Genomic DNA, 57217 nt, shown 5'->3' with positions numbered 1-57217 from the left:
AACTCTCCATAAAAAGCGTTTGATTAGCTCTGACAAGTGATGACAAACGATTTCATACTTTGTCGATTTCAACTTCGAGCTTGTTCATTTACCAAAGTAAAATCACTTCGCTCTCAGTCTCATCTTCTCGTCTGTCAATCGTTTTCATTCACTTGCTAATAAATAAGTGTTTATTGGAATTAACGTTGACATATTGTCATTTAGTTTTCAATGTTCATTATCGCGTTACAAGAATTAATTATAACACCTAGTTTGTATCGAGTCAACAACTTTTTTAAAACTAATTTTTTAAGTTTTTTATTTTCTTGACTCAACATTTAACATTCTATAGCGTTTCGTCAGATTTAACAAGTACCAAATTTACACTTTATTAAATCTCTCTTTAAACGAGATAAACAATCTCGTTTCGACGACTTTTTCATAGTATCAACTTTGCAATTATGAGTCAATGATTATCTTAAACTTTTTAGAAGAAATTTATCAGGCAAGAAGATGATAATTCACTAAATACCTCTTTATGTATCATCATTTGTCATTTCACAACAATCAAAGCTAGCAATACACTTGTTTATCAATAAGTTCACTCCATTAATTTAAGACATCAATCTTGAAACGAACTTCTTTTATGTCATATTACTTTTTTATCATTAACAGTATTTAATTCGTTATGAAAATACAATGACCAATAATTATCTTCTAATGATTTCAACTGTACTTACTAATCACTAAGTATCTTCGTTATAACTGTAAACAGTTTAGCCTATCCTTTTTCAATACATATCTATAATTTCCCTACTTTGGCATACACTTCTATCTATTAATGACTGTTTAAATATAGAAGATCCTATCTCAATATCACTTTCATACTATATATACAGTCTTCCCCTCCCCCTATTAACAACAAAGACCGCAAATCTACCCTCTACCTTAACCTACAATAAAAAACCGAGATCCTCGATAATTGGACCTCGGTAGAAATAAATTATTGTTCAATTACTGTACTTACACATCTTTATTCTGACAATCTTTGCATAAACCATAAATTTCCATACGGTGGTGTGACACATCAAATTCAGTTACGTGTTGCGCAAGTTGTTCCACTTCATCTAATAGAGGATAATGGAAATCCACAATCTTACCGCATTTTTCGCAAATCACGTGATAGTGATTGTGCGTATTAAAGTCGAAACGACTTGAAGCATCGCCATAAGTTAATTCTTTTACGATGCCATTATCTTTAAATACACGTAAATTATTATAAATTGTAGCTACACTAATATTTGGAAAATCAGGTGAAAGTGCTTGATAGATTTCATCTGCAGTTGGATGTGTATCTGCTGAAATCATGAATCTTAAGATAGCTTGGCGTTGTGGCGTGATTCTAATTCCAGCACTTCTTAAAGATGCAATTGAATCGTCGAGTTGATGTTCAACTGTTTCCATTTCCGCACTCATGTTCTTCACCGTCTTTCTATATAATAATAATTCTTACTTAATATTAATATAACTTTTCGTTCTTGAATGTGTCAATATTTTTATATCTATCCACGTTAGTATCCTTTATTAGGATCTGCCACATTCTCAATTAGCTTACCGTTATTGAGAAAATACTTCAAATTCGTCATAAATATATCTGTTGCTTCATGATAATTTTCTGTACCATTGCCTGTAATATGCGCAGTAATTGTTACGTTATCCATGTCATAGAATGGATGATCAGAATCTAAAGGTTCATTTTCAAAAACATCTAAAGTTGCATGACGAATCTCTTCACGTTTCAACACATCAATAAGCACATCTTCATCGACTATCGTACCTCGACCAACATTAATGAATAATGCTGAGTCTTTCATTTGTTTAAAATGACTTTCTTCTAATAAATGATACGTGACCTCCGTCTCAGGTAAAGCATTAATCACGATATCCGCTTCAGCAAGCGCCGCTTCCAATTCATCCATACTGTACGTATTATCGAAAAAGTCAGCTGAATGACCTGAGGTATTCACACCAATATTTGTCACACCCATGACTTCGAGCAATCGCGCTGTCTTCTGAGCAATCGCACCCGTACCTAAGAACAGTACAGTTTCTCCTGCTACTCGCTTACCAGTCAACTTAGAATCGTAGACGTGATTCTGTTGGTTGATGAACGATTGCTTCATATTCTTATAATCGTCAAGGATAAAGGCCAGGATAAATTCAGACATTTGTTTCGCGTGAATACCTCTACCATTCGTCAGCAATATGTTATGTTCAGAAATATAATCTAGAGGTAAGTTATTCACACCTGTCGCATACCACGCAATCCATTTCAAGTTCGGGCATTTCTTTAGGAATGCTTCATCGACTTGTCCGCTGTAACCGATAAGAATATCTATATCTTTACATTCTTCATCTTCAACTTGAAAGAGACCTTTCTTGAAACTGAAATCGATGTCAGGAAAGGCGTCTTTCAAACGTTGTTCGCTATCGCCTAAACGCTTTAAACTAACCACTTTCATCTTCATTCACCCCAATATTGCTTTTAATTCTTCCATTTGCGTTTTCACTTTAACTTTCTCAATGACGTCCATGATTTCACCATTTTCGTCAATTACAAAGGTAGTACGCACGATCCCCATAGATTCTTTACCAAATGATTTCTTCAATTGATACACACCTGTTGCTTCTGAAAGTTGATAATCTTCGTCTACCAACAGGTCAAAGTTTAAATCATGTTTCGTAATAAAGTTCTGATGCTTACGTTTCGTATCTCCACTGATACCGTACACTTGCACATCTAAATCGTTAAACATCTCAAGATTATCTCTGAAGTCACACGCTTCAGTTGTGCAAGTTGGTGTATTATCTCTCGGATAAAAGTATAAGATCGCTTTCTTCCCTTTTAAACTTTCTTTCGTAATTGTTTCACCATCTTGATTCTCCAATGCAAAATCTGGAAATTGCTCTCCTTTGGATAACATATACTCACCTGCTTCTTATTATTGTTACAAATATGATACGATAATAGTCGAAAATATAAAATTAAAAGAGGTTGATTAGAATGAATTTTAGTGAAAGCGAAAGACTTCAACACTTTTCTAATGAATATATACTCGGTGGGGTTAACTCACCATCTCGCTCATTTAAAGCAGTAGGTGGAGGTGCGCCGATCGTCATGAAAGAAGGTAAAGGTGCATACCTCTATGATGTAGACGGCAACAAGTACATTGATTACCTTCAAGCATACGGGCCAATCATCACTGGGCAAGCGCATCCGCATATTACGAAAGCGATTCAAGAACAAGCTGCGAAAGGCGTGCTCTATGGTACGCCTACAGAGCTAGAGATTGATTTCGCGAAGAAATTACGTGAAGCGATCCCTTCCCTAGAGAAGATTCGTTTCGTTAACTCAGGTACTGAAGCTGTGATGACAACAACTCGTGTTGCGCGTGCATATACGAAACGCAATAAGATTATTAAATTCGCCGGACAATATCACGGTCACTTCGACCAAGTGCTCGTTGCAGCAGGTAGTGGTCCTTCTCAACTCGGCTCTCCTGACTCAGCAGGTGTACCGCAAAGTGTAGCTAAAGAAGTCATCACTGTTCCATACAACGATATTGATGCATATAAAGAAGCCATCGATCACTGGGGTAACGATGTAGCTGCTGTACTCGTGGAACCCATTGTGGGTAACTTCGGTATGGTCGAACCTCAACCTGGTTTCCTCGAAGAAGTGAACCGCATTACACACGAGAATGGCAGTCTCGTTATATACGACGAGGTCATCACGGCTTTCCGCTTCCATTACGGAGCTGCACAAGATCTTTACAAAGTTTATCCTGACTTAACTGCTTTCGGTAAAATTGTCGGCGGTGGTCTTCCAATCGGTGGCTACGGTGGCCGTCAAGATATTATGGAACATGTAGCACCATTAGGCCCTGCTTATCAAGCTGGAACTATGGCAGGTAACCCACTCTCTATGAAAGCAGGTATCGCATTATTAGAAGTACTTGAACAAGATGGTGTATACGAAGAACTAGATCGTCTCGGTAAACGTCTAGAAGATGGACTTAACGAGTTGATTGAGAAACACAATATTACTGCGACAGTTAACCGCGTGTATGGTGCGTTAACGCTCTACTTTACAGACGAAAAAGTTACAAACTATGATCAAGCTGAAGCTGCTGATGCTGAAGCATTCTCTGAATTCTTCAACCATATGTTGCGCCAAGGTATCAACTTAGCGCCATCTAAGTTCGAGGCATGGTTCTTAACGACTGAACATACAGACGAAGATATTGATAAAACGTTAGAAGCAGCCGACTACGCCTTTAGTCAGATGAAATAATATTGACCTTTCGCTATAATCGTTGTATAACAAAGTAATAACTTTAATATTAAGATGAGATAGAAAGGAGCGAGATATTTGAAGTTAGGCGCTAGAATTATAAAGACCGGCATCGCGATTATGCTTGCTTTATTTATCGCTTCTTTCTTACCTAAAGACGCTGGAATTAAAGCAATCGCGGGTGTCAGTGCCGTCGTAGCGATGCAGCCCAGCGTCTTTCGTTCTATCAAGACGATTTCAGATCAAGCGATAGGTAACGTCATCGGAGCATCGCTGGCCGTTGCGATGGTATTTATGTTTGGACAGCACATCATCATAATGGGTGTGACCGTTGTCTTGCTCATCGCAATATTATTCCGTTTCAAACTTGCACACGTTGCGACGTTGGCGAGTGTTACGGCGTTGATTATTATGGGACAACAGACTGGTTCATTCTACATTTCAGCATTCTATCGCTTTGTGATGGTCATGATTGGTGTACTCAGTTCTTCTATCGTTAATTTAATCTTCTTACCACCGAAGTTTGAATCTAAGATTTACTACAACGCTTTAAATATAACGTCAGACATCTTCGTTTGGTTCAAACTCGTGCTGAATGATACATCTGAGTATCAGAATATTAAAGAAGATAGAGGCTTGATTCGAGAACGCCTAGATCGCTTAGAGCAGACATTTTCCTACTATGAGGAAGAACGTTCTTGGACTAAAAAGCAAGCGTACGCGCAAAATCGTAAGAAGATCTTATTTAAAGAAGTGGTTCGTAGCACGCGTAAAGCATATGAAGTTCTTAAACGTATGAATCGCTATCAAAATGATTTGCATAATCTAAATCAAAGTTTATTGCTTCAAATTAAACTTGAGTTGGATTCACTTATCACCTATCATGAACAAATCTTTATCAGTCTATCTAAGAAAGCGCGTTACGACGCACGTCAATTAGATAGTCAGATTGAGAATCCACAGAAAAAAGAATTAATAGATGCGTTCTTCAACGATATTACTAAAAATCCAGTACCTGAAGACTACTCATCTGCAAATATCATGCAAATTGTCTCAAGTATTGAGGAATATCGTTACACACTCGAACACTTAGATCGTTTGCGTATCAGTTTCTTCTCTTACCATCACAATGATAATGAAATCGATATTTTAGATGAAGATTTCGATTTATAGTGAATAACGAATGGAATTATATTTCCTTATCATTAAAAATAGCCTGTAGAGTAACGAAGATCTCAGCGTCTTCAACTCTACAGGCTTTGTTATATTATAAATCTTGGATTCTGAATAAATGCTCGTAAGCACCTTTTTTCTCTAATAGTTCTTGATGTGTACCCGTTTCGACAATTTGACCATCTTCCATGACTACAATTTTATCAGCATGCGTAATTGTAGAAAGACGGTGAGCAACGATTAAAGTCGTACGGTCGCGACTTAAGACATTTAAGGCGTCTTGAATAATTGCTTCACTCTCTAAGTCTAGCGCACTTGTTGCTTCGTCTAGGATGATAATAGGTGGATTGTTGAGGAAGATACGGGCGATAGAAATACGCTGTTTCTGTCCTCCTGAAAGCTTCACACCACGTTCGCCGACTTCTGTATCGTAGCCATCAGACAACGTCATAATAAAGTCGTGTGCGTTGGCTTTCTTGGCTGCATCTACTATTTCCTCTTCTGTCGCATCGGGTTTACCCAACAGGATGTTCTCTCGAATCGTATCTGAGAAGAGAACATTATCTTGTTGAACGAGACCAATTTGATGGCGGAGGCTTCCAGTTAAGAACTCTTTCAAGTTATGACCATCAATTGTAATCTCACCTTTAAGCGTGTCATAGAAGCGCGGAATGAGGTTGATGAGCGTTGATTTACCTCCCCCACTCATACCGACAAAGGCCACCGTTTGTCCTTGTTCGATATCAAGGTTGATGTCTTTTAAGATCATAGACTCATCTTCGTTATATTTAAAATACACATGGTTCATTTGAATGTTGCCGTGTTCGATTGGAATCGGCTGCGCACCGATATTATTTTTAATATCATAGTCCTCGTCCATCAATTGAAAGACACGATCCATAGATGCGAAACTCTGCGTTAAAGTCGTAAATGATGACACGAGACGTCTCAACGGACCGAAGAGTTGCTCTAAGTAACCGACGAACGCCGCTAACGTACCCACGGTGATAGAACCGTTGATCGCGAGATAAGCACCTACACCAATGACGATGAGTGGCCCAAGATCCGTCACTGTGTTAATAGCTGCGAAAGAATTCGCGTTCCAACGTGTATGTGTAAAAGCACGATGTAGGAAATGTCTATTATGTTTATCAAAGTTCTCTGCTTCGTTGTCTTCAATAGCGAAACTTTTAATCACAGACATCCCTTGCACACGTTCGTGTAGAAAGCCTTGTACTTCAGCTAAAGCTTGAGATCTCTTGCGTGTCAAGCGTCTCAAACGACCGAAGAAGAAATAAACCGTAAGAATGTAGAACGGGAAGATAAAGATCGCTGCTAGCGTCAACTTAATGTCTAAGACGAACATAATCGTTAAGGCAATCACGATTGTGACACAGTCGAGCCAGATGTTCATCAATCCTGTTAAGATAAAGTCTTTCGTTTGTTCCACGTCATTGATCACACGTGAAATAATTTGCCCCGCTTGATTATTCGCATAGAAACGCGCACTTAATGCTTGTAAATGATGATAGAGTTTCTTACGTATATCATATAGAATCTTGTTACTTGTCCACTGCGCCAAGTATTGACGTAAGTATTCAATAGGCGGTCGAATGACCGCAAAGATAAACACGGCAATACCTAATGAAATCGCTAAACGAATAAATTTATCGTGATTCGTCAGCGTGTGATTATCGATGACACCATCAATGACGTATTTAATCAATAATGGTATGAGCATAGGTATACCGAATTTAATAATACCGATAATAATCGTGGCAATGATACGCCAACGATACGGTTTAACAAATTCGAGATATCTTCGAATCATGATGCGTCCCCCCACTTTCATCAAAGTGAAACGGGAGTGAAACTACTTTGAGCGCTTCATTTCAACTCAAGTTTCACCCCCGCAAGTAAGATGCGCGGCTAAGATTTGAATCTCAGTCTACTGCGCACCTGCAATTGCGTTGAATCAGAATCATTTAAGGTTATATTGAGGTATGTGCCTTGCTGACCTCAACTCTAAGATACCTTACGTAAGTTATTTAACGCATATAACTTCAGTAATAACCTCAACCTTGTTAACGACATTGTTATCACTATATCGAATTTGATTCTGTAACGCATGGATAATGCTTATAAATCAAGCAATTCCATCAATCTATAAGTATTCAACTACTACACTAATATGTTTACTTAATAGTTACGTACTTTACGATAACGCTCTCGCCAAATCTTGATGAAATCTGGCGCAAATGGACCTTTCTTCTGTTCGATCCATTGTTGCAGTATATCTACATTTCTACGCAATATGAGATCAATGTCATCTGGATAATTCATCTGACGCATATGTTGCTCATATTCATCCTCATCGAGTAAATGGTATTTACCATTTGGATAAACTTTGATATCTAAATCGTAGTCGATATATTTCAACGCTTCTTCATCACAAACGAATGGTGAGGACAAATTACAATAGTAATACACGCCATCTTCTCTAAACATGCAGATCACATTGAACCAGTATTCAGAATGAAAGTAGACGATAGCTGGTTCTCGAGTAATCCAAGTTCGGCCATCACTTTCTGTGACTAACGTATGGTCATTACCGCCAATTACGACATGATCTGTCCCTTTCAAGATTGTCGTTTCTGACCATACTCTATGAATATTTCCATCATGTTTGTAACTTTGAATCTTAATATTCTGGCCTTCGCTAGGTATGGATTCTTTCACCATCTTCCACACCACCCTTATAATTTATTCACATTCAAGATTATAACATAGCCTGTTGCTCACTCCGAACATTACCGACTATCGGATTGTGAAAGATATTTCTCAAATATTTTCGTCATACTTACTGGAAAGTTGAATTTCTCCTTAGACTCGACCGGCATCCACGTCATCTCTTCTGGTAACTCAAATTGGTTCTCGTTCACAGGTTGTTGCAGTACGTAAACAGACATGTCCCACGTGAGATGCGTGAATTGATGTTTAAGCTGCATAAGCTGTTGCGCATCCCATGCATATCCGTCACCTAACCACGTTTGCAATTCATGAGATTGATTCTTTTCAACCATCGGAAATTCCCACATACCATTGAGTAACTTTTCCTGTCTCTGCTCAACGAGTAACTCGCCCTTTTCATTCTTTATAATAAAAACATCTAACTTTTTCGTTTTCTTCTTTACCTTTGTCGTTTTAACAGGTAAATCGAGCACAGTTCCAACGTGAAAAGCTGAGCAATGTTCTTGTACAGGACAGAATAAACATAATGGCGATTTCGGTGTACATACCAGCGCACCAAGTTCCATCATAGCTTGATTAAACTGTCCCGCTTCACTTTCCACATAAGGTTGTAGTTCTTGTTCAAATGCCTTTCTCGTAGATTGTAGCTTCGTATCCCGTGTGTCATTGTTCAAGCGCGACCACACTCGAAAGACGTTGCCATCTACAGTAGGTAAAGGATAATCAAATGCGATGCTCATCACTGCTGCTTGTGTATATGGCCCCACACCTTTCAAAGCTTTAAAGTCTTCTGGGTCTCTAGGTACTGTGCCTTGATATGTATGATGTACTTCCTTGACTGCTTGATGAAAATTACGGGCACGACTGTAATAACCGAGGCCTTCCCATAACTTTAATACCTCATCCTCTCGCGCTTCACTTAAATCCTCAATAGTAGGGAAACGCTCAATAAAACGTCGATAGTAATCTCTGACAGTATTCACCTGTGTTTGTTGAAGCATCACTTCGCTTAACCAAATATAATAAGGATTACGCGTTTCACGCCACGGCATTTCGCGCTGATTGGCATCAAACCATTCCAATAAATCTTGTTTAAAGGTTGCTTCTTGTAACATAAATTGACTGACTCACTTTCCTTCTATGTTTATTTACACAATACTATGCGCAGTTATTTCGTTTTCCAAATAAATAGCTTATAATATTTACTAGACAAACTGAAATGAAATGAGTGAACGATATGGATACAGCTACACACATAGCGATGGGTGTAGGCTTAACGGCAATTGCCACTCAAGATCCAGCAATGGCAGGTTCATTTGCAGCCACAGCCACGACATTAATCGCTGGTTCGTTAATCCCTGACAGTGACACCGTGTTGAAATTGAAAAATAATGCGACTTACATTGCAAACCATCGCGGTATCACACACTCTATACCCTTTACAATACTCTGGCCAATATTATTATCACTGCTGGTGTTCGTGTTCTTCAAACATATTGATGTCACCCATGTGTGGATGTGGGCGCAACTAGCGGTCTTTCTCCACGTCTTCGTCGACATCTTTAATTCTTACGGCACCCAGGCGTTGCGGCCAATTACGAATAAATGGATACAACTGAGTGTCATCAATACCTTTGACCCAATCATCTTCATCATCTTATGTTTAGGCATCGTGATATGGCTCTTCGGAGTTCATCCATTCATCGTGTTCTTTCCGATTATCGCCATTCTGTTCCTATACTATATCATACGTTTCAGAATGCAAGCGATGTTGAAGAGACAAGCACTTAAAGCGATTCAGGAAGAACATAATCCGGTTAAGGTTTTCGTAGCTCCGACGATGAAATTCATGGAATGGCGCATCGCGATTCAAACAGATCAATATGATTATGTAGGTCGAAGTTATGGTCGAAACATTGTTTTTAGTGATAAAACGAAACGAGAATCGCTACCAAGTTCTGATTTCATGAAATATGTTAAAGATGACGTGAATATTAAAACATTCTTAAACTTCTCTTCAATTTATCGTTGGCAAGCGACACCACAAGAAGATGGTTCGACAGAAATTCGTCTCATCGATTTGAGATATTTAAAGAATGGACATTATTCATTTGTAGCGATTGCGCATTTAACACAAGATCACACCATCGATCATTCCTACATCGGTTGGGTGTTTAGTGAAGAGAAATTACAGAAGAAATTATATGCACATTAGTGTGTAGAATAGGATAGATACTACATCCTAAATAAGAGCTCAGAATGTAACTTCTACATTCTGAGCTCTTTTGATTATTGATATTTAGAGGTTTCTACACCTAACTTAGTCTGTTCACGAACCGTTTTATCCGCTTCTTGAGTGGATGTTGATTTATCTTCAGTAGAAGTGTTCACCTCTTGTGACTGCCCTACTTTTTCTTCACGACTTTCCTGGTTACCGGAATACTCTCCAGTAGTGGCTTTTTTATTTTTAACCTTAGCTTTAACGGTTTTATTTTTACTATTACCATCGTCAAACTCATCGCTGTGCGGCGTAACTTCAAACTTCTGATAAGCCACATAGCGGTTTAAAGCATAAATCACTACGAAGCCTATTGCGATAAGGAGACACTCATAGAGATGATAGGCGATATTACTTACACTCGTCAATCCAATGACATTTGCCTCAGCTGAACCTTTAACTAGATAACAAACAGGATTCAACATAATGAGATGCGTCCATACTGAACCTGTGTGACTCGGTATATAAAGGATCGGAACAAGTAGAAAACTAAGTATCACTAAACTATAAAATAAGATGCGTGTACGGCGATAAAGTACAGCGAGTAATCCTAGAATACTTGCAACGACAAACATCAATGGTAATGACATCACACTGTATAAGATCGTACCAAAGACAGAGCTATCAATATTAACAGGTGTAGTCAGTAAGATGATTAAGTTGACGACCCACATGAGCACCGCATAAATAACTGAAATGAGTGCAACATGAAAGTAAGGTGACATCTTAAACATCTTCATGACGACTACATCTTGTTTGAAATAGTAATAGGCGTGGCGCACACCGGTCCAGAAGAAGATGAACGTTGTGAGTCCAGTTAAGCGGTAATACCATCTCGCAGCCGTGATATCAGTGACACCTGCCGCTTTTGTTACTATAACAAGCAAGATGAGCAAGACGAGAGCGACAGCTGCTGGTAAAGCAAACCATCGCCATTGTTTCGCAATGCGCGCTTTACTCAGTTCCCACAGATTAGGAATCGTTTTATAAAAATTTATCAATTCATCAATCATGTTACGCACCTACAATTCAATATATAACCATTTATTATGTTTCAAATCAGCAATATAGTAGCCATCGTCCGACTTCGCAATCCAAGTATTACCCTTAATATCGTATTTCTGCTTTAATTTAGACTTGTCCGTCATCGGATAAACAAAGCCAGTCAGCTTATTCTCATCGTTGAATAACATAGATATCGGTTGTTCAGTTACAGGTACTACGAGACGATTGTTCTTACCTTTTTCTGGAACCAGTGAGTCGGTAACTTTCTTATGTTGTTGGTGTAAATGACTATTATAGTACTCGTAATAATTGCTATAACTTTTACCCATATAAGTGGAAAGTGTCTCGCGACTGTGTTTCTCATATAAACCTGCTGGGTCAAAGTAACGCACATCGTTTTTAGCAATCTGATAATGCTTACCATCAATTTCTACACGATAATGTTTACTGTTCTCCCCAGTAATCGTTAACAAACTATAGCGGGCAGCTTGACGATTCGATGTGTGATGCAAGCCTTTTAAAGTAATGTGAGAGTCAAGTACCATGCCGTATGCCAGCTTATCCTCAAACGAATGCGCCTGCTGATTCTGAATCGTCTCTTGAGCTGTATTCTTAGGCATTGGTATGACACCTAAGTTCGCAAACATTAGCGCCACCATCAATAAAGCCCCTACCGTAAAGGTCACGAGCAAAGTCCAAAAGCGCGTTAAAGCGACAGGTGGTTTCGCGTGATTGTAGCGTTCCACACGTTTAAAGTTATATGTAAGCTCTGGCATATGGCTACGACTGGCTTTCCAATCATGGTCAAACGTCTCATGCTCTTCTTCTGTCGTAAGAGATTGACGATCTTTCTCGTGCTCTTGAAAGACGGGTAACAGCTGTCTGATTGAACCCTCTTTACGCAATTGACCATGTGATATCCATGCGAGATAGTTTGTCACTTGCGGCAGACGGTGTATATCGTCATCGATTACTACCATGGTCAAATTGTCCTCTATGTATTCACGTGACAGATTAATTGCTTCGTCAAAGAAATGCTCATTTAGATGTCGAATGACTTGATTAAAGATAAGAATACTTGAATGTGATGTACGCGCTAATCCGAAGAGCAGTTGCGCGTATTCACTATCACTTAATTGACAAACTTGAACATCGCTTTTATCAGCGAGATGGGCATATTTTAAGATTTGACTGACTTTATGGTCATTCACTTTAACAGGAAACATCTTAACACTTTGAGCAACGAGATCTTGCACTGTTTCTGTGTGTAAATGCTTATCGTGGATGTCGCCATAGTATAAATCGGTACGCAATATGTATTTCCCTTTATCTGGTTTCGTTTCACCAGCAAGGATACTACCAAGTATTTCCTTTGAAGACTGCGGTTCCCCAAGAATACCGAGCGCTTCCCCTTCATAAATATGTAAGCTAATATTATTTAGCTCGATATCCTCCGCTTCATAACCAAAGGGCGCATACCACTTTTTTGATTGTTGATTTCTATAGTAATGCGTTACATTAAGTAACTTTAATATAATCGAACTACCCATCCTATTTCATCCTTCTATATTTGTAGTAATGCTAAAGGTAAACCTTCTTCAGGTTGGTTGCTATTAATACGATATCCCCATGCAAAGACGCCTTTTAAACGTTCCACTTTGAAATAGCCTTCAGAACCATCGTTCAATTTATAAATACGTCCCAATTGAACTTTGTCTCTATCGACAAGATAGCTTTCAGCAACAATCGTTTTACTCACATAAACGTCGTATTCGTTATAAATTCCATTCATTTCAGCTTTACGCATCTTTTCTTTATAGCCTTGAATTTCGTGACGAATTTCTTGTTCCGTCATCTCACTCAATTTCTTCTGTTCCATTTGTAATACCACTTTCTTCTAATTTTGTCTTAATTTTATCATAACTATACCCTTTTCTCATAAGAGCTTCTATCGTTTTCATCCGACATTGATTCCCATCGTATTTACGCGCGTACTTATTGTAGGCCTTTTCCAAATCTTTCTGCAATAACTCATCCACGACAGCTTCATCTTGTGAGAAGTCCATCTCTTGGAAAGCGTGATCAATCATTTCATAAGTATAACCTTTCTGAAGGAGAGATTGCTTCACTTTAGCTTGCACTTTGGCTGGTGGTCCTTTCTTCTGACGCAGAATCTTCTCAGCTACCTTCACGACTTGGTCTAAAGACTGTTCTTCTTCATAGCGTGCGGCGTAATCCTCAATGAGATGCGTTTCAATGCCAGCTTGATAGAGTTTCTGCTTATATACCTCAGGGCCTTTGTCAGACGTTTGAATCATCGTATTCTTCAAACTCTCCGCATAATCTTCATGATCAATCAACTTTTGTTCATAGCAGAATGCAATCACTTGCGCAATCACTGGTTCACTGATTTCTTGGTCACTGAGATGCTTAACCACCTCACGCTCAGAACGTTTGCGATACGAAATGTAGTTAATCGCACTATTAATACCTTGACGATATTGTTCATATGACTGGATGTCCGCCATTTCCGCTGGTGACACTTCTTGATTCTTCTTCAAGTTAAAATGTGCGAGTGTATTAATATCAATCCCCATCTCAAATTCACCATCGAGATAGAGATTAAAACGTTCTTTATTTTTCCGTTGAACTTCTATCTTGGTAATCTTCGGCATAGGTCTCACTCCACCTTTTAGAATAACGCATTAGCGCTTCATTTTGAATGATTCACTAATGGTAAAATGATAGATCATCAAGTGCAAATCATAGCACAAGCACATGATTAAACCATCATGCGAAGTCTTCAATCATAATCTTAGACAATTCCGAGCTGTTGAATGGCTTCTTCGTATTGTTTATCCGAAATGAAATCTTGTTGTTTCATCTTCTCAAGATTCACTTTTACTCTGTTTTTAAAGTTGTCCGACATATCGTTGATGTCGTAAATACTTGGTGCATTAATTTTACTAGCTAAAATCGCACTTTGCAGAACAGTGATCTTCGGCATAGCTGAATTATTACTGTTCGTCGTTACACCAAAGTAATGATTCGCCGCACCTTCGACTGTATATTGGTCATCGCCGAAATAAATATTATTCATATAAAAGCTCAGAATCTGATCTTTATCGTAGTTCTTTTCCACACGATGAGCCACACATAGCTCTTTAACTTTACGAGTAAATGACCGCTCATTATCATAAAAATAATTCTTCACTACTTGTTGGGTAATAGTACTTCCACCTTGTACATTACGATCACTTAAAGTTGAAAATAATGCACGCGAGGTCCCTTTCACATCGAAACCATGGTGATGATAGAAACGCTCATCCTCCATAGCGATGAAAGCTCCTTTGGTATAAGACGGCATATCTTTCGCACTGACGAAAGATTCTTTATCCTCAATCGACTTTAGATCTTTAACATTTGCAGATAGAGAGAAATAATACATCACACCGATAAAGATACCAGCAATAATAACGAGAAGAAGTATGAGCTTGGCTACGAGACCCATCCCTTTCTTCTGACGCTTAGGCTTCCCAACCGGTTGATAATACGTATTATATTTAGGTGAATGTCTCTCTTCACTTGATGTGTAAGTCGGCTTTAATCGTTCACTTCGTTTCATCCGCTAACTCCTTTAACATAATCACTCTTATTATAAGCGAGTTTAGCAACACTTTACATCTATATCTACTCTATCTTAGAAAAATCAGTCCAGGGACTTAGCGATGTATGTAGGTAAATTAATAGTTGCAATCCTTCTTCAACATTATAAAAAGGGAGAACTTCACGATAGAAATTCTCCCTTAACGAAAGATTGAGTTATACTTCCTTGCGTATAGCGATAATGCTTTATCAATGATTAATTAACCATTAAGTTGGTTAACGATTTCTTTATTGAAGTCATCTAAATCGTCAGGAGTACGGCTTGTAACGATGTTGTTATCTACTACAACTGATTCGTCAACGACTTGAGCTCCTGCGTTAGATAAGTCTTTGCGTACGTTTAGTACTGCTGTTAACGTACGACCTTGTAAGTCATCTGTATCGATTAAGATTTGTGGACCGTGGCAAATTGCGAATGCTGGTACATCATTTGTAGTGAAGTATTTAGCAAATGCGCCAAAGCGTTGTTCAGCGTCACCTCTTAAGTGGTCTGGAGAGAAACCACCAGGGATTAATAATGCGTCATATTCTTCAGCTTTCGCTTCACTGATTCCACGATCTACAGTGATTTTAGTACCGTGTTTACCTACGATTTCACTAGCAGCTTCGAAACCTACAACTTCTGTTTCGTGTCCTGCTTCTTCAATCGCTTCTTTAGGACTAGTTAATTCAACATCTTCAAATTCATCTGTTGCAATGATTGCTACTTTTTTAGCCATTACGACATCACCTTTCTCTTCTTTGTATATAGTTATGTAATATCCAAATGTTAGAAAGGTTAAACATACAAGTTAAGTCAGAATTAGTTTGAAATGATAGTTTGTGACGTCTGATTCTGCGTCAAAGCAATTTATTGTTCATCTGCTGGATGGCTCACCGATTTCACTTTTTCTTCGAGTTGGTCGAGTAACCCTATCCATTCATCAATATCCTCAACGCGTACTTGGTTAGGATTCACTTGATCGATATCAGTGATAAATTGTTCTAAACGAGATTTAATTTGATCGATAGTTTGTGTTTCAGACATGTATGATTAGCTCCTTTTTATCTAGTAAACTCATCTTAACATGAGTCTCTTCTCTTTGAACAGGTCTCAAGGACTTCACTAAATCACCCCTAACTGTTATGATGTTCAGTGATTAATACTTACGTGAGACCATACCATTTACTTTTTTAAAATGAGTCTGGGCAAAGTAACATAGCGAACCACTTCTCTTACATACACGAGTCACTCTGAGGTCCAAGACTTTTTTAAAAATCAGCACCTAACGTAAGTAAAAATGATATTGGAGATATAATAGAAAGAAGGATATAGAATGACGTTACATACCGTCAATCGGAAGCAACCGATTTCAATCAATAATGACCCATGGGAAGCTTATAATGATATTGAGAAACACGGTCGCTTAACATTGAGCAACGTCGAATTTACAACGACGAACCTCTGTAACATGCGTTGTAGTCACTGTGCGGTCGGTTATACATTGCAGACGAAAGATCCAGAACCGCTTCCAATGGATTTAATCTATCGCAGATTAGACGAAATACCACATCTCACTACGATGTCCATTACTGGCGGCGAGCCGATGTTCTCAAAGAAATCAATTAAGAATGTGGTCAAACCTTTACTTAAATATGCGCAAGATCGTGGGATATACGTGCAGATGAACTCCAACTTAACGCTGCCTCAAGATCGTTACCTCGATATCGCTGAATATATTGACGTAATGCATATTTCACATAACTGGGGAACGATTCAAGAGTTTACTGATGTTGGTTTCGGAGCGATGAAGAAACAACCCCCACTTAAAGCGAAACTTAAATTATATGAACAAATGTTAGATAATGCTTCAACGCTATCAGAGCAAGGCATGTTTATCTCAGCTGAAACGATGCTCAATCAGAGTACAGTTCCCTATTTAGATAAAATTCATCGAGAAATCGTTGAAGATATGAAATGTAGTCGTCACGAAGTTCATCCTATGTATCCTGTGGACTTTGCGAGCAGTTTAAATGTCTTATCATTACAAGAAATGAAAGATGCGATTCGTCATCTTCTTGAAATTCGTGATCCAGAGACTTGGATGCTCTTTGGTACGCTACCCTTCTATCCTTGCATTGACGATGAAAGTGACCAAGCTCTATTACAAGAATTACGCAATGCACATAATGTGACGATGCGTAATGATCCAGATGGACGGAATCGTTTGAATGTGAACGTCTTTACTGGAGATGTCATTGTGACTGACTTTGGAGATGACAACGGTTCGATTTCTAACATTCAAAATGACCGTTTGACTGATGTATTTGATCAATGGCTTGAAACTTCATTAGCGCAATCATTAAATTGCCATTGTCCAGCTTTCAAATGTTTAGGACCAAACGTCTTAGTTAAAGACACGTATTATCCAAATACTAACTTCAGACATAACGAGAAGATCATGCACGACAAATATAATATGAAGTAGGCTTATATACGATGTTGTGGCAGCAATGCTCACGATTTTACCGCCTATCCTCAAACAACAGTGAACCCCCGAGATGAGAAGATCACATTCTTCATCCCGGGGGTTTTCATATTTCTTGATACTTTAACCTTATATTACTCTAAATCTAATGTTTTAGATAAGAATTCAATTGTATGTTTACTTTCTTGACGACGTTCTTTTCTGCGTTTAACTCGTGCTATTGCAGTTTCGTGGAACCATTTTTCAATTTCAGTTTCTGGAACGACATCAGGAATTTCAGTAGGTTTACCATCTTCACCTAGCGCAACAAATGTTAAGAAACTTAAGGCAGCTAAATGACGTTCACCTTTCAACACGTCTTCCATAATAATTTGAATACATACTTCCATTGAAGATGTTCCTGCATATGAAACCATTGCTTCGTAAGTTAAGACGTCTCCTGTCTTAATCGGTTTCAAGAAGTCTACTGAGTCTGTAGAAGCTGTAACGACGATAGCGTTACTGTGGCGCATCGCTGTGATTGCAGCAATTTCATCAATGTTAGCCATCAATGTGCCACCAAATAACGTCTGCATGTGGTTAGTATCTTGAGGATATACTTGTCTATTCTTAATGCTCTTACTTTCGGCCATAGTTTTAGAATGTCTATTACTCATTATTATTTCCCTTTCATTAGTTGTATTGTGCAAACATACACATTATATCGGAAAACAAATTGTTTTAAAAGCACTTGAGACTAAGTTTATGCTTGTGCCCAATTTCCGTTCTCGAACACAGGCACTTCCTCATCATCTTGCGTGATACCTGTAATGCGTAAATCAGGACTACCAATCATAAAATCAACGTGGACGAGAGAATCGTTTAACCCACTCTCAAGTTTCTCTTCAGTAGACATTTCAGTTCCACCTTTAACGTTAAAGCCGTAAGCAGAGCCTAAAGCGATATGACAAGATGCATTCTCATCGAAAAGTGTGTTGTAAAAGACCGTATTGCGATTTGAAATAGGTGAATCATCAGGTACAAGTGCAACTTCACCTAAGCGTTTAGCCCCATCATCCGTGTTAAGTAAATCGCGTAATACAGATTCGCCTTGCTCAGCTTTAAAGTCCACAACTTCACCATCTTTGAAAGTCAATGTGAAGCCATCAATGATTGTGCCATTATAGCTAAGCGGTAATTTGTTCGTTACGTGCCCATCAACTTTCATACGATGAGGTGCTGTGAACACTTCTTCAGTAGGAATGTTTGCGACGAATTCTTGGCCATTTGAAGTATAGCTTGTCGCATCTTCCCAAATATGTCCTTCCGGTAGACCAATTGTTAAATCCGTACCTTCAGATACATAATGCAACGCTTTGAAATTTGCTTTTTGTAAATAGTCTGCATGAACGCTTAAATTGTCCACGTGTACTTTCCAGTTCTGCACCGGATCGTTGCCATCTACTCTAACGATGTCGAACACTTCATCAATAAATTTCTCAAACGCTTCTTCAGTAGATAACTCTGGATAAACGCGTTGAGCCCAAGCTTTAGATGGGAAGGCTGCAACACACCATGGAAATTCGTTCTTCTGCGTTGCTTCCATATAGTCTTTATACGCCTTACCATACTGTTGTTGGAAAGCAGCAATCTTCTGACTATCGATGCCGTTGAGTAAATCCGGATCATCTGTGAGTAATGCAAGGTTCGCTGCACCGCGTTTCATGTAATCCATACGCGCCTCTACGTCATAATCTTTAACTGCGCTATTCTCAAAGTATGACACTGGTTCATTCTCATAGCGTAAGCGTTTTAATGTATCATCGCTATAGTTAACACGCACATCTGATGCACCACGCCGATAAGCGGCTGCTACAATTTCATGTGTGAGCTCTAAAGCATCTACACTTGAGCGAATAAATACAGGTTGACCCTCTTGTACATTCATCCCTACTTGTACGAGCAACTCTGCATATTGCTGTAATTTGTCTTGATAAGTTGTCATTCCCTTTCACCTCTTATTGACGTAATTGTCCGAGTGAATCAGCAATCGCTGTGATTTCACTAGGTGTAAATGAATCTTTCATAGAAACATAGCTATGAATTTGTTTAATTTCATCTGAATCTGCGTCCTCAAATTTATCAGGATCGATTAAACTTTGATTGACGACATTCAGTTTCTGTCTAATTTCCTCAATCATCTCTTTATTTGACGCCATATAAATCTTCACTCCTTTATTTCAACATTCTATCAAATTATCTTTTATTGTAAAATGTTGGATAAGTTGTGATTGAGTCATTATAGTAGACTATATAGTATAACGATGAGAATAAACAGGCAGGAGGTATACATATGGTAACAGTGGCATTTGTATGTTTAGGAAATATTTGTCGTTCACCTATGGCTGAAGCGATCATGCGTCAACGGTTGAAAGACCGGGGTATCGAAGGTGTCGAAGTACAATCACGAGGCACAGGACGTTGGAACTTAGGCGAACCCCCTCATCCGGGTACACAGGACATTCTAGATGAACACGATGTGCCTTACGATGGTATGATCAGTGAATTATTTACTGCAGACGACGACTTCGATTACATCATTGCGATGGATCAAAGCAATGTGGATAATATTCGCCAAATTAATCCAAATCTTCAAGGGCAATTGTTTAAACTGCTAGAATTTAGTAATATGGAAGAGACAGATGTACCGGACCCTTACTATACAAATAATTTTGAAGGTGTTTATGAAATGGTACAATCATCTTGTGATAATTTGATCGATTTCATCGTGAAAGATGCAAATCTAGGAGAGGAGTAATATTATGCAAAACAAATTAGTTCCGGGTATTCTTATCGGCGCAGTCGTTGGCGGCTTAGCGACTTTAGCTGATAAATCAACTCGCCAATCTTTACGCCGTTCAGTGAAAGATATCAAAGAAGGTAATCGTTCTTCTAAACCTTCAGCAATCTCAAACATTAAAGACGAAGTCCTCTACTGGAAAGATACTTTAGAAGAAATTAGACGTAATAATCCAGATTTAGAGAAACAACTGATGAGTGCGAAAGACACTTTAATGGATGCGAAAGATACAATTATGGAGCGTAAAAATAACCGCTTAAACTAATCGTATTCGAGTGAAACGACTGATAATTTTACTAAAAATAGTTTAAATTACACAATACCTTACACATATGCTTAACTCTTTCGAAGGGTTAAGCATATTTTATTATTAAATGGGTAAAACACATTATGCGCTACAATATATACGTGAATGAGAACTATCGATATATTGTAATTCAATGATTCACAAATAGAGTGTTGTTTGTGTAAACATTTTCAAGTATATTAATAATAATGAAATTGAGAGGAGGATGTCTTTCCATGAAAAAAGATAACCCACCTAGACATCAGAAGGTTGATGAAGATCGTACATATATTCAACCTCAAGAATTTAAATCTAAAGATCCGAAAAAAGACAATCAAGAGTTCTTCGTGTCTCGCATCAATAAACCTGCGAAATATACGAAGAATGCGAACTTCTTACAGTATCTCATCTATCGTATCGGTAAGGATGACGCTTCAGGAATGGCAGCGCAACTCTCTTACTACTTTATGCTGTCTCTCTTCCCTATGCTCATCTTCTTATTGTCAATCGTACCGCTTGTGGGTGTGAAACCAACGACGATTAAAGATATGATTACTGAGCATGTACCTGCTGATTACACTTCACAAGTATCATCGATCATTGATGATATTATGGGTAATGCTAGCGGTGGCGTATTGTCTATCGGTTTGATCTTGGCATTGTGGTCAGCTTCAAATGGGATGACACAAATTATGAATGCCTTTAACGTCGCTTATGATGTTGAAGACAATCGTAACTTTATCGTCAGCAAATTATTGAGTGTTATCTTTACGTTATGTATGGTTATCGTAATGCCAATCGCCTTAATCTTACCAACATTTGGACAACAAATCGGTGACCTCTTATTTGGTCCTATCGGCTTAGGCGATCAAGTGAAATGGGTCTTCAATCTCGTACGTATCGTACTACCGATTATCATCGTACTAATCAGCTTTATCGTACTTTACACACTCGCTCCAAATGTGAAGATTAAATTATTGTCTGTTATTCCAGGAGCGATCTTCTCAACTATCGTGTTCTTAGTTGGTTCTTATTTATTTGGATTTTACATTTCAAATTTCGCTAACTACTCTAAGACTTATGGTAGTTTAGCAGGAATCATCATCTTGATGTTATTCCTTTATATCGTAGGTTTCATCATCATTATCGGTGCTGAAATCAACGCGATCTTCCACCAACGTAAGATTGTAGACGACAAGACACCTGAAGAGAAATCCGTTTCTGAGATTGAGCACGGTGAAGGTGCTTGTGATGATGAAGCTGCTGAGTCTAACAGTCAATCTTCCACTTCTGGTAAAAGTAGTGAGAATGATGAGGCGAATGCTGAAGACAACCAAGCATCAGGTAGTGTCGTTCATTCTCCAAATGATAAAGGGAATACTACATCTGGTCGTTATCGAGAAACTACTGCTCAATCATCTGATGATAAGAATGAACGTCAATCCAACGATGCATCAGATCAACATCAATCTACATCTTCTGAAGAACGCACTTCTTCAAATCAAGCATCAACAGCTCAAGATACAAATGAAGAAGGTCACTACGACGACAGTCCAAACAATAAATAATCTGTCGTGAAGTCAATTGTCAACACAGAATGACTAAATACGATATACTAAAAAGGCAACGTCATAACGTTGCCTTTTTCTATAACAAATTCATGTGTGGAGGGGTACATATGACATTATTACAAAACATTTTAAAATATAATGAGTCTTTCGTTGCAAACAAAGACTTCGAACAATATAAGACGAGCAAGAATCCAGATAAGAAAGCCGTCTTGTTCACGTGCATGGACACACGTTTACAAGACTTGGGAACGAAAGCACTCGGTTTCAACAATGGCGATATTAAAGTCGTTAAGAATGCCGGCGCTGTTATTACGCACCCATATGGTTCAACTATGCGCAGTCTACTCGTCGCAATTTACGCCTTAGGTGCTGAAGAAATTATCATCATGGGACATAAAGATTGCGGTATGGGTTCTATCGATGTTGATGCTGTGAAAGAAACGATGAAGGAACGTGGTATTAAAGAAGAGACACTTGATATTCTCAATCGTTCAGGCATCGATGTGAATCACTTCCTAGAAGGTTTCTCTGACGTGTTTGAACGCGTGCAACACAACATCGATATCGTCTATAACCATCCTTTATTCGATCGCTCCGTCCCTGTACATGGCTTAGTCATCGATCCTGCGACAGGCGAACTCGATCTCGTGCATGATGGTTATAAAACGCAGCAATAAGTGCGACAGTTGATTTTTTTCGATAAAATAACTCAACTAAATTACAAAGCTCCAAGGGTTGAAACATCACCTTTGGAGCTTTTCTTATCATTTTATTGAATTAATTTATGTTGGAAAGCATAGATCACCGCTTGGGTTCTATCTTGAACTTCGAGTTTGCTGAGAATATTACTCACATGCGTCTTCACTGTTTTAATCGTAATGTGAGAGGCACTTGCGATTTCTTGATTGGAATAACCTTTCGCGATAAGTAACAAGATTTCCATCTCACGCTCTGTTAACATCTCATAAAGTTCAGCACGTTGTTTCATTCGATTACGCATTTTAACTAATACTTCCGCTTCAAACACAGATTCGCCATTATACGTCTTACGAATCGCTTCAGCAATATCGCTCGCGCTCGTCGTCTTGAGGATGTAACTATCCACGCCCGAGTCTAATGCGCGATAAACTTCATTATCCTCAATGTAGCTTGTAAGCATGAGCACTTTAATATGTGGTAAGTCTTTCTTAATTTGCGTTGTGGCTTCTACGCCATCCATATCGTCCATCACAAGATCCATCAATATTAAATCAGGTTGCAATTCGTGCGCTTTCTCAATGGCATCTTTCCCTGATTCCCCTTCCCCTACGACTTCGAGGTCAGGTTGAGTAGATAAGTAACTAGAAATTCCGATACGTACCATCTCATGGTCATCAACGAATAATACTTTAATCATCACTTAATTCCTCCTTGTTCAACGGTGCTTTCACTTCGATACGTGTCCCTGAATCTGGCAAGGATACAATGTGGAAGTTCGCGCCGATTTCTAGCGCACGTTCACGCATATTCTTTAATCCATAACTTTGTTCAACTTTATCATCTACGTTAAATCCTTTACCGTCGTCTTGTATGCGTAATAGTAAATAATCTTCTTTATTGAATAATTCAATCGTTACTTTCGTCCCGTTTGAGTGACGTAAGGTGTTTGAAATCGCCTCTTGAGTAATGCGGAACAAATGATCTTCAATGCCTTTAGGAACTTTGAAATCTTCTATTTGGTGAACCACTTTCATCGGCACTTTCTTCTGAAGATCAACAACTAAATCTTTAATTCCTTCTCCTAGCGATTTATCTTTCAATCCGATAGGTCTAAGATGTAACAGTAAGGCTCTCATTTCAAGTTGTGAATCTTGTACCATTTTTTCTAACGTGGGTATTTGTTGATCGAGCGGTGGTTCTAATGTCGATTCCTTGATTGCTGACAACATCATACTTGCTGCAAACAGTTGCTGACTCACTGAGTCGTGTAATTCTCGTGCTAAACGTTGACGCTCGTCTTCGATGATTTTCTTAACTTTCTTATCGTTGATGTTATATGACTCATTCGTTAAATTCTGGGTTTTCATACGCAGTTTATGTACTTCTTGATTGAGTGGCACCAACGTTTGATAAAGTGCGATCGTTTCATTATAAAGTTCAATATTTTGATCGTTAATACCGACTGTTTCACCTTCGATCGAACGTTCGATTTGCTCTTGAAGCCAGTGATTTTGTTGATTAATCTTATAAGCTAACACAGAACCCACGATGATACAAAGTAAGATGATAACGATATTTAAGAATAAAAATACTGGAATACCAAATATTTGCGTATAGAACATGCCTTGAAAATAAATGATATTCACAAATATTTTATCAATAAAGAGAAAGGCGAAAAGCATACTATAGACGAGGATTAACATCGATCCTATGGCTCTTATGTAGTGATTCACTTGTAAATCACCTCGATATCTCCGATAAATGTTGAAACGTAAATGTTTACAGTATAATTATCCGGTTTCGTCTCTTCTCTCACACTAATATTCGTATTCTCAACTTTATAATTCTGTTCATTGATGTAAGCATTGCCGAAAAATGCCGTAAAATGGAGATGAATATTGTAATTGAGTGGCACGACGACTTGAACTTTACCCACTAGGTGACGCACTACAATAACGTTATGCTCTTTAATATTTGCTGCTTTCGTCATATCGATGTCGATTTCACCGATACCATGTTGAATTTGTAAGTCCTCCCATTTATAGACGTAATGCGGCGTACGTTGCTGTCCAAACCACTTCTGCTTAATAAATTGAGGACTTTCAACTGCTTCATCTGTCGCCACTACTTTTAACGGTCTAAATTTGTAAAGTAAATAGCGGATAATCATTACCATCAGGAATAGGAACAGAATAATAATCGTATATTTATTGGATAGCAAGGTAAATGCTACGAGTAGAACACCTATCCAAAAAGCGAGAAGCCCTCTGACTTTATGAAAATAGAGATAACCCACATAAACGAGGATACATCCTAGTAATAGAACGAGTAAGAAACCAATTTTTTCAAAAAAGATATAGTAAAAATTGGCTACAATCATCAACGCAGTAAAGATGATCAGCATCTCCGTTGATATATATTTGTGTGTCATATTTCGCCGCCTTTCTTCTAAGTGTTTCGTAACATTTATGAATGTTGGAGTGCATATTATGATTTGATACAAGTTTTATTGTATCGTCACTATAGAATACGCTTTAAATCCACCATAAGAAATGGATAGAGCTAGCACCTAAGTCTCTAAGATCACTGACGCGAGCGTACCCTATTCCTAGCTAACTCAAACCGCATATTGACCTAAGCGCAATTGCTGTAGCATGTCACACTCCGCTTCAGTTGATAGTTTCTCTTGATGTTGCGCTGTAATCGTCGATTCTAATTCAGCATAAGTCGCTTCATAGTGATTGAGTTGTGACGTAATCGCTTCAATATCTGCACTTTCAATCTTACATGCTGAAATATTTTTAGCACTTTCGATAATGTCGATATATTTATTTTCCAATGTTAACGATAGACTGTCAATTAACTTTCTTATCGACGCCTGTTTCAATACTAAGTAGCGGATATAGCGTTCGATGTCTTGAAGTCGATAATCCAGTTCTTGCCAACGCGCACGCATACTTTTATCTAATAATTGTTTACATATCTTATCCATATAAGTCCATAATATATTCATAGAATCACCTCTGCAGCAAGCACGATGGTACGTAACTTGCCGACTTTATTCTCTGTATTTATTCTAGAAGTCGGATTTATTCTAGGTTAGATTCTATTATAAAAAATTTCCGAAGCCAGGATAATAGGCTCCGGAATGATTTCTATTTCAGACTTAAGGCTTAAGCTTCGTTGTCTTCAATTTTAGTGGTTAAAATTGGGCCATCTTTTGTCACGATCACTGTGTGTTCAATTTGAGCGACCATACTGCGATCTGTCGTTTCGAATGCCCAGTCATTTTTACCTTCGACCACATAAGTCGCATTTGAAGAGATGAATGGCTCAACCGCAATCACCATGCCCTCTTTAAGTAACGTCTTCTCTTTAGGATCGAAATAGTTGAGCACGTGGCTTGGTGCCTCATGAAGTGAACGTCCTACACCGTGTCCTGTTAGGGTCTTAATCACTTTCAAGTCGTTCTTACGCGCTGTCGCATGTACTGCCTTACCAATCTGGCTCAATTTGCCGCCTGGTTTAATCTTCGTCATAGCTTGTTCGAAAGCTTCTAAAGCAACGTCACAAACTTTCTGTTTCATAGGATTATCGCTTTCACCTACGACGAATGAAATACCTGTATCAGCGTAAAAACCATTTTTTAAAGCTGAAACGTCGATGTTAACTAAGTCGCCTTCGCGAATCTTACGTTTACCAGGAATACCGTGTGCGACCTCTTCATTCACACTAATACAAGTTTGACCTGGGAAACCTTCGTCATGGATAGGTGCTGAAGTTGCACCATGTTCTTCAAATAAATTTTTAGCAATTTGGTCGAGTTCTCGTGTCGTAATACCTGGTTCAGTAGCAGCTTTCATCTTATCACGAACGAGTGCACAAATATATCCAATATCTTTCAATCCTTGTAATTCTTCATCTGTTTTTACTATCATGAATTGATCCCGTTCCTTTTTTCTCATTTTTATCGTCCATCTTATTATAGCAAACTTTTTTTGATATAATAAATAAGAGTTATTGTCTTCTTAAAATATCGTCATTCAACGACGAAACACCATAGACTCATCACAATATAAGCTAGGAGATCCACTATGCGAGAAAAATGGTACAAAAATTTAATTGGTGCACGTACGATTAAGACAGGCTTAGCGACCTTTCTAACCGCTTGGTTCTGTTTACTTTTACACATGAACCCTATCTTTGCGATATTGACAGCAATCGTCACGATCGAACCGACAGCGAAAGCGTCGTTACATAAAGGTTACAGACGTTTGCCTGCGACGGTTATCGGCGTCGTCTTCGCAGTTGTCTTTACATACTTCTTTGGCGATGATTCACCTTTCTCATATGCGTTAACCGCCCTATGCACTATCATTGTCTGTACGAAATTTAATTTACAAGTCGGTACTACAGTAGCAACCATGACAGCGCTAGCGATGATTCCAGGTATCCACGACGCATTTATCTATAACTTCTTCTCACGATTTTTAACTGCGATTATAGGACTTGTGACTGCAGGATTAGTTAACTTTATGGTCTTACCACCGAAATACTACGCCCAGCTTGATAGCTTAATTAATAAGACAGAGTCGCAAATGTATAGCCTTTATAGCAACCGTATGCAGCAACTGTTGATTGGCAAATTTAAATCTGACGCATCAGAACGTGCTTTAGATAAAGTAATTAGTTTGAATAATCGTGTCGATACGCTCTTGAGTTACCAGAAGGATGAGCTAGGCTATCATAAACATCGTGATAAAGAATGGATTCAGGTTCGACGCATTACGTCACGTTCACATACCAATCGCTTGTTTATCACACATTTATCTAACATTATTTATTTGCCTAAAAATGTTCAAGTTGTCTTCAATAGCGAAGAGCGTCTAGCCATTCTTAAGATTTCTCAAAGCATTAACAACATCTTCTCTACGGGACACTTCGAGCGCGAGAAATCTTCCGCTTCTGTCTTAAAACGTTCCGTTAAAGGCTTAGACGAGTTTGACGACAATCAAATTAAAAGTCACATTATTTACGAAATCTTACTCATCTATCGCATTCTAGACGGCCGATATGCGAAGTAATGGTAGACTTCGTATTCTACACAATCGGTTTTAGCATAAAAGTCAATAGAGCTCATATCAAGTTAAGAAGAAAAGTGGGACTGAACTACACGCCCGTAGTCAGCCCCACTTTTTAGCTTTTATTTACTTTTCTTCACACGGTCAACGATCACTTGTTTCGCCGCTTCTTCCTCTGTATTATCCAACTCACGTGGCTCAAAAGGAATGCCTTTACGCTCACAAGCTTTTTCCAACAGATAATCTGTCAGCTCATGGTTTTTAGGTAAAATAGGTCCATGAAGGTAAGTTCCTAATAAATTCTTATAGTGAATACCCTCTTTTTTATCTGTATCATTATTGCCATAACCATGCGTCACGCGACCTAACGTACCGAAGTCATGATGTGTGCGTCCACCATGATTTTCGAAACCTACAATCGTGCCAAAGGTTTCACTCTCAATCACAATATCACCTGTGAGACGCTCTTTCTGAGACGTCGTATAGAAGTCGAGGATTCCCAGACCATCAAGCTCAGTACCGTCAGGAGTGATATATTTCGTCCCTAGGAATTGATAACCACCACAAACAGTGAGTCCAGGCATACCATCTTCAATAGCGGCTTTCAACGTATCTTTAATCTTACTCAACTCAGCTGTAGCAAGTGATTGTTCACGATCACTGCCACCACCGATAAAGAAGATATCACACTCATCTAACGTCACGCCTTCAGTTTCATTGATATCGACTACATTCAATTTAATATTACGCCACTTCGCACGTTGCTTTAAGGCAATAATATTCCCAATATCACTGTATAAATTTAATTTATCTGGCATAAAGTGGTATACAGTCAGTTCATTCATGACTTCGTTTCCTCCTCAAATGAGCGATTTAATTGCTCTAACATTGGAGCCAGAGATGTATAGTTCGGCACCGCAACTGTATAACTTGGATATTTCATCGTTAACGCTGTCGCTTTATAAATATCTTTCTCAACGATAACAGGCACTTCTATTTCCGCGAGTTTCAAGCGTAATTGTAATTCTTCGGCACGTGTACCTGTGACGATAATGGCTTCAATATCTTGATCTTGCAATTTCTCGAAATCTGCATCGTAAATCCAAGAGGTATCTCGGCCATCAGCAGCATTATCATTCAGACTAATAACATAGACTTTCTTGTGTTGTAACTGCTCCCCTACTGACAGACTAGCATTCATTCCAGCAGGGTTTTTAGCCAAGTTAATCATCGCTTCTTTCGCACCAGACTTGAAGTATTGCATACGACCATTGTCAGAAGTATACGTCTCGAAACCTTTCTGAATGGACTCGTGATTAAGACCTAGTTCACGCAGCACAGTGTATGCAGCAAGCGCGTTATAAGCGTTGAAGTCTCCGGCAATCTTCATATCCAAGAATCGTCCATCGACTTTGATATTTAAAAATGGTGTCGTTTCAAAGTTTGAGATTTCATATTTAGGTTGCTCACGCTTAAAGCCACAGTCGCAGTGATAGTGTCCAATCTGATTGTAATGAACGTAGTCATAAGTAAGTAAACGACCACAATTTGGACAGTACTTACTCTCGTTCATCGTACTTTGCTCAAAATCGTGTGCATGCTTAGCAATACCGTAATAAACACGGTCATCGCTCGCAATCTTCAAGCGACTCACGAAAGGATCATCTGCATTGAGCAACATTTTAATCCCTTTATTACTAATCGCACGAGCAATATTCTCTACCATAATATCAATTTCACCGAAACGATCCATTTGGTCTCTGAAGAAGTTAGTAAAGACCATCATAGTAGGAGTAACTTCTTTCATCACACGAGGAATAGAGCCTTCATCAATTTCAATTACAGCAATCTTTGTTTCTGGTTTACTTTGAAGGATAAAGGCTGAGGTGATACCTGCTGCCATGTTGGCACCTTCGTTATTATGTACAATATCAATATGATTTGCTCTAAGTGTATGACCGATGAGATTTGAAGTCGTCGTCTTACCATTTGTACCGCTGATAAATACAATCTCATCTACTTCTTGCGCTAAATTTCTTAATATATTTTTATCCACTCGACGCGCGACTTGGCCGGGTAAATCCGTACCCTTCTTTCCAGCCATCTTACTTGCCATACGCGCAAGCTTTGCCAAGTGGGTTGCCGTCCATTGTCTCATGTTCTTCCTCCTCTTATATCACTCAAATATTATAACACGAGCGACTATCTTTCCAAACCATTCTCAATTAAAAATGATTTTCATTCTCTCAGATTAGAATAATTTTAATTTGCAATTGAGAATAGACATGTTATACTACACTTAACAACTAAAGGGAGGATACAATTATGTTAGATAAAAAGTTATTAGATGCATTAAATGAACAAATGAACCACGAATACTATGCAGCACACGCATACATGGCAATGGCTGCTTACTGTGACAAGGAATCATACGAAGGTTTCGCGAACTTCTACATTCAACAAGCGAAAGAAGAAAGATTCCACGGTAAGAAAATTTATGATTACATTAACGACCGTGGCGAACACGCTGTCTTCAGTGCACTTTCAGCACCTAAAGCAGAGTTCAAAAGTATTCTTGAAACGTTCGAAGACGGATTAGCTCAAGAACAAGACGTTACACGTCGTTTCTACAACTTATCTGATATCGCAAACGAAGCGAAAGACTATGCAACAATTTCATTCTTAAACTGGTTCTTAGACGAGCAAGTTGAAGAGGAATCAATGTTCGAAACTCATATCGATTACCTTAAACGTATTGGTGACGACTGCAATACATTATACTTATTTGAAAAAGAACTTGCTGAACGTTCTTTCGACGAAGAATAATTAAGTGGATTGAACCTTATTAGGATAAATTAAAAACAATCTAAACGAAATAAAGCACTAAGATGTCAATCTCTCTGAGAATACATTTTAGTGCTTATTTATTTGATCTATTTGACGAAGTAACGATGTCTGTGAGCTGCTCGCTACTTTACCTACACGGCAGATAACTCATTTCGAGTTGCGCTTCGCTGTTTCGAACACTAGTCGTCCTTGCGGGGGCAAGACAACGAAATCATAGATTTCTGTCTTGCTCCCCACATTTCAATCTCTTGACTCATTATGTCGAAAGGATTAAATTCAGTGCATAACTGTTTTCGTAAAGGAGGTACAAAGGTGAATTCAGACAATGCATTTGTCGCTTTAGACTTTGAAACCGCAAACGGTAAACGCACGAGTGTTTGTTCCGTTGGTATGGTGAAAGTCGTTAAGCATCAAATTGTAGAAAGCTTTTACACACTCGTAAATCCTAAAGATTATTTCTCTAAAACCAATATTGCAGTACATGGCATCCAACCTGAACAAGTGACAGACGCACCTACCTTTGAAGAGGTCTTCCCCTACATGCTCAAATTTATCGACAACTTACCGGTCGTCGCACACAATGCAGCATTTGATATGTCGGTGCTTCATGCAAGTTTGAAAGCACAGAATATTCCGACGCCACAGATGACCTATTTCTGTTCCTGCCAGCTCGCACGTCGTACCGTCGACAACCATCGCTATGGTTTGAAACATATGATGGATTTCTATCGTCTTGATTTCCACGGCCACCATGACGCATTAAATGATGCGAAAGCATGTGCGATGATTACATTTCGACTGCTGAAACACTATGACAGCTTAGATCATATGCTTCAAGTTTATGGGAAACAGCTGACTGATAAGGACTATTAAACGTGGACGTCTGCCCTCCCTGTATTACTACAAGAAGTCATAAATACTCATATTCTCGTACGTAGATTGTTCCAAATTGCCGACTGTCACTCCAACAAGTCTAATTGGCACTTCAGGATCTTTCAAATCAGTATACAACTCATACGCGATGTTATAAATATCTGTTTCATTGCGAATCGGGTCTCTTAAACTTCTCTGTTTGGAAAAGGTCTCAAAACGATAGGTCTTAATCTTTACGGTCACTGTCTTCCCTGACTTCTGAATTCGAGAAAGTCGTTCTGCTGTCTTCGTGCTGAGCTCCCAAATTTTATTCAATACCTGTTCATCGTCAATCATATCTGTCGCAAAGGTTCTTTCAGTGCCTACTGATTTGCGAATACGCTCAGATTTGACTGGACTTTCGTCAATACCACGTGCTTTATTGTATAAGCCATGCCCTTTCTTACCAAAGAGTCGTATCAATTCTCTCTCACTTTTATCATACAAATCTTTACCTGTGTAAATACCGTTCGCATGCATCTTCTCTTCTGTCGTCGGGCCTACGCCTCGAAAGCCACCGATATCCAAATTCATCAATATCTCATGGACATTATTATAATCAATGACAGTAAGATTATTGGGTTTATTCATCCCACTCGCAAGTTTAGCTAAAAATTTGTTATAAGAGACACCTGCGGAAGCGGTGAGTTGCGTTTGTTCGTAAATATCTCGACGGATAAACTCCGCGATTCGAGATGCAGGTAAATCAGGACGGACTAAATGAGTAATATCTAAATATGCCTCATCCAAAGACAACGGTTCCACAATTTCGGTATAACTGCGAAAGATTGCCATTATTTGTTGTGAAGCTTCACGATACTTATCAAAGCGTGGCGTCACATAGTAACCGTCAGGACACAATTTGTGAGCTTGAGCCATGGGCATAGCAGAATGCACACCATACTTACGAGCCTCGTAGGATGCTGTAGAAACGACACCTCGCCCACTCGCTTTACCACCTACGATAACCGGCTTACCTTTCAAATCTGGATTATCTCTCATCTCTACTTGTGCATAGAAATAATCCATATCAATATGAATAATTCGTCGTTCTGCCACATGACTCACCTCCTTGCTAATGTTAGTCTTAGCCATTTCTGTAGGCACAAGAAAAGCTCCGATACGCGCCTACGCCATTTAGTTATATTGTAACTAAAATGACCGTCAGACACAGTGATCGGAACTGAAAGTTGTTATATAAATATGAGTTGTCTTATTTATTTCACTTTATCTTCATTGGTGTAAAAGATCACGCCATCACTACTATCTTCCACATATTTTACATGCTTATTCCATGCACTCGCAACGAAATACATATCGACGAGGCAATAGCCTACGTGGATGCTTGCGATAAAGATGAGTGCTGAATAAGAGAAGAAGACGAAAACGACGAATAAACCTAAAGTGATGACTACCAATGGCGCAATCATAATCGTAATATATTCCCACTTCTTAAATACTTTATCCGGCACATAGCTCGTAATAATTCCAAAGCGTTGGCGAATTTGTGGTTTGCCCTTTTTCGCAAAGGCTTTATAGAGGACAAAGTGCATCGCTTCATGAACGACGACCATAAGAGCAGCGCCTAGTAAGCCGTACAGTATATTTAAGATAAAGTTCTCTTCATGTACGTGAGTGAATAAATGAGCCCCTTTATAACAGATGAGAATGCTCATCATCACGACGATAACTTGTAAGAGAATAAAGCGCTCGATAGACTTTTTATTATTAAAGAAATTAAGTTTGACCACTGCTCGTCCTCCCAAATCTATATAATATCAACAGTGTGAGCTTAATAGTTGTGTGCCGTTACTACTCGCTCAATTACAAACTACTGTAATGAAGCTCTTTCTAAGATTGACGCACCAATTGTGCTACCGTCTCAACATGTGTCGTTTGTGGAAACATATCTACTGGCGTAATTTCTACGAGATCATATAAGTCCTTGAGTTGCGTCACATCACGTTGTTGTGTCGCCGGATTACAAGAAATATAAATAATCTTCTTAGGTTGAAGTTCACGCAGCGTTTGAATAAAGCGCTCATCACAACCTTTACGCGGCGGATCCACCATGACTACATCAGGACGAATACCTTGCTCTTTCCATTTTAGAATAACTTCTTCCGCTTTACCAGGGACAAAAGTCGTATTGTTGAATCCATTTCGAGTCGCATTAAGTCGGGCATCCTCGATAGCATCAGGTATCACTTCTACACCATACACATGTTTAGCTTTAGGCGCCATATAGAGACCAATCGTTCCGATACCGCAATACGTATCTAGCACGACTTCTTCACCTTGTAAATCAGCATAATCAAGCGCTTTTTGATATAGTTTTTCCGTTTGGGAAGCGTTGATTTGATAAAAGGATTGATCACTAATTTTAAATTCTACATCCGATAAACGGTCATCGATTTGTTCTGCGCCAAATAATAATATCGATTTCTTACCCATAATCACGTTGGAATGAGACGTGTTAATATTCTGTTTGATACTCGTGATTTGAGGAAATTGAGAGACCAAGCATTGAACGAGCGTGTCGCGTTGTTTAAACTTTTTACCATTCGTCACGAAGATCACCATGAGTTGATCTGTATAATACCCGCTTCGAATCACCACATGACGCATGAGACCACGCTTACTTCGTTCATTATATACGCTTACACCAAGCTCATCGAACCATTGTTTCAATGTTACCATAATCTCATTCTGTGAAGGGTGCTGAATCAAGCATTCTTCCATATCAATGATATCGTGGCTACGTTGTCTAAAGAAACCCATCTTAACATGTCCATCTTTGTTTCGCCCTACTGGTAATTGAGATTTATTGCGATAATACCAAGGGTCTTCCATACCGATGACATCTCGGATAGGTGTATCCGCAAAGTCCCCTTTACGATGGAATAAGTTAACGACTTGCTCTTTCTTCATAGCAAGTTGCGCTGGATAATCCATATGTTGAAGTTGGCACCCGCCACACTTGTGATAGTACACGCAAGGCGGTTCCACACGTGACTCACTCGCAACGTGCACTTGCTGTAACTTCCCTATCGCAAAGTTCTTCTTTACCTTAATAATCTTGTATTCAATTTCTTCATCGATGAGCGCATAGGGCACAAAGATAGGATAGCGATCAATCTTCACTACACCGTGACCTTCATGCGTCAAATCTTGTACCGTGCCTGTCTTTATATCATTTTTCTTAATATCTATCATCTTACTCTCACTCCACATGAAAAGAGGTTAGGTACTGACTCAACTGCCTAACCTCGTGAATTGAAGGAGCAAGACAAACCTTTGCCTTGCTCTATTTATTGAACCCGTATTGCCAATATAGCCATTCTTTAAGCAACACGTGCAATATTCCACTTTACTTGTGATACAAACCTTACGAGTGTGTTAATTCTTCATTGTGAATATCGTTGGGCGTAAACACTTCAATATGTCTTTCTAAATTCAAGAAGTTTCCTGGTAATTTACCACCGTATTCCCCATCCACATTGAGTTGCATATTCGCAAACGAAGAAATACTTACTGATTTCGCCTTTTTATAAATAACTTTCGGATGTTTCGTATGTTCTCCGCGTGATGCAAGTGTCATGATATGACCCAATTCAGCTAGGTTGGCTTTTTCAACAATAATAAGTGTAAAATAACCGTCATCTAACTTTGCATCAGGAACCAACTTTTCAAAGCCAGCCATAGAGTTCGTCAATCCAAGAAGGAAGAGTAACGCTTCGCCTTGGAAGATCTCATCGTCATACTCTATCCGAATATCGACAGCTTTCATCTGAGGTAACATCTCAAAACCTTTAATGTAATATGCAAATGGTCCGACAATCGATTTCAACTTGCTTGGCGTCTCATAGGATACCTCAGTGAGTTTACCACCTGCCGCCAAGTTGATAAAGTAACGGCTATTCATTTTACCGATATCCACTTGTGTTGTGTGACCATTAACGATGACATCTACTGCTTTCATGATATTGGATGGTAAATGTAAGGCACGACCGAAGTCATTAACTGTACCCATTGGGATAATGCCTAGTTTCGGACGATTAGGTTGTTCAGCTATCCCATTCACGACCTCGTTTAACGTACCATCTCCACCCGCTACGATGAGCAAGTCGTATTCTTGTTCTAAAGCACGTTCAGCTTCTTTCGTCGCATCTCCAGCACGCTCTGTCGCATAGGCGCTCGTTTCGTATCCTGCCTTCTCAAGCTTGATGAGTACATCAGGTAGAGCGCGTTTAAACATCTCCTTACCTGATGTGGGGTTATATATTATTCTCGCTCGTTTTCTCATAATTTCAACCTCGATTTTATATACTCATATTCTATATTAAAGGATATATACTATTCTTCAAAGCATTTAGATTCTTGTGCGGAAGCTGATGACGTCTTGAATGTAGATTTTATTTTCGTACATATTACTTTATTAAAAGTATCTCAAAACGCCCGAAGTCATTTTACTCTTAGCAACAGAAAAACTGCCGATAAAGCAGTTCACTCTATCGACAGTCATAATCATCTATTAACGATTATCTAATTCTTGTTTCAATAATTTGTTAACGATTTGAGGGTTAGCTTGACCTTTAGACGCTTTCATGATTTGACCTACTAAGTAACCCATCGCTTTACCTTTACCGTTCTTGTAGTCTTCAACGGATTGAGGGTTATTGTCTAACGCTTCGTTGACGTATTGTTTCAACGTATCCTCATCAGAGATTTGAACTAAGCCTTTATCTTCCATAATTTGCTTAGCGTCGCCACCGTTTGCAGCTAACTCTGGGAAGACTTTCTTAGCGATCTTACTGCTCATCGTACCGTCTTCGATCAATTTGATCATGCCAGCTAAATTCTCAGGCGTTAACTTCGTATCTTGTAACTCAACTTGGTGTTTGTTGAGGTACTCGTTTACGCCACCCATAAGCCAGTTAGAAGTTAATTTGATATCAGCACCATTTGCGACAGCACCTTCGAAGAAATCGGACATTTCTTTCGTTAGTGTTAAGACGTGCGCATCATATGCTGGAAGTTCGTACTCTTCAACATATTTCTTCTTACGTGCATCTGGTAATTCAGGAATCGTTTGACGTACACGTTCTTTCCATTCTTCGTCAACGTAGAGTGGTACGATATCTGGTTCTGGGAAGTAACGGTAGTCATCAGAACCTTCTTTGACACGCATTAGGATCGTCTTACCAGTAGATTCATCGAAACGTCGTGTTTCTTGAAGGATTTCGCCACCATTCAATAATTCCTCTTCTTGACGTTTTTCTTCGTATTCAAGACCTTTACGCACATAGTTAAATGAATTCAAGTTCTTCAACTCTGTCTTCACACCAAATTCTTCTTGGCCATATGGACGTAATGAAATGTTGGCGTCACAACGAAGTGAACCTTCTTCCATCTTACAGTCAGATACGCCAGTGTATTGGATGATAGAACGTAATTTTTCTAAATAAGCATAAGCCTCTTGTGGTGAACGAATATCTGGTTCAGATACGATCTCAATTAAAGGCGTACCTTGACGGTTTAAGTCTACAAGTGAGTAGCCCTCTTTGTGTGTAGACTTACCAGCATCCTCTTCCATGTGTAAACGTGTGATACCGATGCGACGTGTCTCGCCATCTACTTCGATATCGATGTGACCATTCTCACCAATAGGTTGATCAAATTGTGAGATTTGGTACGCTTTCGGATTATCTGGGTAAAAATAGTTTTTACGGTCAAATTTAGATTCAGTAGCAATGTCCATATTTAATGCCATTGACGCTCTCATCGCCCAATCTACTGCGCGTCTATTCACGACAGGTAACACACCAGGATAAGCTAAATCGATGACATTCGTATTAGAGTTCGGTTCTGCACCGAAATGCGCAGGTGATGGAGAGAACATTTTAGAATCTGTCTTTAATTCTACGTGGACTTCAAGTCCGATAACTGTTTCAAAATGCATAATTCCACTCCTTATAATTGTTCATATTCATCATGTAAATTGAATTGTGTTTCGTATTGGTATGCAACACGGTAAAGCGTCTTCTCATCGAATGGTTTACCGATAAATTGTAAACCAACTGGACGACCTTTAGACTTGCCACAAGGTAGAGAAATACCTGGAAGACCAGCAAGGTTCACTGGTGTAGTGAGTAAGTCGTTTGCATACATTGTTAGTGGATCGTCAATCTCTTCACCAATATTGAATGCAGGTCCTGGTGTTGTTGGTCCTACAACGACATCATATTCATTAAAGATACGTTCGAAGTCTTGTTTGATTAACGTTCTAACTTTTTGCGCTTTTTTGTAAAAGGCATCATAGTAACCTGAGCTTAACGCGAATGTACCTAAGTAGATACGACGTTTAACCTCTTTACCGAAACCTTCACTTCTTGAGAATTTGTAAAGTTCTTCTAAAGTCTTCGCTTCTGGTGAATGATAACCGTAACGGATACCATCAAAGCGTGCTAAGTTAGCTGACGCCTCAGAAGAAGCGAGTAAATAGTATGATGGAATACCAAATTTCGTATTTGGAAGTGAAACTTCATCAACAGTTGCACCGAGTTCTCTTAACGTTTCAACTGCTTTCTTCACGAGTTCTTTCGTTTCTTCTTCGACACCTTCACCTAAATATTCTTTAGGTAATGCAATCTTCATACCTTTAATGTCTTGTCCAATTTCAGAAGTGAAATCAACATCATCGACAGGCGCACTTGTTGAATCATGTTCGTCTACACCTGAGATTGCTTGTAATACTAAGGCATTGTCTTTCACGTTACGAGTTAACGGTCCGATTTGGTCTAATGAAGACGCAAAGGCAACTAAACCGAAACGAGAAACACGACCGTATGTAGGTTTAAGACCCACAATACCACAGTACGCTGCTGGTTGACGGATAGAACCACCTGTGTCTGAACCTAAACTAAATGGTACGAGGCCAGCCGCTACAGCTGCAGCAGAACCACCTGATGATCCGCCTGGTACAGCATCGTGGTCAAATGGGTTAAGTGTCTTTTTGAAGTAAGATGTTTCAGTAGAACCACCCATCGCAAACTCATCCATATTGAGCTTACCGATTAATACAGCGTTCTCATTGTGCAATTTGTTCATTACAGTAGATTCATAGATCGGTACGAAACCTTCTAACATCTTACTTGCACAAGTTGTTTCCACACCTTCAGTGATAATATTATCTTTAATACCCATTGGGATACCAAAGAGTAAACCTTCCATTTGGTCTTTCTCTTGTAATGCGTCGAGCTCTTCAGCTTTCTTCATCGCATTCTCTTTATCTAAAGCTAAGAAAGATTTAATCGTAGCGTCAGTTTCTTCAATCGCATCATAGATATCACTGACTACTTGAGATGGTTTAATCTCTTTGTTGTGAATCATGTTAATTAAATTCTCTACAGACTCATAACGAATCGTCATCTTACGCATCCTCCCCGTTCATGACTGATGGCACTTTGAATTGTCCATCTTCTGTTTCTTTCGCATTCTTCAATGCAAGCTCTTGAGGAATGCCCTCTTGCGCTTTATCTTCACGTAAGACATTCTGTAAGTCTAATACGTGGTAAGTAGGTTCAACATCTTCAGTGTTCGCTTCATCTATTTGATTAGCAAAGTTTAGAATACTCTCTAAAGATTCTTGCATTTCAGTTGTTTCATCTTCAGTAATTTGAAGTCGAGCTAAGTTCGCAATATGCTTAACCTCATCACGTGTCACTCTAGCCATTAGTTTAAAAGCCTCCTTAATTACTCATTCATTACAAAATTGTATCAAAATTAATAGAGAAAATCTATAAGCAGACGCATACTCGTAGCTTTGAAGTTGAGTAGCGAACGAGATGAGTAAAATGATTCCTGAATTGTTCTTATTTAGACTTAATTCACTTATTAATTTTAAACCTAAAAGTAACCCGCAGAAACATCTTTAAATATGCTTCTACGGGCGATCGTAACACTTAAAGCGATTTAATTGTCCTTTCTACCATGATAAATCGTATTATAATAAGTACTTGATGTAATCAAATATATAAAGCCATAAATGAGAGTAACCAACACTAAAATAATGAGATTCGATACTAAATAGTCCTGATAGTTAATCTTCATTAACGAACCAAGTAAACGATATGCCATTTTACTAGCGACTAACGAATGTACTATTGTCACACCCATAGGTAAAGCAAAGATCCAGATAATTTGCTTACGAATAATTCGTTTGATGAGCGATTTATCAAGACCCACTTTTTTCATAATTTGATAGTTCCGATGATCTTCAAAGCCTTCAGAAACTTGTTTGTAGTACATCATTAGGAATATGCCAATAAGTAAAGTGATACTAACAATAGTTCCTAAGAACACAAATCCACCAAACATATCAATCATAATTGAACTTCTTTCCTTCTTACTTTCTATTTGCACTTTATATTTATCTTCTAAGTCTTCTTTATGCGGTTCAATAGCTTCAGAGTTATTGACATTAAATCTGGCTTCAGCATTCGTAGTTAACGAATTATCATCTGTGACATGTTGCGTTACTTTATTGAATACATCTTGATCTTTAACGACAATATACGTATAAGAAAGAGCACCGGCTCCATCAATGTGATCCTCATTTAAATGTCGCGTCCGAAATGTATGTCCTAATAACTTTAAATGCTTAGACTTTTCGATCTCCTCGAGATTACTACCTATACCTATTTCATCTTTTTTTAAATGAAGGCGTTCATGGTTTTCTCTATTGAAATCTTTTTCTGTTTTCAAGTTCAACATTATTCCAGAGCCTGGTCCTTTTTCTCGTATCTCCCCTTTATGTTCATTGGCCATCATCGTCGTTTCTTTAACATTTTTGATATCTTTAATCTTCGTATACTGACGTAGTTCTTGAATAATCTTCTCATTTGACTTCACTTGTTTGTCATACGAACTATCATCAAGTTGCGTTATTGTGTAATCTTCTGAAGGCAAGCTGACGATCGTTTTTTGGATGCCTCTATAAGTTGTTAGAGACAAGGATAAAGTCACGACTAAGAATGTACACAACAATGTAATGCTCGCTAAACTTACCGCGTTAACTTTCATGCGAGAAAGTAAACCTGAAATTGAAAAGAAATTCACCTTTTGATAGTAAATGCTAGGAATGCTTTTTAAAGCCCTAAGCACGAGCACGCTGCAGGACATAAATAGTAAGTAAGTTCCTAGTATGACACTAGCTAAGGCACACAAAAACCCAAGTAAATGATATTCATTTAAAAATGGATTAATCATCAAAGCGCAACTATAAGCAATAATAACGAGTGTTACTCCAACAAAGCCAATTATACTTAAAAACCACTTCGATCTTTGTTTCTCCACCTTTTTACCACTTTGTAATAAACCTAATGGTGATTGCAAAGAAATTTGGACATTGTTAATGATAAACAGAACGAGCATTACCACAGCTAAAGCAATAATAGTAATCAACATCGCTCGTACATCGAACGGATAATCCATCGGCGTAAAGTGCTTATTCTCAGTGAGTTTATTGAGTAAGACAAACAATAATAGTCCGAACAAATAGCCACCGATGATACTTAACACTGCAGTGACAATATATTCTACAATGCTTTCAATCAATAAGATTAAACGGAGATGTTTCTTCTCCATTCCTAAAATAATATTAAGCGCAAATTCTTTCTTACGCTGTTTCATTACGAAACGATTGGCATAAAGTATAAAGATAATAAGAAGAAGTGAAACGAAGAAATCACCTGCAACTGAGATTAACTTCGTCGTATCACTTCTCTTCTCCAAAAACTCATTGTTAAAAAGTGAAAAGAGTATATATTGCATCGCGAACATCATCGCCATTGAAATCACAAAAGGAAAGATGATCCGCCGTAGTGAGACGAAGTTACGCATTGCGAGCTTCCACATTAATCGAAAGGTCATCGGTTATACCCCGCTTCCATTAATCATCGCTAAACTATCAGCTATTCGCTTCTGAAATTCACTTTGCGATTCCTCACCGCGATAAATCTCGTGATAAAGCACACCGTCTTTGATGAATAACACACGATTAGCATAGGAAGCATCTGTGTTTGAGTGTGTGACCATTAAGACCGTCTGCCCTTCACTATTAATATTTCTAAAGATATTCATAATATTCGCTGAGGTTTTAGAATCAAGCGCGCCTGTAGGTTCATCGGCTAACAATAATCGAGGTCGACTAATTAATGCACGTCCGATAGCTACACGTTGTTGCTGACCTCCTGAGACTTCGTAAGGATATTTGTTTATAATGTCTTCAATGCCTAGTCCATTTGTGACTTCTTGAAGACGCGCATTCATCACACTGACATTTTCATCCGACAAGACGAGCGGCAACAAAATATTATCTTTATTGTTCATCGTATGTAATACATTAAAATCTTGGAAGACAAACCCAAGTTGGTTGCGTCTAAATCTCGCTATGTCTTTACTTTTTAAGTGACTCGTTTGTTGGCCATCTAAAATAATCGATCCTGCCGTCTCTTTATCGAAAGTCGCAATAAGATTAAGTAATGTCGATTTGCCAGAACCTGATTCACCCATAATGGCTACAAACTCTCCTTCTTCAATCGAAAAGTTCATATCTTTGAGTGCTGTAACTTGATTGTTACCCCTACCATAAGTCTTCTTGACATTTTGTATTTGTAGTAACATGCGCAGATCCTCCTTTTCTTATTTCTAGGTTCTTCTTTACTTACTTTCATGATATAAGAAATAACTCCACGATTCATTCAATCTTTCAATATTGTAAGGTTCAATTTTACTCGTAGGACCCTGCAAATCCACTTTCTACCCAATACAAAAAGCCAGAGAGCACGATACTCTCTGACTTAACTTAGGTTAATTACTATTTTTATAAATATGAACTTGAGGCTCGTCATCATCTTTACTTTTACTAATTAACGCTTGCGGATTATTACCGTCCTTGATGTGAATTTCATACTCGTCAACGTTATCGAAGTATTTCTTCGCCTGCTCAGTCACATATTGTGTGATACCAATCGTTTCGGCCTTACCGTAATAATCAATTGGCACATCGATAGAAAGCTGTTGTGGTGATTTCTTATTAAACTTCACTGTACCTACCGCTTGTGTGAAGTTGTTGAAGTAAGATTGTAGATTATCATTAAACTGCTTAAAGTTATTATTTAAGCGTTCATCTTTATCAGCAGCCGTTTCTGAAGGGAGCAATGCTGTTGTTTGATCGATATCTTTCCACTCGTTAATGCGCGTCTTACCTTCGTCCACTGTTGTACCTGCCATAAATTCACCTGGTGTAATGGCGTTCTCACCAGATTGTTTATAAATCGCGAAGTGAATAGGAATATCTTTCAATTCTTTATTCTCACGCAGACGTGTTAAGATTTCGCCAGCCATCTGCTTCCCTTGTTTCTTCACTTCATCTGAATCTAGTTTCTTACTATACGTCTCACCGTTCTTCTCTTTCTGATAGTAATATTTACTATTCATGGCAAGACCAATCGTCATGCCCTTGATGTGCTTACCTTTCGTATCACCACTGTCGTAGAAGTCTTGTTCGAGGATGTTAGAGAGATAAGCTGGTGAGTGTTCAGCAATCTTCTCAGGATCTTTCTCACCTTCATGAGACGGATTCAAACCTAAATTCTCATCCGCTTTCTTCTCTTTACGCTCATCTTTGTCCATCTTCTTGATTTCATCTTTCGTATACTTAGGGTCTAGATAAGCGTTCACTGTATCTTTATCTAAATATTGACCATCTTGATAGAGATATTTATCAGTCGGAAAGACTTCCTTACTCAAATCCAGTAAGCCACTTTCAAAGTCTTGACCATTATAGCTATTTGCCATGTTATCTTGCAGTAGGCCTCGTGCTTGACTTTCTTTAAAAGGCAAGATCGTGCGGTAGTCATTACCTTGCACGTCCTTATCCGTTGCCTTCTGCTTTACTGAACTTGAATCTTTCTTACTACTTTGTTCTTCTTTATTGCCTTCTTCTTTCTTGTGACCACTATCTTGCCCACAAGCAGAAAGCATGACCACTGCTGAGATTAGTAATATGAATGTTCTTTTCATGCTCAATCTCCTCTAACCCTCTATTTCATTTTGCTTATTTACAAAGTCTTCTTCAGACCAAATAGGTGTATCGAATTTCTTCGCTTTGTCGAGTTTTGAACCAGCATCTTCACCTGCGATGACTAAATCTGTCTTTTTCGTTACACTGCTTGTCACTTTAGCTCCTTGAAGCTCGAGCCAATTAGATGCTTCTTTACGCGTCATTTGATGCAACTTACCAGTCAGTACGATGGTTTTATCTTTAAAATCAGGATGACCGTCGACCTCAGTGCGTTTCACACCTTTATAGTCCATATTAACATCTTTGTCTTTTAATTTATTAATTAAAGCAATAATATCATCATTTTCAAGATAAGTGACCACAGACTGCGCTAATTTGTGACCAAAATCTGGAATTTCCATTAACTCATCTTCAGTAACATGGAATAACTGATCAATCGAACCATATTTCTCAGCCAGAACTTGACTCGCTTTGACACCGAGATGACGAATACCTAAGCCGAAGAGTAAATGCTCGAGTGAATTGGCTTTAGAGCGCTCAATCGCTTCGAGTAAATTCTCAACTTTCTTCGCACCCATACGCTCTAAAGGTAATAAATCTTCTTCAGTCAGATAATAAATGTCAGCGATATCACGAATTACGTTGTGTTCGTAAAGCTGATGAATAATCTTCTCACCTAAACCATCAATGTTCATCGCTTGGCGAGAGACGAAATGGATTAAACCTTCAACCAGCTGCGCCTGACATTTCGGATTGATACAACGCAACGCGACTTCTCCTTCAATGCGCACGAGTTCGTGACCACAACTTGGACAGTGCGTTGGCATGTGATAGGTTTCTGTACCTTCTGGCCGACGATCAAGAATCGGTTTAATCACTTCTGGAATGATATCGCCCGCTTTCTTAATCACTACACTGTCACCGATACGAATGTCTTTCTCATGAATGAGATCTTCATTGTGTAGTGACGCACGCGATACAGTCGTTCCTGCTACTCTGACGGGTTCTAATATTGCAGTTGGCGTTACTACACCTGTACGACCGATACTAAGCTCAATATCTGTTAGTGTCGTCACGACTTCTTCAGCTGGGAATTTATATGCAATGGCCCAGCGCGGTGATTTCTGAGTGAAGCCCATCTCTTGTTGCTGTTCTAAATTATTCACTTTAATCACAATACCATCGATGTCATATGGCAGTTCTTCACGATGCTCTGTCCATTTTTCAATATATGCTAAGACTTCATCAATATTATCCACGCGTTGACGTTCTTGGTTTGTCTTGTAACCGAGTTGATCGAGTTCGTCTAACGCCTCACTTTGCGTTTCTGCGTTAAAGTGCGTAAAGTCATTCACACTATAGAGGAAGACACTGAGCTTACGTTTCGCAGCGAGTTTGGAATCGAGTTGTCGCAATGAACCTGCCGCAGCATTTCGTGGGTTTGCGAAAGGTTGTTCACCTTTAGCCTCTTTTTCTTCATTAAGTGATAAAAAGGACTGACGTGGCATGTAAGCTTCCCCTCGAACTTCGAAAGTCAACGGTTCTTTGATTTTTAACGGAATCGCATGAATCGTTCTCAAATTCTCAGTAATATCTTCACCTGTCGTACCATCGCCACGGGTTAAGCCTTGAACGAAGCGACCATTCTCATATTTTAAAGAGACAGCTAAACCGTCAATCTTCAATTCACACATATATTCAACTTGGCCAACTTGCTCACGAATACGCTGATCAAATTTACGTAACTCTTCTTCGTTAAACGCATTACCTAAACTGAGCATCGGCGTATCATGATTAACCTTTTCAAAGGTAGATTGCGCCTGACCCCCAACACGAACAGTTGGAGAATCAGGGGAACGAAACTCTGGATGTGCTTCCTCTATGTCAATGAGCTCACGCAATAGTTTGTCGTACTCACTGTCGGGTACGGAAGGATTATCTTGGACATAATACTCATAACTATATTGATTTAATAAATCGTGTAACTTCTCCACACGTTCTTGTAATTGACTCACGCTTTAGTCCTCCTTCTTCTCAATAGGTGCAAACTGAGCAAGGAGTCGTTTCGGTCCTGCAGATTTAAAGATAATATCAAGTTCAACCGAACCATTCTTCTCGCTCACATTACTTACCATACCCTCGCCCCATGATTTATGCACAACTTTATCTCCGACGTTCCAATCCGTAGCGACCTGTTTCTTACGTGGGGATACGGTACGTTTACTAAAACCACGCTTCTTAGGTTGTTTCGTCGCAGAGTGGAATTTGCTTCCACTGCCATAGAGTTGGTCTTTCTTCTCTACATCTAATAAACCTTCTGGAATTTCATTGATAAAACGAGAAACCATATTAGATTGAGAGCGACCATACAACATACGAGACGTCGCATGGGTCATATAAAGTTCTTCCTCTGCCCGTGTAATCGCCACATAAGCAATACGACGTTCCTCTTGCATTTCGTGGTCATCATCACTCTTAATCGCACGAATATGAGGGAAGATCGATTCTTCCATGCCCATGATAAAGACAATTGGAAATTCAAGACCTTTCGCAGAGTGCATTGTCATGAGTGTCACACCATTTTCAATTTCCGCTTCATCAATATCTGCTACGAGAGACAGATCAGTTAAGAAATTGATGAGTGATTGTTCTTCAAGTGGTGTCTCTTCTTCGTAGTTTGTCGGTACAGACATAAATTCATCGATGTTCTCTAAACGGCTACGAGACTCGATTGTTTGAGCTTTTTCCAACATTTCACGATAGCCCGATTTAGTGAGCACTTCTTCTACAATTTCACTGATTTCTAGGAATTCTTGTTCTTTGATGAGATTGTTAATCATATCGTAGAAATGAATACATTCTTGTGTGACTTTTTTCGATAAACCAATAAAGTCGACTTCAGCTAAGGCATCAAACATACTAATGTCACTTTGTTGTGCATACTTTTGAATTTTTTCAACAGATGAAGGACCAATGCCTCGTTTAGGCACATTGATGATACGTTGCAAGCTAATGTCATCGTTGCTATTTGCAATTACACGTAAATAACTGAGTAAATCTTTAATTTCTTTACGGTCATAGAATTTTTGACCGCCGACCATAACATACGGAATATTCGATTTCATGAATGATTCCTCGAGCACACGAGATTGTGCATTAGTACGGTAAAGAATCGCCATATCTTTATAATCTTTACCTTTTTTACGTTGTTTCATGATTTCTTTCACAACGTATTCTGTTTCATCTTTTTCAGTTGTCGCTTCATAGTAATGAATTTTTTCGCCTTCAACGTTCGCTGTCCATAACCCTTTAGGTTTACGCTCAGAGTTATTCTTAATCACTTCATTGGCAGCGTTAAGAATCGTCTTCGTTGAACGATAGTTTTGTTCGAGGTAAATCGTCTTAGCTTCTGGATAATCTTCTTCAAATGACAGGATATTTTGAATATCTGCGCCGCGCCAACCGTAAATAGATTGATCGGAGTCCCCTACGACACATAGATTTTTGAACTTTTTAGCAAGCATATTAACAAGTGTATATTGTGCTTTATTGGTATCTTGATACTCATCGACGTGAATGTATTGGAATTTATTTTGATAATACTCTAATACTTCAGGCACACGTTCGAATAAATGGATCGTCGTCATAATAAGGTCATCAAAGTCGAGCGCTTCGTTTCTAAAGAGCTGACGTTGATAGCCTTTATACACTGTAGCTACCATTTGTTCCATGTAATCAGACGCTTGTTTTTGAGCATCTTCAGGCGTTTTAAGCTCGTTCTTCAAATTACTAATTGCACCCATAAACATACGCGGTTCAAACTTCTTACTGTCGATATTCTCAGTCTTCAAGACATCTTTAATCACCGATTTCTGGTCAGTGGGATCTAGAATAGTGAAGTTACGTTCAATACCGATACGGTCGGCATCGCGTCGTAAGATTCGCACACACATTGAGTGGAACGTAGACATCCAAATCACTTGTGCTTCTTCACCCACGAGCTGTTCCACACGCTCTTTCATCTCACGAGCTGCTTTATTAGTAAAAGTAATCGCTAAAATGTTGTAAGGTGAAACATCTTTTTCATCGAGTAAATACGCAATGCGATGCGTCAACACGCGTGTCTTACCTGACCCTGCGCCAGCCATTATTAAGAGCGGGCCTTCAGTAGTACGCACCGCTTGGCTTTGTTCATCGTTCATCTTCGCTACTAATGGATTCATTTATGACGTGACTCCTTTACTTTGACAGTTTTTAAAGCTTTTTTAACATCTTTATAAATGATATCTCCGACGATAATCGTATCTGCAAACTCGGCCATCTCTCGTGCTTTCTCTAAACTTGAGATACCGCCGCCGTAAAATAATTGTGTTTCTGTTAGCATCTCACTTGCCATCTTAACTTCTTCAACATCGCCATATGTACCACTATATTCCAAGTACATTACCGGCAACTTGTACATATTGTTGATCATACGCGCATACGCTTCGATGTCCTCCAGTGAGAGATCTGTATTGGCTTCAGTCTTGGTTGCAACTTTGCTCTCTTCGTTCATCACGACATAGCCTTCGAAGACCACTTCATCGAAATCAATGACGTGACCAAATTGTTTCATAGCTTCGAGTAAGATGCCGTTATGATATGTAACATTCGTGCTATTCAATACTGTTGGAACGAAATAGAAATCGAACCCAGGCATAACACTTTCTACATTAGAAATTTCTAACACTAATGGTAGTGGATAGCGACGCACACGACTCATGAGATGGATGACATTGTCTTCTGTAACATTGTCTGTGCCACCTATCATAATCGCGTCCGTATTCGACATACAAACCGCTTCTAAATCTTCATCGCTGATTTCTTTAGCGGGATCTAATTTAAATATATGTTGCCATTTCGTAATGTCGTACATAGTCATTTCTCCTTTTCACATACATTGCATTATAGCATTTTTCAACCCACGTTTCTAAGTCGTTGCTATCCTTTCTACACATAATAAAGGGCTGAAACTCATAGGTGTCTCAGCCCTTACTTCGTACGCTATTCTATCGTTTCGATATCCATTCTGTCGAGGATCATTGTATATGCATCGTTGCCCCATTGTAACGAGCGTTTAACTCGAGAAATCGTTGCGGTAGACGCACCAGATTCTTCTTCAATCGTCGCGTATGTGTATCCTTGCTTAATCATCTTCGCAACTTGAAGTCGTTGTGAAAGTGATTGCAATTCATTGACCGTACACAAATCATCGAAGAATTGGTAACATTCTTCACGGTTCTCTAAAGTTAAGATCGCATCAAATAATTCATTAAGTGCTTGGCCCTTAATTTTATCTATTTGCATTATGAAACAACCCCTGTTTTATGATATTTAACAATTTAACGGACTAACACGTTAAAGTGTAAACATTTTTACGTTAAATATCAACTAACTCAATCTAGAAATCTTATTCTAAACCAGCACGTTGGAAGATCGTATCCACTTGATTCAAGTGATGTTCAGGGTTGAAGCATTCATCTAAATCTTCTTTAGAAAGTAAATCTGTAATCTTGCTATCTTGTTCAACTAACTCTCTGAATGGTGTCTTCGTTTGCCAAGACTCCATCGCTTTCGGTTGTACTGTATCATACGCCTCTTCACGAACCATACCTTTGTTGATTAATGCAAGTAGCACACGTTGAGAGAACACGAGACCAAACGTCTTGTTGATATTCTCTTTCATGTTGTCTTCGTAAACTGTTAAACGGTCGATGATGTTTGTAAAACGGTTTAACGCATAGTCTAATGCGATCGTTACGTCTGGTAACATCACGCGTTCAGCAGATGAGTGAGAAATGTCACGTTCATGCCAAAGCGGAACGTTCTCATAAGCTGTAGTGATATAACCGCGGATGACACGAGAGATACCTGTGATATTTTCAGAACCTACTGGGTTACGTTTATGCGGCATCGCTGATGAACCCTTTTGGCCTTTCGCAAAGGCTTCTTCTACTTCGCGTGTTTCTGTTTTTTGTAAGTTACGAACTTCTACAGCAAATTTTTCTAAAGAAGTGCTGATAAGTGATAATGTCGCGATGTAGTAAGCGTGACGATCACGTTGTAAAGTTTGCGTAGAGACAGGGGCGCAATCTAGGCCGAGCTCTTTACAAACATGTGCTTCAATTTCTGGTGGGATATTCGCAAATGTACCTACTGCCCCACTCATCTTGCCGACTTCGATTTCTTCACGCACGCGTTTGAAACGTTCAAAGTTACGTTTCATTTCAGCATACCATAGTGCCATTTTCACACCGAAAGTCGTCGGTTCTGCATGCACACCGTGTGTACGGCCCATCATTAATGTGTATTTGTATTTTTTCGCTTTTTCAGCGAGCACATCGATGAAACGTTCTAAATCTTTCTCGATAATATCGTTTGCTTGTTTAACTACATAGCTCAATGCTGTATCTACTACGTCTGTTGAAGTTAAACCGTAGTGTACCCATTTACGTTCTTCACCGAGTGTTTCGGATACTTGGCGAGTGAATGCAACTACATCGTGACGTGTTTGTTCTTCGATTTCTTTCGCTCTATCTACGTCAACTTTGGCATTTTGACGAATCTTCTCTACATCTTCTTTCGGAATATAACCGAGCTTACTCCATGCTTCACATGCTAAGATTTCTACCTCTAACCATGCTTCATAGCGATTTTGGTCTGTCCAAATACGAGACATTTCTTCTCTAGAATAACGTTCAATCATGACATTAACTCCTATCTTTGTTTTAATATTTTTACAGTTAAAATATGTATATTTACTTACAATCAATAATTATAGTTCGTCTTTGAACCTTTCAACTCTAGTTTACCAAAAATTATCGTAAATGTATAAGGCTTTTGTGAAATGTCTGAGATTTTTCTAGTTAATTGTAAGTAGAACGACAAGTCAGAGCATCCGCATCAGCGGTCATTCTATCCATTTTGAATAAGTTTAAGTCTCTAACCTCTAGGCGAATCATATCTCAATCATTTCATGTTATTACTTCAACTCACCACTATAGACCAAAAAAACGCAGAAGTTATTGCTTAGTTAAACCAACAATAACCTCCACGCTTCAACTCAAAAATTATTCTTCTATACGTTTACCAACAAATTGAATCTCTTGTCTTAATACTTCAATCGAGCCATCAGGTTGTTCTTGGTAAACGGGTTTCTCAAAGCGTTTCACCGGCATATAGCCTGCTTCACGCATACGGGCTAAACAATCTTGAATTGTTTCATTATCCTCTACTTTGAACTTCTGTTGCTTCTTCATAAATACTTTCCACTTCATCCGTATCGTATTGTTTAATCTTACGGCTGCGAACGCCACGTGCCCAGAATCCACCGTGAATAGTACGCGGTTCATAAGCGATGACAAAGGCTTTCGCATCAATCTGCTTCACCGTTTCGATCAACTTAGCTTCGTAACGTCTCGGCGTTAGAATTTGCATGACGATACGTGCACCATCACGACCATATGCCGTGTAATGTGTGACACCGTAACCCACATCTCTTAATTGACGTGGCAAATCCAATTCGTGTTCAGCTGACGTTACGTTGATGACAGTATAACCTAGAGCGAGCTTTTCTTCAATCTTCATCCCAACAATGATACCAACAGAGAAACCTAACGCATAGGCGATGATATTCTGAATTTGATCTAAGCTAGACATGACGAGTCCAAGTCCCACGACGTACACGAGCACTTCTAAAAAGCTAACAATTGCAGCCATGTAACGATAGCCTTTTAAAGTTAGAATCGTTCTCATCGTAAGAAATGTGACATAGCAGACGTTAATGACAAATATGGCAGCAACCATGAGCCAAGGATTGGAACTGATGAATGACATGAGGGCATGTTCCTTTCTTCTCGTTAAATAAATTCAGCTCATTTTACCAATTAGAAAGTTTCTCTGTCACTCAGAATGACTTGTCTTCGATTAATTTTTTGGCCACGTATATCGTGTGTAAGCCAGTTCACGTTTATGCGCTTTACGAACATAATGTTGTTCGATCTTCGCTTTTGCATCACAAGGGACTTGCTTGCCTTCTAAATAGTCATCAATATCTTGATAAGTGACACCTAATGCTTCTTCGTCAGGCAATTGTGGTTTATCATCCTCTAAATCTGCAGTAGGCACTTTATCATAAAGATGTTGTGGTGCGTCGAGATATTGGAGTAATTGCTTACCTTGTCTTTTATCTAAACCGAAGAGCGGTGCGATATCCGCAGCGCCATCACCGTACTTAGTGAAGAAACCAGTGACATTCTCTGCTGAATGATCCGTGCCGATAACGATGCCTGATGTATTTGAGGCGATAGAGAACTGCACTTTCATGCGCTCTCTCGCCTTCTCGTTACCCCGTTGGAAATCCGTCAATTCAATTCCTGCTTCTTTCAACGAAGTAACACTCTGATCCACTGCAGGCTTAATATTCACTGTAATCGTGCGATCAGGTTGGATATATTCTAATGCGTCTTCTACTTCGTCGGCATCTTTCTGGTGACCGTAAGGAAGTTTCACTGCGATAAATTCACACTCACGTCCCTCTTCACGTAATGACTCTACAGCCATCTGACACAATTTCCCAGCAAGCGTCGAATCTTGGCCGCCTGATATACCTAAAACGAGACTTTGAATAAATTCGTGAGATTGAACGTAGTTTTTTATAAATTGTAAAATGGATTCTGTTTCCTCTTGACTGTCAATTTGAGGCTTTACTTTCATTTCTCTCACAATGATAGATTGAATATCACTCATGGTCTTCCTCCATTTCTTTGACGTGTTGCGTCACTTCGTAAATGCGTTCGTGTTTATTATGCCAACATTTAGAGCTTAAATCGACAGGGTATTCTTGTGGATTTAAGAGACGTTTATTCTCTTCCCATAATAATGCGAGGTTTGTTGTTAAATAATCACGCGCCGCATCTTCATCAGGTAAATCGTAGACAAGCTCGCCATCAACGAAGATATCTTCATGTAAATCTCTCGCTTCGAAAGATTTAATAAATTTCATCTTGTACGTATGTACAGGATGGAAGAGTTTTAATGGTGTTTCTGCTGTTGGATCTTCGTCTGCTAGTGTAATATAATCCCCTTCCGCTTTATTTGTCTTCTTATTAATAATACGATAAACATTCTTCTTGCCTGGGGTCGTTACCTTTTCAGCATTATTAGACAACTTAATACGGTCTACGTAGTCGCCATGCTCATCTTCAACAGCGACCAGTTTGTACACTGCACCTAAAGCTGGCTGGTCATAGCCAGTGATGAGTTTCGTTCCGACACCCCAAGAATCGACTTTCGCACCTTGCGATTTCAAACTCGTAATCGTACTTTCGTCTAAATCGTTGGAGGCCACGATGCTTGCGTCAGTAAAACCAGCTTCGTCGAGCATTTTACGCGCCTCTTTAGATAAATAAGCAATGTCACCTGAATCTAAGCGGATGCCGATAAAGTTAATTGAATCTCCTAACTCTTTCGCCACTTTAATCGCATTAGGAACCCCAGATTTCAATGTGTGGAACGTATCGACGAGGAACACACAGTCTTTATGACGTTCAGCGTACTTACGGAAAGCCACAACCTCATCGCCATACGTCTGAACCATGGCATGAGCATGCGTACCGGAAACTGGAATATCGAAGACTTTACCCGCACGCACATTACTTGTTGCGTCAAAGCCGCCGATATAAGCTGCTCGCGCACCCCAAAGTGCTGCATCAACTTCTTGACCACGGCGGGTACCAAATTCCATTAGTTTGTCCTCATGTGCAGCCTGACGAATACGACTTGCTTTCGTCGTGATAAGTGTTTGGAAATTCACGATATTGAGCAACATCGTTTCAACGAGTTGCGATTGAATTAATGGCGCTTCTACACGTAGTAAAGGTTCGTTGCCGAAACATAATTCCCCTTCACGCATCGAACGGATATTACCTGTAAAACGGAGCGTTCTCAAATAATCTAAAAAGTCATCTTGATAACCGATAGATTTTAAATAATCGATATCGGCTTCTGAAAAGTGAAAATTTTTAATATAATCAATGACGCGTTTCAAACCGTTAAAAACGGCATAGCCACTGTTAAAAGGCATCTCTCTAAAATATAAATCAAATACCGCTTTACGCTCATGGATCCCATCATTCCAATACGTCTCAGCCATATTAATTTGATACAAGTCATTATGTAAGACGAGCGTATCATCTTTAAAACGTCCCACTTCTATCTCTCCAATCGTTCTTTTTTCATTAGTTTAACAAATCGCAAGAGGCTAATCACTTAAAGACGTTCACTTTTCTTATAAAAGCGTGAATTATGACTTTTAAATGAACAGTTATCAAAACACAAGGATTTCTCAATCAAACATCCTATAATAGACGTGAGGTGTTCACATGTATAAAGAAGCGAAAGATTTCATCGAGCTCATGTATCACGAGCTGGGTAAAGATAGACAAGAAATGACGCGACGTTTAGAACAAATTTATGCAGAAATTCAAAAGACGGGCACATATTGGCAGACCTCTGAAGAACTAACATATGGCGCAAAGGTAGCGTGGCGCAATTCCAATCGCTGCATCGGTCGTGCTCATTGGAATGGTTTGAATGTTGTCGATGCACGCGATATAGCTGATGAAACATCATTTATCCAGTCCATTGAAGACCACATCGTGCAAGCGACGAATAACGGTAAGATCAAACCGTACATTACGATCTATCATCCTGATCATCCACCACGTATCTATAACAATCAACTGATTCGATACGCCGGGTACGACGATTGTGGTGACCCTATGGAACGTGAAGTCACTCAACTCGCCGAGCATTTAGGTTGGCAAGGTCCACATACAGACTTTGATGTCTTGCCGCTCATCTATCAAATGCCTGGAGGTAAAGTGAAATATCACGAGTATCCATCAGAAATAATTAAAGAAGTGCCCATCACACATCCTCAGTATCCTAAGCTAGAAGACTTAAATTTACGTTGGTATGCAGTACCCATTATTTCGAGCATGGACTTGAAGATCGGCGGTATCACCTACCCTACTGTGCCGTTCAACGGTTGGTACATGGTAACGGAAATCGGTGTGCGTAATTTCACAGATAGTTACCGTTATAATTTATTAGAGCAAGTCGCACATGCTTTCGAGTTAGGTGATTTAAAAAATACAAATTTCAACAAAGACCGCGCCTTAGTTGAACTTAATTATGCCGTCTATCATTCATTCAGAGCCCATGGTGTTTCGATGGTCGACCATTTAACAGCTGCAAAACAATTTGAAACGTTTGAACGGAATGAGCACAAACGCGAACGTGATGTAACTGGTAAATGGTCTTGGTTAGCGCCACCATTATCGCCAACTTTAACACGTAATTACCACCATGGTTATTCTAATGAAATGCGAGACCCTAACTTTCATTACAAGAAAAATCTCATTCAGGTTGTCCGATACATAGCTGATAACCTGAATGAGATGTAAGCTGTTGCTTATACTGGACATTTGCCTCTATCAAGTGCGCAAACCTTTATAAGCAACGGCTTTTTTAGTTGATGTTAATTGTTTTTACTGAACATGCTTCTGGAACATCGAGTTGTAGTCTTTGAACTCCTTTTAAATATAAGCGTTGATTGTTAGCTTCTTCAAATTGATTATCTGCGATGAGTACGCCATCATGTTGTGCGTTCTGATAACTTTTAATCAATATCGCCGGATCTTTCATCGCACCGATAAACACATTGTCAAAGATATTTAAATTCTGACCTGACTGCGCTTCACGTACTTGGCCGGTCATATCCGCAGCATTTTTACCTTTATTATCCTCACCTAAATAGCGAATGCCACCTCGACAATGGTCGAAGTAATTGTGATGCACGTACGTATCTTTATTCTTTAAAAGTGTCACAGCATAGGCTTGCAAATGATCAAAGTAATTATGACGAATGTGGATGTTTTGGTAGAACTTGTTATACCGACTCGCGTGAGAACCGATAGCACGATGCCAAGGTCGCATGCCAGGTGTATCAGAATTACCGAAATAGCAGTGTTCAATGACGACATTCTTCGTAATTGTGCCATCCCACGTCGAGAATTTAGGAAAAGCACCTGGTACTTGAATATCGAGTTGTACCGCTTCAGAGAACCAGCGATCGCCGTTATCGTCTGTAAACCCTTTAAAGTCGCATTGACTTAAATACAAGCCATCTAAACCGCACGCATCAATGGCATGACCGCCGACGATATCTTTAAATGTTACGTGCTTGAGCTGAATATCACGCGCATGCCCTACACAGAGCGCCGTATTATTATAAGGGTAACGTGCACCGTTCATATCGAACGTACCGCCAGAAATGTGGATATGCCCGTTACCTTCGTAACCATGATAGAATTTGTAGCCTTTACCATTCTTCATCAACGCATCTTTACTATGACGCTGTAATACTGCTTCGTCATCCATTTGAAGTGTCGTACCTTCGTATATGACGAGTGCTTTCGCAATATGATAGACCCCTTTCGGCACATAAATTGTCACTTCCGGATGCTTGCGTGCGTAGTTCAGCGCACGTTGAAAGCCAATAGTATCAAATAGTTTATTGTGACCTTTCACTCCAAATTGTCGAACATTAATCATCATGAACCTGTTTCCCCTTTTGTAAAATCATTAGCATTACTTTATAACCCTTTTACACAGCTCACAAACACGGTGAACACGGGATATTTGAAGCCTTTATGAAACCTGCTCACTTCACTCGTAATTGTAGAGTCAATGCGTTATGCTTAACTCAACTCGATTTACACTTAAACTCAAGGGGGATGTTATATGACGAAACGTGCTTTAATCGTAGTAGACTATTCAAATGACTTTGTGGCGCCAGATGGAGCGCTCACGTGTGGAGAGGCTGGCCAAGCGATTGAACCCTTTATCGTCAGTCGCATTGAGGAGTACAACAACAGTCAAGACACCATCTTCTTTATGATGGATTTACATTACGAAGATGACCCGTTCCATCCTGAAAGTCAACTCTTCCCGCCTCATAACATTGAAGGGACGTTAGGTAGAGAGCTTTACGGGCGTGTGAACGACATTTACCAACGCATTCAGTACAACGATTACGTGCACTATTTGGATAAAACGCGCTACGACTCATTCAGTGGTACACCGTTAGATTTGATGTTACGCGAACGTGGTATTAC

General features: G+C 39.1%; 54 protein-coding genes and 2 pseudogenes (1 of these 56 running past the window's edge). 13 read left to right on the top strand and 43 right to left on the bottom strand.

Annotation, left to right across the window (positions count from 1 at the left end):
• Window positions 1-1002 precede the first annotated feature (1002 nt).
• From perR to bcp, 3 genes are all read right to left on the bottom strand, one after another.
• A complete protein-coding gene (perR, locus tag HMPREF2802_RS08330) occupies window positions 1003-1455 on the bottom strand; it encodes a peroxide-responsive transcriptional repressor PerR (RefSeq protein ID WP_002473032.1) in 453 nt (150 codons plus the stop codon).
• A 95-nt stretch (window positions 1456-1550) separates the two neighbouring features.
• Window positions 1551-2501: a phosphoglycerate dehydrogenase gene (locus HMPREF2802_RS08325; RefSeq protein WP_070503596.1), complete on the bottom strand. Its 951-nt coding sequence runs from the start codon at window positions 2499-2501 to the stop codon at window positions 1551-1553.
• A 6-nt stretch (window positions 2502-2507) separates the two neighbouring features.
• Window positions 2508-2963 (bottom strand): thioredoxin-dependent thiol peroxidase, encoded by a 456-nt coding sequence (gene bcp / locus HMPREF2802_RS08320; protein ID WP_070503594.1) that lies wholly within the window; start codon window positions 2961-2963, stop codon window positions 2508-2510.
• An 80-nt stretch (window positions 2964-3043) separates the two neighbouring features.
• Here bcp and HMPREF2802_RS08315 point away from each other — a divergent pair, with 80 nt between their 5' ends.
• Both HMPREF2802_RS08315 and HMPREF2802_RS08310 read left to right on the top strand, forming a co-directional pair.
• A complete protein-coding gene (locus HMPREF2802_RS08315; RefSeq protein WP_070503592.1) occupies window positions 3044-4333 on the top strand; it encodes a glutamate-1-semialdehyde 2,1-aminomutase in 1290 nt (429 codons plus the stop codon).
• Between the two features lie 78 nt (window positions 4334-4411).
• Window positions 4412-5506: an FUSC family protein gene (locus tag HMPREF2802_RS08310; RefSeq protein ID WP_002473029.1), complete on the top strand. Its 1095-nt coding sequence runs from the start codon at window positions 4412-4414 to the stop codon at window positions 5504-5506.
• Window positions 5507-5600: 94 nt separating this feature from the next.
• On the opposite strand, the gene HMPREF2802_RS08305 is transcribed toward HMPREF2802_RS08310, so the two are convergent.
• The 3 genes from HMPREF2802_RS08305 to mutY form a co-directional block, all read right to left on the bottom strand.
• Window positions 5601-7337, bottom strand: coding sequence for an ABC transporter ATP-binding protein (locus tag HMPREF2802_RS08305; RefSeq protein WP_070503590.1), 1737 nt, complete (start codon window positions 7335-7337; stop codon window positions 5601-5603).
• A gap of 368 nt (window positions 7338-7705) precedes the next feature.
• Window positions 7706-8248, bottom strand: coding sequence for a nucleoside tri-diphosphate phosphatase (locus tag HMPREF2802_RS08300; RefSeq protein ID WP_002473028.1), 543 nt, complete (start codon window positions 8246-8248; stop codon window positions 7706-7708).
• A 68-nt stretch (window positions 8249-8316) separates the two neighbouring features.
• Entirely contained in the window at window positions 8317-9372 is a 1056-nt protein-coding gene (gene mutY / locus HMPREF2802_RS08295) for an A/G-specific adenine glycosylase (protein ID WP_070503588.1), read from the bottom strand.
• Window positions 9373-9494: 122 nt separating this feature from the next.
• Between mutY and HMPREF2802_RS08290 the strand changes: the two genes are divergently transcribed.
• A complete protein-coding gene (locus HMPREF2802_RS08290) occupies window positions 9495-10472 on the top strand; it encodes a metal-dependent hydrolase (protein WP_070503586.1) in 978 nt (325 codons plus the stop codon).
• Between the two features lie 74 nt (window positions 10473-10546).
• Here HMPREF2802_RS08290 and HMPREF2802_RS08285 read toward each other — a convergent pair whose 3' ends face one another.
• The 7 genes from HMPREF2802_RS08285 to HMPREF2802_RS12020 form a co-directional block, all read right to left on the bottom strand.
• Window positions 10547-11548, bottom strand: a complete 1002-nt coding sequence (locus HMPREF2802_RS08285; protein WP_070503584.1) for a hypothetical protein — start codon at window positions 11546-11548, stop codon at window positions 10547-10549.
• Between the two features lie 9 nt (window positions 11549-11557).
• A complete protein-coding gene (locus HMPREF2802_RS08280; protein ID WP_070503582.1) occupies window positions 11558-13090 on the bottom strand; it encodes an ATP-binding cassette domain-containing protein in 1533 nt (510 codons plus the stop codon).
• Window positions 13091-13104: 14 nt separating this feature from the next.
• Window positions 13105-13419 carry a YfhH family protein gene (locus HMPREF2802_RS08275; RefSeq protein ID WP_002473025.1) on the bottom strand — a complete coding sequence of 105 codons (315 nt, stop codon included), beginning with the start codon at window positions 13417-13419 and terminating at the stop codon, window positions 13105-13107.
• Window positions 13397-14215: a recombination regulator RecX gene (recX, locus tag HMPREF2802_RS08270; RefSeq protein WP_049409282.1), complete on the bottom strand. Its 819-nt coding sequence runs from the start codon at window positions 14213-14215 to the stop codon at window positions 13397-13399. Before recX ends, HMPREF2802_RS08275 begins: the two co-directional genes overlap by 23 nt.
• 140 nt (window positions 14216-14355) lie before the next feature.
• Entirely contained in the window at window positions 14356-15165 is an 810-nt protein-coding gene (sgtB, locus tag HMPREF2802_RS08265; RefSeq protein ID WP_070503580.1) for a monofunctional peptidoglycan glycosyltransferase SgtB, read from the bottom strand.
• A 241-nt stretch (window positions 15166-15406) separates the two neighbouring features.
• Window positions 15407-15925, bottom strand: coding sequence for a type 1 glutamine amidotransferase domain-containing protein (locus HMPREF2802_RS08260; RefSeq protein ID WP_002473026.1), 519 nt, complete (start codon window positions 15923-15925; stop codon window positions 15407-15409).
• 131 nt (window positions 15926-16056) lie between these two features.
• Window positions 16057-16233 (bottom strand): SE1561 family protein, encoded by a 177-nt coding sequence (locus HMPREF2802_RS12020; RefSeq protein ID WP_002473030.1) that lies wholly within the window; start codon window positions 16231-16233, stop codon window positions 16057-16059.
• 289 nt (window positions 16234-16522) lie between these two features.
• On the opposite strand from HMPREF2802_RS12020, the gene yfkAB reads away from it, so the two are divergent.
• Window positions 16523-17674: a radical SAM/CxCxxxxC motif protein YfkAB gene (yfkAB, locus tag HMPREF2802_RS08255; RefSeq protein ID WP_070503578.1), complete on the top strand. Its 1152-nt coding sequence runs from the start codon at window positions 16523-16525 to the stop codon at window positions 17672-17674.
• A gap of 134 nt (window positions 17675-17808) precedes the next feature.
• Here yfkAB and HMPREF2802_RS08250 read toward each other — a convergent pair whose 3' ends face one another.
• The 3 genes from HMPREF2802_RS08250 to HMPREF2802_RS08240 form a co-directional block, all read right to left on the bottom strand.
• Window positions 17809-18330 carry an acyl-CoA thioesterase gene (locus HMPREF2802_RS08250; protein ID WP_040806999.1) on the bottom strand — a complete coding sequence of 174 codons (522 nt, stop codon included), beginning with the start codon at window positions 18328-18330 and terminating at the stop codon, window positions 17809-17811.
• Between the two features lie 86 nt (window positions 18331-18416).
• Window positions 18417-19658, bottom strand: coding sequence for an aminopeptidase (locus HMPREF2802_RS08245; RefSeq protein WP_070503576.1), 1242 nt, complete (start codon window positions 19656-19658; stop codon window positions 18417-18419).
• Between the two features lie 13 nt (window positions 19659-19671).
• Window positions 19672-19872: a DUF1128 family protein gene (locus tag HMPREF2802_RS08240; RefSeq protein ID WP_002472952.1), complete on the bottom strand. Its 201-nt coding sequence runs from the start codon at window positions 19870-19872 to the stop codon at window positions 19672-19674.
• Window positions 19873-20006: 134 nt separating this feature from the next.
• Between HMPREF2802_RS08240 and HMPREF2802_RS08235 the strand changes: the two genes are divergently transcribed.
• The 4 genes and pseudogenes from HMPREF2802_RS08235 (at window position 20007) to HMPREF2802_RS08220 (ending at window position 23047) form a co-directional block, all read left to right on the top strand.
• On the top strand, window positions 20007-20471 hold the full coding sequence (locus tag HMPREF2802_RS08235; RefSeq protein ID WP_070503574.1) for a low molecular weight protein-tyrosine-phosphatase: 465 nt from the start codon (window positions 20007-20009) through the stop codon (window positions 20469-20471).
• A gap of 4 nt (window positions 20472-20475) precedes the next feature.
• Window positions 20476-20778, top strand: a complete 303-nt coding sequence (locus HMPREF2802_RS08230) for a YtxH domain-containing protein (protein ID WP_070503572.1) — start codon at window positions 20476-20478, stop codon at window positions 20776-20778.
• A gap of 257 nt (window positions 20779-21035) precedes the next feature.
• Window positions 21036-22017, top strand: a pseudogene (locus tag HMPREF2802_RS08225) (YihY/virulence factor BrkB family protein); the annotation flags it as partial.
• A gap of 460 nt (window positions 22018-22477) precedes the next feature.
• The gene (locus tag HMPREF2802_RS08220; RefSeq protein ID WP_002472972.1) at window positions 22478-23047 is read left to right on the top strand and encodes a beta-class carbonic anhydrase; all 570 of its coding nucleotides are present in this window, start codon (window positions 22478-22480) and stop codon (window positions 23045-23047) included.
• 92 nt (window positions 23048-23139) lie between these two features.
• Here HMPREF2802_RS08220 and HMPREF2802_RS08215 read toward each other — a convergent pair whose 3' ends face one another.
• From HMPREF2802_RS08215 to map, 5 genes are all read right to left on the bottom strand, one after another.
• A complete protein-coding gene (locus HMPREF2802_RS08215; protein ID WP_070503570.1) occupies window positions 23140-23769 on the bottom strand; it encodes a response regulator transcription factor VraR in 630 nt (209 codons plus the stop codon).
• Complete coding sequence (locus HMPREF2802_RS08210; RefSeq protein ID WP_002472963.1) at window positions 23759-24802, bottom strand: sensor histidine kinase VraS; 1044 nt, start codon at window positions 24800-24802, stop codon at window positions 23759-23761. Before HMPREF2802_RS08210 ends, HMPREF2802_RS08215 begins: the two co-directional genes overlap by 11 nt.
• Window positions 24799-25500: a cell wall-active antibiotics response protein VraT gene (liaF, locus tag HMPREF2802_RS08205; RefSeq protein ID WP_002472955.1), complete on the bottom strand. Its 702-nt coding sequence runs from the start codon at window positions 25498-25500 to the stop codon at window positions 24799-24801. The genes HMPREF2802_RS08210 and liaF overlap by 4 nt, the downstream gene beginning before the upstream one ends.
• Before the next feature lie 186 nt (window positions 25501-25686).
• Window positions 25687-26082, bottom strand: a complete 396-nt coding sequence (locus HMPREF2802_RS08200) for a hypothetical protein (RefSeq protein WP_049406401.1) — start codon at window positions 26080-26082, stop codon at window positions 25687-25689.
• A 160-nt stretch (window positions 26083-26242) separates the two neighbouring features.
• The gene (map, locus tag HMPREF2802_RS08195; protein WP_070503566.1) at window positions 26243-27007 is read right to left on the bottom strand and encodes a type I methionyl aminopeptidase; all 765 of its coding nucleotides are present in this window, start codon (window positions 27005-27007) and stop codon (window positions 26243-26245) included.
• Between the two features lie 156 nt (window positions 27008-27163).
• On the opposite strand from map, the gene HMPREF2802_RS08190 reads away from it, so the two are divergent.
• Entirely contained in the window at window positions 27164-28153 is a 990-nt protein-coding gene (locus tag HMPREF2802_RS08190; RefSeq protein WP_049406403.1) for an FUSC family protein, read from the top strand.
• A 119-nt stretch (window positions 28154-28272) separates the two neighbouring features.
• Here HMPREF2802_RS08190 and HMPREF2802_RS08185 read toward each other — a convergent pair whose 3' ends face one another.
• A complete protein-coding gene (locus HMPREF2802_RS08185; protein ID WP_002472968.1) occupies window positions 28273-28995 on the bottom strand; it encodes a lipid II isoglutaminyl synthase subunit GatD in 723 nt (240 codons plus the stop codon).
• Window positions 28992-30308, bottom strand: coding sequence for a lipid II isoglutaminyl synthase subunit MurT (locus HMPREF2802_RS08180; protein WP_070503565.1), 1317 nt, complete (start codon window positions 30306-30308; stop codon window positions 28992-28994). The genes HMPREF2802_RS08185 and HMPREF2802_RS08180 overlap by 4 nt, the downstream gene beginning before the upstream one ends.
• Window positions 30309-30475: 167 nt before the next feature.
• Between HMPREF2802_RS08180 and ftnA the strand changes: the two genes are divergently transcribed.
• Both ftnA and HMPREF2802_RS08170 read left to right on the top strand, forming a co-directional pair.
• The gene (ftnA, locus tag HMPREF2802_RS08175; RefSeq protein WP_049406407.1) at window positions 30476-30976 is read left to right on the top strand and encodes an H-type ferritin FtnA; all 501 of its coding nucleotides are present in this window, start codon (window positions 30476-30478) and stop codon (window positions 30974-30976) included.
• A 333-nt stretch (window positions 30977-31309) separates the two neighbouring features.
• A complete protein-coding gene (locus tag HMPREF2802_RS08170) occupies window positions 31310-31870 on the top strand; it encodes a 3'-5' exonuclease (RefSeq protein WP_242249982.1) in 561 nt (186 codons plus the stop codon).
• Window positions 31871-31897: 27 nt separating this feature from the next.
• Here the strand turns inward: HMPREF2802_RS08170 and dinB are convergent, their stop codons facing one another.
• The 19 genes from dinB to HMPREF2802_RS08075 form a co-directional block, all read right to left on the bottom strand.
• Window positions 31898-32968 (bottom strand): DNA polymerase IV, encoded by a 1071-nt coding sequence (gene dinB, locus HMPREF2802_RS08165; RefSeq protein ID WP_070503562.1) that lies wholly within the window; start codon window positions 32966-32968, stop codon window positions 31898-31900.
• 158 nt (window positions 32969-33126) lie between these two features.
• Entirely contained in the window at window positions 33127-33660 is a 534-nt protein-coding gene (locus HMPREF2802_RS08160; RefSeq protein ID WP_002472983.1) for a DUF3267 domain-containing protein, read from the bottom strand.
• 100 nt (window positions 33661-33760) lie between these two features.
• Complete coding sequence (rlmD, locus tag HMPREF2802_RS08155; protein ID WP_070503560.1) at window positions 33761-35125, bottom strand: 23S rRNA (uracil(1939)-C(5))-methyltransferase RlmD; 1365 nt, start codon at window positions 35123-35125, stop codon at window positions 33761-33763.
• A gap of 172 nt (window positions 35126-35297) precedes the next feature.
• Window positions 35298-36215: a diacylglycerol kinase gene (locus HMPREF2802_RS08150; RefSeq protein ID WP_049409306.1), complete on the bottom strand. Its 918-nt coding sequence runs from the start codon at window positions 36213-36215 to the stop codon at window positions 35298-35300.
• 228 nt (window positions 36216-36443) lie between these two features.
• Window positions 36444-37871, bottom strand: coding sequence for an Asp-tRNA(Asn)/Glu-tRNA(Gln) amidotransferase subunit GatB (gatB, locus tag HMPREF2802_RS08145; protein WP_002472970.1), 1428 nt, complete (start codon window positions 37869-37871; stop codon window positions 36444-36446).
• 11 nt (window positions 37872-37882) lie between these two features.
• On the bottom strand, window positions 37883-39340 hold the full coding sequence (gene gatA, locus HMPREF2802_RS08140; RefSeq protein ID WP_070503557.1) for an Asp-tRNA(Asn)/Glu-tRNA(Gln) amidotransferase subunit GatA: 1458 nt from the start codon (window positions 39338-39340) through the stop codon (window positions 37883-37885).
• 1 nt (window position 39341) lies between these two features.
• Window positions 39342-39644, bottom strand: coding sequence for an Asp-tRNA(Asn)/Glu-tRNA(Gln) amidotransferase subunit GatC (gene gatC / locus HMPREF2802_RS08135; protein ID WP_002472957.1), 303 nt, complete (start codon window positions 39642-39644; stop codon window positions 39342-39344).
• Between the two features lie 239 nt (window positions 39645-39883).
• Window positions 39884-41842, bottom strand: a complete 1959-nt coding sequence (locus HMPREF2802_RS08130) for an ABC transporter permease (RefSeq protein WP_070503555.1) — start codon at window positions 41840-41842, stop codon at window positions 39884-39886.
• A 3-nt stretch (window positions 41843-41845) separates the two neighbouring features.
• Window positions 41846-42595: an ABC transporter ATP-binding protein gene (locus HMPREF2802_RS08125; RefSeq protein ID WP_070503553.1), complete on the bottom strand. Its 750-nt coding sequence runs from the start codon at window positions 42593-42595 to the stop codon at window positions 41846-41848.
• A 186-nt stretch (window positions 42596-42781) separates the two neighbouring features.
• Window positions 42782-43996, bottom strand: coding sequence for a CamS family sex pheromone protein (locus tag HMPREF2802_RS08120; protein ID WP_049406422.1), 1215 nt, complete (start codon window positions 43994-43996; stop codon window positions 42782-42784).
• A 12-nt stretch (window positions 43997-44008) separates the two neighbouring features.
• Window positions 44009-46012, bottom strand: coding sequence for an NAD-dependent DNA ligase LigA (ligA, locus tag HMPREF2802_RS08115; RefSeq protein WP_070503551.1), 2004 nt, complete (start codon window positions 46010-46012; stop codon window positions 44009-44011).
• A 3-nt stretch (window positions 46013-46015) separates the two neighbouring features.
• A complete protein-coding gene (pcrA, locus tag HMPREF2802_RS08110; RefSeq protein ID WP_070503549.1) occupies window positions 46016-48220 on the bottom strand; it encodes a DNA helicase PcrA in 2205 nt (734 codons plus the stop codon).
• The gene (locus HMPREF2802_RS08105) at window positions 48217-48912 is read right to left on the bottom strand and encodes a heptaprenylglyceryl phosphate synthase (protein WP_070503546.1); all 696 of its coding nucleotides are present in this window, start codon (window positions 48910-48912) and stop codon (window positions 48217-48219) included. Before HMPREF2802_RS08105 ends, pcrA begins: the two co-directional genes overlap by 4 nt.
• A 128-nt stretch (window positions 48913-49040) precedes the next feature.
• A complete protein-coding gene (locus tag HMPREF2802_RS08100) occupies window positions 49041-49343 on the bottom strand; it encodes a YerC/YecD family TrpR-related protein (RefSeq protein WP_002472958.1) in 303 nt (100 codons plus the stop codon).
• A 103-nt stretch (window positions 49344-49446) separates the two neighbouring features.
• Window positions 49447-50742, bottom strand: coding sequence for an adenylosuccinate lyase (gene purB / locus HMPREF2802_RS08095; protein ID WP_070503544.1), 1296 nt, complete (start codon window positions 50740-50742; stop codon window positions 49447-49449).
• A 364-nt stretch (window positions 50743-51106) separates the two neighbouring features.
• A complete protein-coding gene (locus tag HMPREF2802_RS08090; protein WP_002472951.1) occupies window positions 51107-51295 on the bottom strand; it encodes an NETI motif-containing protein in 189 nt (62 codons plus the stop codon).
• Window positions 51261-51872, bottom strand: coding sequence for a DUF2179 domain-containing protein (locus HMPREF2802_RS08085; RefSeq protein ID WP_049406431.1), 612 nt, complete (start codon window positions 51870-51872; stop codon window positions 51261-51263). The genes HMPREF2802_RS08090 and HMPREF2802_RS08085 overlap by 35 nt, the downstream gene beginning before the upstream one ends.
• 90 nt (window positions 51873-51962) lie before the next feature.
• On the bottom strand, window positions 51963-52784 hold the full coding sequence (nadE, locus tag HMPREF2802_RS08080; RefSeq protein WP_070503542.1) for an ammonia-dependent NAD(+) synthetase: 822 nt from the start codon (window positions 52782-52784) through the stop codon (window positions 51963-51965).
• Entirely contained in the window at window positions 52777-54246 is a 1470-nt protein-coding gene (locus tag HMPREF2802_RS08075; RefSeq protein ID WP_070503540.1) for a nicotinate phosphoribosyltransferase, read from the bottom strand. The genes nadE and HMPREF2802_RS08075 overlap by 8 nt, the downstream gene beginning before the upstream one ends.
• A gap of 172 nt (window positions 54247-54418) precedes the next feature.
• Here HMPREF2802_RS08075 and HMPREF2802_RS08070 point away from each other — a divergent pair.
• Window positions 54419-55485, top strand: a pseudogene (locus HMPREF2802_RS08070) (nitric oxide synthase oxygenase).
• Between the two features lie 83 nt (window positions 55486-55568).
• Here the strand turns inward: HMPREF2802_RS08070 and HMPREF2802_RS08065 are convergent.
• Window positions 55569-56657 (bottom strand): glycosyl hydrolase family 28-related protein, encoded by a 1089-nt coding sequence (locus HMPREF2802_RS08065; protein WP_070503536.1) that lies wholly within the window; start codon window positions 56655-56657, stop codon window positions 55569-55571.
• A 186-nt stretch (window positions 56658-56843) separates the two neighbouring features.
• Here HMPREF2802_RS08065 and HMPREF2802_RS08060 point away from each other — a divergent pair, with 186 nt between their 5' ends.
• Window positions 56844-57217, top strand: the 5' portion of a protein-coding gene (locus HMPREF2802_RS08060; RefSeq protein WP_070503533.1) for a cysteine hydrolase family protein. Its footprint extends 181 nt past the window's final position; 374 of the gene's 555 nt are visible here — the first part of the coding sequence; its start codon is at window positions 56844-56846; the stop codon falls past the right edge of the window.

The sequence above is a fragment of the Staphylococcus sp. HMSC071G07 genome (assembly GCF_001811435.1).
Taxonomy (GTDB): Bacteria; Bacillota; Bacilli; order Staphylococcales; family Staphylococcaceae; genus Staphylococcus; species Staphylococcus pettenkoferi.
The sequence above is the reverse complement of the archived record's forward strand: the minus strand, read 5'-3'. Positions and strand labels throughout refer to the sequence as shown.

Excerpts from the sequence above, each read along its gene's own strand:
- perR (WP_002473032.1), bottom strand. The coding sequence starts at position 1,455 with ATGAGTGCGGAAATGGAAACAGTTGAACATCAACTCGACGATTCAATT.
- HMPREF2802_RS08325 (WP_070503596.1), bottom strand. The coding sequence starts at position 2,501 with ATGAAAGTGGTTAGTTTAAAGCGTTTAGGCGATAGCGAACAACGTTTG.
- bcp (WP_070503594.1), bottom strand. The coding sequence starts at position 2,963 with ATGTTATCCAAAGGAGAGCAATTTCCAGATTTTGCATTGGAGAATCAA.
- HMPREF2802_RS08315 (WP_070503592.1), top strand. The coding sequence starts at position 3,044 with ATGAATTTTAGTGAAAGCGAAAGACTTCAACACTTTTCTAATGAATAT.
- HMPREF2802_RS08305 (WP_070503590.1), bottom strand. The coding sequence starts at position 7,337 with ATGATTCGAAGATATCTCGAATTTGTTAAACCGTATCGTTGGCGTATC.
- HMPREF2802_RS08300 (WP_002473028.1), bottom strand. The coding sequence starts at position 8,248 with ATGGTGAAAGAATCCATACCTAGCGAAGGCCAGAATATTAAGATTCAA.
- mutY (WP_070503588.1), bottom strand. The coding sequence starts at position 9,372 with ATGTTACAAGAAGCAACCTTTAAACAAGATTTATTGGAATGGTTTGAT.
- HMPREF2802_RS08290 (WP_070503586.1), top strand. The coding sequence starts at position 9,495 with ATGGATACAGCTACACACATAGCGATGGGTGTAGGCTTAACGGCAATT.
- HMPREF2802_RS08285 (WP_070503584.1), bottom strand. The coding sequence starts at position 11,548 with ATGATTGATGAATTGATAAATTTTTATAAAACGATTCCTAATCTGTGG.
- HMPREF2802_RS08280 (WP_070503582.1), bottom strand. The coding sequence starts at position 13,090 with ATGGGTAGTTCGATTATATTAAAGTTACTTAATGTAACGCATTACTAT.
- HMPREF2802_RS08275 (WP_002473025.1), bottom strand. The coding sequence starts at position 13,419 with ATGGAACAGAAGAAATTGAGTGAGATGACGGAACAAGAAATTCGTCAC.
- recX (WP_049409282.1), bottom strand. The coding sequence starts at position 14,215 with ATGCCGAAGATTACCAAGATAGAAGTTCAACGGAAAAATAAAGAACGT.
- sgtB (WP_070503580.1), bottom strand. The coding sequence starts at position 15,165 with ATGAAACGAAGTGAACGATTAAAGCCGACTTACACATCAAGTGAAGAG.
- HMPREF2802_RS08260 (WP_002473026.1), bottom strand. The coding sequence starts at position 15,925 with ATGGCTAAAAAAGTAGCAATCATTGCAACAGATGAATTTGAAGATGTT.
- HMPREF2802_RS12020 (WP_002473030.1), bottom strand. The coding sequence starts at position 16,233 with ATGTCTGAAACACAAACTATCGATCAAATTAAATCTCGTTTAGAACAA.
- yfkAB (WP_070503578.1), top strand. The coding sequence starts at position 16,523 with ATGACGTTACATACCGTCAATCGGAAGCAACCGATTTCAATCAATAAT.
- HMPREF2802_RS08250 (WP_040806999.1), bottom strand. The coding sequence starts at position 18,330 with ATGAGTAATAGACATTCTAAAACTATGGCCGAAAGTAAGAGCATTAAG.
- HMPREF2802_RS08245 (WP_070503576.1), bottom strand. The coding sequence starts at position 19,658 with ATGACAACTTATCAAGACAAATTACAGCAATATGCAGAGTTGCTCGTA.
- HMPREF2802_RS08240 (WP_002472952.1), bottom strand. The coding sequence starts at position 19,872 with ATGGCGTCAAATAAAGAGATGATTGAGGAAATTAGACAGAAACTGAAT.
- HMPREF2802_RS08235 (WP_070503574.1), top strand. The coding sequence starts at position 20,007 with ATGGTAACAGTGGCATTTGTATGTTTAGGAAATATTTGTCGTTCACCT.
- HMPREF2802_RS08230 (WP_070503572.1), top strand. The coding sequence starts at position 20,476 with ATGCAAAACAAATTAGTTCCGGGTATTCTTATCGGCGCAGTCGTTGGC.
- HMPREF2802_RS08220 (WP_002472972.1), top strand. The coding sequence starts at position 22,478 with ATGACATTATTACAAAACATTTTAAAATATAATGAGTCTTTCGTTGCA.
- liaF (WP_002472955.1), bottom strand. The coding sequence starts at position 25,500 with ATGACACACAAATATATATCAACGGAGATGCTGATCATCTTTACTGCG.
- HMPREF2802_RS08200 (WP_049406401.1), bottom strand. The coding sequence starts at position 26,082 with ATGAATATATTATGGACTTATATGGATAAGATATGTAAACAATTATTA.
- map (WP_070503566.1), bottom strand. The coding sequence starts at position 27,007 with ATGATAGTAAAAACAGATGAAGAATTACAAGGATTGAAAGATATTGGA.
- HMPREF2802_RS08190 (WP_049406403.1), top strand. The coding sequence starts at position 27,164 with ATGCGAGAAAAATGGTACAAAAATTTAATTGGTGCACGTACGATTAAG.
- HMPREF2802_RS08185 (WP_002472968.1), bottom strand. The coding sequence starts at position 28,995 with ATGAATGAACTGACTGTATACCACTTTATGCCAGATAAATTAAATTTA.
- HMPREF2802_RS08180 (WP_070503565.1), bottom strand. The coding sequence starts at position 30,308 with ATGAGACAATGGACGGCAACCCACTTGGCAAAGCTTGCGCGTATGGCA.
- ftnA (WP_049406407.1), top strand. The coding sequence starts at position 30,476 with ATGTTAGATAAAAAGTTATTAGATGCATTAAATGAACAAATGAACCAC.
- rlmD (WP_070503560.1), bottom strand. The coding sequence starts at position 35,125 with ATGATAGATATTAAGAAAAATGATATAAAGACAGGCACGGTACAAGAT.
- HMPREF2802_RS08150 (WP_049409306.1), bottom strand. The coding sequence starts at position 36,215 with ATGAGAAAACGAGCGAGAATAATATATAACCCCACATCAGGTAAGGAG.
- gatB (WP_002472970.1), bottom strand. The coding sequence starts at position 37,871 with ATGCATTTTGAAACAGTTATCGGACTTGAAGTCCACGTAGAATTAAAG.
- gatA (WP_070503557.1), bottom strand. The coding sequence starts at position 39,340 with ATGACGATTCGTTATGAGTCTGTAGAGAATTTAATTAACATGATTCAC.
- gatC (WP_002472957.1), bottom strand. The coding sequence starts at position 39,644 with ATGGCTAGAGTGACACGTGATGAGGTTAAGCATATTGCGAACTTAGCT.
- HMPREF2802_RS08130 (WP_070503555.1), bottom strand. The coding sequence starts at position 41,842 with ATGACCTTTCGATTAATGTGGAAGCTCGCAATGCGTAACTTCGTCTCA.
- HMPREF2802_RS08125 (WP_070503553.1), bottom strand. The coding sequence starts at position 42,595 with ATGTTACTACAAATACAAAATGTCAAGAAGACTTATGGTAGGGGTAAC.
- HMPREF2802_RS08120 (WP_049406422.1), bottom strand. The coding sequence starts at position 43,996 with ATGAAAAGAACATTCATATTACTAATCTCAGCAGTGGTCATGCTTTCT.
- pcrA (WP_070503549.1), bottom strand. The coding sequence starts at position 48,220 with ATGAATCCATTAGTAGCGAAGATGAACGATGAACAAAGCCAAGCGGTG.
- HMPREF2802_RS08105 (WP_070503546.1), bottom strand. The coding sequence starts at position 48,912 with ATGTACGACATTACGAAATGGCAACATATATTTAAATTAGATCCCGCT.
- HMPREF2802_RS08100 (WP_002472958.1), bottom strand. The coding sequence starts at position 49,343 with ATGCAAATAGATAAAATTAAGGGCCAAGCACTTAATGAATTATTTGAT.
- purB (WP_070503544.1), bottom strand. The coding sequence starts at position 50,742 with ATGATTGAACGTTATTCTAGAGAAGAAATGTCTCGTATTTGGACAGAC.
- HMPREF2802_RS08090 (WP_002472951.1), bottom strand. The coding sequence starts at position 51,295 with ATGAAGAAGCAACAGAAGTTCAAAGTAGAGGATAATGAAACAATTCAA.
- HMPREF2802_RS08085 (WP_049406431.1), bottom strand. The coding sequence starts at position 51,872 with ATGTCATTCATCAGTTCCAATCCTTGGCTCATGGTTGCTGCCATATTT.
- nadE (WP_070503542.1), bottom strand. The coding sequence starts at position 52,784 with ATGAGTGATATTCAATCTATCATTGTGAGAGAAATGAAAGTAAAGCCT.
- HMPREF2802_RS08065 (WP_070503536.1), bottom strand. The coding sequence starts at position 56,657 with ATGATGATTAATGTTCGACAATTTGGAGTGAAAGGTCACAATAAACTA.